The sequence below is a fragment of the Anaerotruncus colihominis genome (assembly GCF_010206195.1).
Classification (GTDB): Bacteria; Bacillota; Clostridia; order Oscillospirales; family Ruminococcaceae; genus Anaerotruncus; species Anaerotruncus colihominis_A.
In genome coordinates, this window is record NZ_VIQT01000009.1 from 288,358 (window position 1) to 345,717 (window position 57,360).

Below are 57,360 nucleotides of genomic sequence, written 5' to 3' on the forward strand. Positions count from 1 at the left end.
AACCCGCTCAAGGCCAATCAAACAACGCAGCATCGTGCTTTTACCCGCCCCGGATGGTCCAATCACCGCAATTACATCGCCCTTTTCGACAGTGAAAGAGACATCGGTCAGGACGGAAACAGCTCCGAATCCTTTTTTAAGGCCCTGTACTTCTATCAGATTCATATTCCGTCCCCCTTTCAGTATGCGGTTTTCTTTTCAAGCCATTTGAAGAACATCTGAAGCACCGTATTCAATAACAAATAGATCACAAAGGCGATCACATATGGGAATACATTTCCGGTACGTGTAACAGCCGCTTTTGCATAATAAAGAATTTCAAGCACAGCAATCGAAAAAACGAGGGCGGTGTCCTTGATCAATGTAATCGACTCGTTTGTGATCGAAGGAAGTGCGACGCGTATCATCTGCGGCAGAATCACACGCACCGTTGTCTGTACACGGCTCAGCCCCAAAACCTGGCATGCCTCATATTGCCCCTGATCGATCGCCAGCAAGCCGCCGCGGAAAATTTCCGCAAAATATGCCGCGTAATTGAGGGAAAAGCCAAGCAATGCGCAAACCATTGCCGATTGCAGCGCCGCTTTGAAAAAGTCGCTGACAAACGGAAGACCATAATAAATAAAAAACAATTGAAGCATCAGCGGCGTTCCGCGCATGACATATATGTAGGCGTTTACAATCCAGCGCAGAGGAGCGAACCGGCATCGCGCGAGCAATGTCAACAGGAAGCCAAGCGGCATCGACGCGGCCATGACCACGAAAAAAAGAATCAGGACGGGTCCAAGCCCCTGTAAAATCGCCTTTGTAATGGTGACAATTTCGCTCCATGCCATCGAATACGCACGCTCCCATTTTTATTTCTGTCCCGCTTTTTTTTGCAGGATGAGACCACATGGACTCATCCCATAAAACAGCCCGCACTCCCGCCCGGCACGCCGGATGGGAGTGCAGCATTGCTTTCAAATTCAAGCAAGTCCCAGGCAATTAGGCAATATTGATCATATCTTCACGGCCAAACCATTTCGTGGAAATTTCAGCGATCTTCCCCTCGTCACGCAGCTCCCCAAGCGCAGTCCAAACAGCGTCCTTAAGAGCGGTATTTCCCTTTTTAAAGGCAATCGCATATTCTTCAGAAGCCATCTTATCGTCCAGCACAACCATCGGCTTACTGTTTTCAGCGATATAATAGTTCGCAACGACAGAGTCCATCACAATCGCATCGCAGCGGCCAATCTCAAGGTCGGTCATCGCATCGACATAATTGCCGTATTCCTTGGCGGCGCCATTCTTTATCGACGCATAGATCTCATCCTTTTGGAGCGCCTCAAGGCCGGATGAGTCCTTCTGCGCGGCGACCGTCTTTCCCGCAAGGTCGGCCTTTGTCTTGATCTCGGAATTATTCATTACAACAATGACCTGTTCATTGCTCATATACGCCGGACTCAGCTCATACGCTTCCCCACGTTCAGACGTTACAGTCAGGCCATTCCAAATACAGGTAATCTTATCCGAGGAAAGCTCCATATCCTTTGCGTCCCAATCGATCGGTTTGGCCTCAAGCGTCATACCAAGCTTATCGCAAACAGCCTGCGCCAGATCGATATCGGCCCCGACCACCTGGTTGTTCTCATCCATAAAGCCCATCGGCGGGAACGATGCGTCAAGGCCGACCACAAAGGTTTCCGGCAGTATGGAGTCTGTAGCGGAAGCCGCCCCTGCAGAGGATACCGGCGCACTCTCCGAGGGCGCAGCCGCTTGGGAGGAAACAGCCGGCTCGGAAGCAGCTGCGGGTGTTGTGCCGCTTGATCCGCAGGCGGCAAAAGTAGCACACATGACAGCGGCCAAAAGCATAGTCAACGTCTTTTTCATTTCATTTCTCCTGTTCTGAAATCGGTTTGCCCACTTGAAAATTGGGCACTGTGACGCGTATGCGCCATGTGTAACCAGTTTATACTTTATCAAGCTAAATTGCTACCCCGGTAATTTGATATCATCATGACTTTTCGAATATTATCGCCTGATCTCTCATTTTTGCTCTCTCGTTCACACAATCACAACATATTTATCGCCAATCTCCTCTGATGCTGATTTCACCGGAGCCGACTATAAAGCGTTCCCCTTCTAAGGACTGCACCACCAAATGCGCGTTATCATCAATTGCAAGCGCATATACCACACGGTCATGTCCGCCGCCGATAAGACGCACCTGCTTACCAAGCACACAGGACCGCGCACGATATTCCGACAAAAAAGCGCGCTCCTCCAGTTGAGCGCAAACGTGCAAAAGTTCCCCCACCGTTTCCTCGAGCAGAACCCACGGGGTCACCGGCCGGCCGCCGGATTCCAAAATCGACGTTGTAGTTTCCTGCAATTCTGGCGGAAAGCTTTCACGCGTCAGATTGACGCCGATTCCGACAACAACAAATTCCGGGTGTCCATCAGCGCCAAGCGACGCTTCGGACAAAATTCCGCACAGCTTTTTCCCTGTAAAGTATAAATCATTTACCCATTTAATTTTGACTGAAACCCCGCTGACCCGTTCAATTGCACGCGCCGCCGCGACAGCAGCGGCTGACGTGATTAACAAGGACTGTTCCGCCGGCATCTGCGGGCGTAAAACGACCGAAACATACATCCCTGCGTCAGCAGGCGAATAAAAACTGCGCCCAAGCCTGCCTTTTCCAGCCGTTTGACAACGCGCAGTGACGGTCGTACCATGCGGCGCTCCCATGTATGCAAGGCGTTTAGCCTCATCGTTTGTAGAACCAAGCGACTCATAGAAATAAATCGGAGCGCCCCACGTTCCTGTTACCTGTTTTGCTGTCCCCATTTGTTCCAATTTTTGACCCCCCTGTTATTCAAAATCGACGTGCATACCCACACCTTTGACACAGCGGTTCAACTGCGCGCCGCTGTGAAAAACCATTGTATATCGCCTTTGCGCGCGGCGAATTGAGAATTACACTGAGCGGCCTCTCCAGTGCGTTGCCAAGCGAAATAATTCCATCGCCGTCAAGACAGCATGGTACAACCGTTCCATCACAGAGAATACCAAAATGATCGCGCAAGCCGCGGCAAAACATAGCTTCACCGCCGTCCGGCGCATCCATAGACGGCCATTCAAAAGATGGTGCGAATACCAGATACAGTCGCTCGCCAAGCTTGCGATCTGAAAAACCATTTGGGATTCCTCCCGGCTGGACGTTAAACGCCTGACCAATCCGTGAAACAATGGTGCTGTTCAAAGCTTCTGCACCACCGCCGTTCCACAATCGCAGTTCACTAATGATTCCGGCGGCACGTGCCAAATGCACCGCTTCGAATACATCATCAAGATACCTGTCAAGCAAGATGCCTTTACTGTTTGCTTCGAAGCTGTGAAGTGAAACTGCAATTTTGCGCACCGATTTTGCTGTAATGATTATTTCCTTTACATCTTTTAAAAGTGTGCCGTTTGTTGTAAGATTAACCTTTAAATCAGTTTTGTGACAGTATGCCAGGATTTCACATAGCTGCGGATGCAGGAGCGGTTCGCCTATCAGATGTAAATATATATAATCTGTATAAGGGCGTACAGCGTTGGCCAGAACGCAAAATTGCTCAAATGGAAGAAAATGCGGCGGTCGTTTTGTTTTTAGACAGAAGGAACAATCAAGATTGCAAACATTTGTCAGTTCGATGTAAACACGTGAAAAACGCCTGTTTTCTGTCATAGATCCCTTCCTTTCATATATCTCCTGAACAGCCTGAGAGCAACTATCCGGGCGGCGGCAAACGGCTTTGCCTTTTGCTCTGCGCATATTATACCATGCCGCTTTGTGGACACTGCAGAGCGGTTATTATACCGGGTTATGGCCAGGGCGATACGCGGGCGCAGCCCGCTGCCGCCCCAATGGGCAATTATACGGTTATTATACCATCGCATTTGGACAAGGTCAATTTCCTGAATTTGGAATTCGACAAAATAAAAAGATTTGTGTAACATAATTGAAGTCAAAACGATGGTCCTATCGTTTAATCAGTGTAAGGCGACGGGGTGGTGAGGCAAAAGTAGATGACGAGTGAAAAATTTATAGAGCTTGTGGAGCAATACGAGCGATTCGTTTTTACGATCTGTTACCAGCTCGTGCATGACTACCAGGAGGCACAGAACCTTGCGCAGGATACGTTTGTGTCTGCATTCGGCCACATCGACCGTGTCAGCGAGGAGAATCTTAAAGCCTGGCTTGCGCGCATTGCTTCCAACAAGGCAAAAGACTTTTTAAAGAGTGCATACCGACGAAAGGTATCGGTCAGTGAGGACATGAGCGAACTGGATATTGTGCGTTCAGAGCAGTCGCCGGAACGTCTATACATAGACGACGAAGGCGCGGGAGCAATCCGCCAGACCATTTTAGAACTCAAAGAACCTTATCACAAGGTTTCTGTACTGTTTTTCCTTGAGGAAAAATCAGTCGATGAAATCGCACAGGAATTGGAGCGGCCCAAAAAAACCGTCCAAACACAGCTTTATCGCGCGCGTTCCAAGCTGCAAAAAATCCTGATGGAGGAGATGAAAACATGAACGAGTTATTTAAGCAGGATGGCTGTTTGACCGATTATGCTCTTTCGGCGCTGATCCATGACGAGCCACTCGACGAATTGGAACGACTGGAACTTTCCGAACATCTCTCGTTCTGCGACGCCTGCATCGAACGATATACTTCCATGCTTTCGGACGATCTTTTAATTCTTCCAACGGAACCAATCGCACCGACCATACGGGCTCGTTTGCGTGACAGGGCCAGGAAAATCTTCCTCAACCGATATACAACCGCTGCAGCGGCGGCCTGTTTCGCGGTTTTGTTCTGGAATCTCGGCGTCTTTGACTTTCAGATTACTGATAAAAACTGGCAGACCTTTGAGGCATTTTCCAGCAGTACAGTTTTATTCAGTGAAAGAACCACGCGCTTTACCGATGGTATCTCAGCGGCGTTGAATCAGTGGATTTATAGTTTCAATTTCGAGAGGGGTTCAAACCATGAAGAAAAATAGCTTCTTGACATTCTGTTTCGCCTTTATTCCCGGAGCGGGTGAAATGTATCTTGGTATGATGAAAAAGGGACTGGCGGTTATGCTGCTGTTCTGGTCCCTTTCAATGATTGCAGGCGTATTGTTTCCGCCCCTGCTTTTTTTGATGCCGGTTATCTGGTGTTATTCCTTTTTTGACACCTTTCACATCGCCCAAATCCCTTGGGAGGAGCGGTCGCGCCTGGATCAGGAATTTGCAGGGCGTTTTGGAAAATTCTTTACAGGAAGCGATTTGAACGCCCTGATGCAGAAGCGCCATACGCTGATTGGCGTGGTGTTAATCTTCATCGGCCTGTGGGCGCTGTTCTCCAATTTTCTACTGCCGCTCATCACCAACACCTTGGAAGTGCTTGGATATGATTCGTGGTACATCTATTCCATGTTCAATCGTATCCCGACGCTCGTTGTGGCTGTTGCTGTCATCGGCTTTGGCATTCACCTTGTCAAAGGCGGCAAAAAACAGGCGCGCATTGATGAGGAATTTGTAGAGTACGGAGGGAAAAAAGATGAGTGATCATCTGCATATTGCCGATCAGGCAAGCAGCACAGCACAGGAATCAACACAGACCACAGCGCCAAAATCCGGCGCTGGCTCGGACAGCAGACACACGCAGAGAATGGATGAACGCCCAGTGCGCCGCGTCGGTACCCTGACAATGGGTATTGCTCTGATCGTCAGCGGCGTGGTTGCCCTGCTGTGTATGTTTCTCCCATCGTTTAACCTCCTGTTTGTTTTAAAATTCTCTCCTCTTATTTTTGTCTTTCTCGGCCTGGAGGTTCTTTATGCCAGCGTCTTCCGACGCGGTGAACGCATCAAATATGATCTACTCAGTTGTTTTGTCTGTTTCCTGTTGATCTGTGGCGCTATCGGGCTAGCAGCCGTACCGTTTGTTTGGAAATACGCTGGGCCACCTGCTATGCAGGCGCGTGATCAGCTTAAACAGCAAGTCGAGGACCATATATACAACGCTATCAGCGACCGTTCGCATATTTCCAATATGTATGTCGGTTGCGAGCTTCCCTATTATTATGAGTATACGCCTGATATGGACTACGCTTCGCTCACATCACAAATGTCAACATACCTGCATTTTTCTCTGAACGGACCATATGAAAATCAGGAAACCTTTGCAGCCAATGCCGCCGCAATTCTCGCTGATATCAAACCTCTGGATCTTCATACACGTAATATAACTTTCAATTACAGTGATGACAACGTATCTTATTCGCTCGATATAAATGGACGGTTCCAGCTGGAGCAAAGCGCTACGGCGCTTGCTCAAAATGTAGAGGTGCACGATTACCGCAATGATGATGCAGAGAATGTCTTTGACGCTATGGAAATACCGGAGGATGTTTCAGCTGAAGCATTCGAGGAAATTCTTGCCGATCTGAGTACGATTAACCGTCCCGATGACGCAATGGCCTTCTTTGAACATTATGAAACCGCTGCGAACAAGGGGGTCGGCATGGTTTCAACAGATATGAGCCTGTCTGACGCCAACATTCCCTATTTGCTTTTTCAGATCGATGGCGCACCGGCACAAGCTATATTTTCGGCTTCACCTTCCAGTGGCAGCTATCTGAGCATCGTATATATCGCGCTCGACGGAACAGAAACAAATTTATACGAGCAGCGGAGTGGCTTTGATAGTGATTCATTTACTATCAGTGCATCGCTGCCCGCCGGCTATGGAAGAATGGAATTCCGCGGCGATGTCCAGATGCATATGGAATTGCGCGTTGAACCCGCGTCAGATGGTTCTGTTCTGATCATTCCTCAATAACAGCGCGCCTCGCTCATATTATAAAATCCCAAAAATCTATAAAATGAAGCAGGAGTGACACATAGCAGCCGTCACTCCTGCTTTTATATGTAAAAAACAGCCGCAGACATAGTCTGCAGCTGTTTTTTACATATAAAATTAACTTGTGTTTTCGCCTGTGCCGCTCTTTTCATTAGGTGCTCATCTTTGCATGTTGCTCACACACATCAAGGGATTTGGAGACATTTTTGCGGCCTGTATCAAAGCAGCGCCCTTCCCCCTTTGTTTGATCGAAAATCCTTTTTCCTTTTTTATACAGACTTTAGGCGGCAAGCTGGCTGTTGGCACGCGACGGGCACAGCCGTTCCCGCACAAGGCTGCTGAACGGCATCACCGGAATGCACAGCAAAAACCAAAGCAAGCAGTAAAAGGGACAGATCTGCCCCAACAGGTTGCCCTTACGCCGGGAATAGTCCCAAACGTGCATCCTGCAAAGTTTGTTGACAACAACGCCGAATACAAATTCCACAGAGGTTAAAAGCGCGCACCCCGCCGCGCATTTTTCAACCAGTGAACGGCCGGCCATGCGCAGATCCGCCAAATATAAAAGCAGAAAACCAACGCCTCCCGCCAATGCCATCGTCCAATGCGTAAATCCACGCCAGAGAACTTCAATCGCGCTGTAACCAACCGACCCGATTGTACAGACCGCCGCATATTCGCGCAATTTTTCCATATAGATCACCCTGCAATAGGGTGTGTATCCCTTATCAAAATATGCGGCTGCGCATGTGGTATTTTTTTGACACGGCATTCTTTATAGCTTTCGATCACATTTATTTTTTAGGGAGCCTATGCGAAAAATCCGGCAAGTCCTCTATTTTCAAACAAGCCCTAAAAACTTCTTTCGCTGTTCTTCGCCATTCGCTATCCGTACAAAGTTTTTCCGGTGGCGAAGCAACAAAACCGCACCCGCCGCCGCCAATACGGCAGTCGGCTGCATTCCCCTTTCAAGCAAAAAAGCCAGCGACGGTAAGAGAGTCGCGATCACAGCGGAGCCAATTGCCAGATATCCAGATACCAATACAGCCGCTCCCCCACCAATCAGCGCGCCCAAGCCGATGGCCGGAGAAAACAACACTGCCGCCACCCCCACACAGGCAACCCCTTTTCCGCCGTGAAAACCTTTCCAAACAGGCCAACAGTGGCCAATTACTGCGCCGAAGCCTGTGTATAAAACGCCAAGGCGTTCCGGCCCGGGAAGAAGATAAAAGCCACAGATGCACGCCAATACAGTTTTCAGGATATCGCCGCATAATACGATTATACCGCAGCGGGTTCCCAAGCGCGACATAACGTTTGCCGTTCCTGGATTTCCAAAGCTATCCCACCGGGGTTTCCCTGTTCTAGCCCGTACAACAAGATCCGCCGTCAAAAAAGAACCGCAGAAATAACCCAGCGCGATACAAGCCGGACGCATATCCATTCAACGTTCCTCCTTCATTTTATCATCCTTGCAGCGTGACATGATAAAATTGGCTGGCAGAACAGCAGCGGGCTGTGCCCGCGTATCGCCCTGACCATGTGAAAATAAATGCTTTAAGCTAGATCATCCCTACAGAAAGTATTGCCTGCCTTATCCACCCGATATTCTGGAATAGAGTTGTTTTTTCGTTCCTTCATATATCTGATACAATCGTCTTGTTTTCTATGCCCAACAGTGATATACTTAATTCGACAAAATACGACATAAGAGGAAATGACAACAAATGCTTCAACTGTTGGGATTGCTTGGATTTGTCTGCCTTTTTGGCGGCTGCTTCTCTTACTTTTTGCTTTTTCTCAGACGCAACCAGTTTGAAACCAAGCTTTCATATGCCCGTGCCTGGACATTGAGTGCCGTGCTTGATGCCCGCCTCAGCGAAACCTCGCGGCCAATCTGTCTGCTCAAGGCTTATCAGAATGTTCTGCTTCCCTTCTGGGCGGCGTACGACGCCTATATCCTGATTCGGCTGCTTGGGAGCGGACAGCTTCCTCAATTCGGAATTCTTTGGATTGCTTCATGTATCTTTACAATCTCTGCGTTCCTGTTCCTGCGGTTCTTCGATATGTTGGCTCTGCTGATCAATATCATTGCCCTATTATTAGGAGCGGTCCGTATGTTTCTCCCACCGCCTCTTTCAGTCATGGCGCGTTTGCCCATGCCTGCGGCAATCTGCGGCGCTTTGGCAGCGAGCCTTTTCGTTGGTTACTGTCTGCGCCGCAGGGATTTATTTATCTCACCGCCGGATCTGGAAGATGATCCATATGGCGCCAACACGCTCTTTGAAGCCGATGAGGGATCGGATGACGACGAAGCATTTTTCGCCCCCATATGGTTGGAACCGGAAGAACAGACACTCACATTGTCTATCAAAAATCAAACAGATTCCCTCACATTCGAAGCCGATCAACCGGTACAGCCACAGCGCGCCGCGAAGCACGCGGCGCTTCGAAAGCGGGCGTACGGTCCTGAACAGCAGTTCGGACGTCGGCATCATATTGGACGAATGAAGTCTGCTGCACACAAAAACAATCGCAAAAACAGGCGCTCAAAGCAATCTGTCAATCAGTAAGAACCTGTTATTCATAAGTAGCCGTATAATATATCAAAAGCCCACTGTCCTAAATAAATGCTGGACAGCGGGCTTTTTTGATATAGGGTGCTGTTTGATCATTGAATTCCTGGGATATGCGGCAGGCTGTCGAAGCCTTTTTGCAACTCCTCGTCGGTCGGAATGTAGTCCTGCATACGTCCCTCCTGATAGGATGCATACGCGGTCATATCAAAATATCCGGTACCAGTCAGGCCAAACAGGATTGTCTTACTTTCACCGCTTTCTTTGCATTTGAGCGCCTCATCAATAGCCGCACGGATAGCATGAGCTGATTCCGGCGCAGGCAAGATAGTTTCGTGTTTTGCAAAAAATGTGGCCGCATCAAATACGCTTGTCTGCTTGACTGAAACAGCCTCCATATATCCGTCATGGTACAGTTTGGAAAGGATGGGCGACATACCGTGATACCGCAGACCGCCAGCGTGGTTGGCCGATGGGATGAACCCGCACCCGAGTGTATACATGCGTGCCATCGGCGTAATTTTTCCGGTATCACAGAAATCGTAGACATATTTGCCGCGCGTAAAAGAGGGGCATGAGGCCGGTTCCACCGCAATAATTCTGGGATTAGCCTTTCCAGTCAACTTATCGCGCATAAACGGTGCGATCAATCCGCCAAGGTTGGAGCCTCCACCAGCGCACCCAATGATGATGTCCGGATATTCTCCCAATATTTCCATAGCTGCTTGCGATTCCAAGCCGATGATCGATTGATGCAACAGCACCTGATTGAGTACTGAGCCGAGCACGTAGCGGCATCCCTCTGTTGTAACAGCTTTTTCAACCGCCTCGGAAATTGCACAGCCAAGGCTCCCCGTTGTGTTGGGATTTTCGGCTAGAATCCGGCGTCCGATTTCTGTCGTTTCGCTTGGGCTTGCAATTACGTTCGCATCAAATGTATGCATCACGGACTTTCGAAACGGCTTTTGTTCATAGGAAACTTTGACCATATAGACCGTCAAAGGAATCCCGAAATAACAGCAGGCCTCTGAGAGCGCCGTCCCCCACTGACCTGCCCCGGTTTCGGTCGACAGGCTCGTAAGCCCCTGCTCCTTTGCGTAATATGCCTGTGCAATAGCTGAATTCAACTTGTGACTTCCAGAGGTGTTGTTGCCCTCAAACTTATAATAGATCCTGGCGGGTGTATCGAGCGCACGCTCAAGCTCATAGGCGCGGATCAGCGGCGATGGCCGATAAATTTTGTACATCTCCTGAACCGGATCCGGTATATCGACAAAACGTGTTTGGGCATCCATCTCCTGATGCGCCAGCTTTTTACAGAATACGGGATAAAGGTCCTCCTCCGTAGCCGGACGCATGGTAGCCGGATTGATGATCGGATCGGGCTGCTCCTTCATATCAGCGCGCAGGTTATACCACTGTTTCGGCATCTGGTCCTCAGTGAGATACAGTCTGTGTGGAATCTTAGCCATATTGAATTACCCCTTTCAGCTTTCCCAAAATTATATTTGATCAAATCCGGATGACTGTAGGATTAGAGTGCGGAGCGAAATGCATCAAAAAAGGCCCTTGTCTCCAGTTTTAAAAACTGGGACAAAAGCCTTTGCTTCTGCGGTACCACCCAAATTGGCGCATTATACGCCCACTCACTCCATGTACAAACATACATGCTCCCTTGATAACGGGTGGAGTTCCCGTCAGGCACTACTAGGATTTCCGTTCGTCCTGCCCTCATAAGTCCATTCAGCATAGCCACCCCTGCCGCTTTCCCACCATCAGCAGCTCTCTGTAAAGCGTGTTTCCATGCCTACTCTTCTTAATCATCGGTTTTTGATTTTCTTTATTATATGCATAAAGTGTAAATCTGTCAAGTATTTTTTATAGATTGCAGAGTGCGTGCAGAGTGCAATCTATAAAAAATTGGCCATCCGCGCCGTCCCCATTGCGGGGCCATTTGATTAAAATGCACCTGCCCGCAGAGCGGTCTGTAAAAAGTCAATCGTTCAAGTAAGCGACGGACCGGATGGCTGGAATAGCCTTTTCAAAATCCACCATTGACCTTTTGACGCCGCAACGGTACAATAAATACAGGTATTTGACAGGCTGGCCTGTCCCGTGCAGGCCGCTCATACAATTCTTATCAACCACTGCATGATTGAAAAGGAGTATCTGACTATGAAAAATCTTCCCATCCGCATATCCGCGCTGGCGCTCTGCGCTGCGTTTACACTTTCCGCATGCGGCGCACGGCTGCTCTCCCCAAAGGATACCGCCCCTTCCGCCTCAAACAGCAGCGGCTCCTCCCGCGTTTCCACAGCGGCATCCCATGCGGCACAGTCACTCGCTGTCTCTCTTGGAAATCGTACCGTCCAGGTGAAAACCGGAGACGTACCCCTGTTTACAGCCAAATCTGACGACCAGCTTCCCGATCTTTCCACAGCCCCAACTGGGACAACATACAATGTCTTATATGATGCCACCCCTGTTTTTGAAGGAAATGCAGATGAACAATTTATCCCAGCCTGCAACGGGCTGTTCCGATACATCGTGAAAGTTCCAAACGAGGATACATACTTGTTTGATATGGATTGTGATTTTCCTGCGAAATTGACGGCGGCAGCCTCCATCAAACAGGGAGAGACGCTCCGTATCTGTATATCTCACGCCGAGGGAATAGAGCTGACAGCGCAAAGCGATATTGGATTTGTTCCGCAATTTTTTTCAAATGCCACGCCTGATCACACCAAGGAACAGATCGCCCTTCTCCCGATCCGCTATACAGCTTCTCCCGGTGTTTACACTGTCACAGTTCAGGCCGGAGGGCAGACGTTGACACATTCCTTCACCGTACAGCAGCAGGATTTTGATGTACAATATATGACCATGCCGCAATCCACCGCCGCTGAAACGGCGCTGAGTGCTCAGGCCAATGCGGAATGGAACGAAAAGATTGAGCCTCTTAAGCTGATCTCCGATCCGGCGCAGTATTGGGAAAACCCATTTCAGCAGCCAACCTTCGGGCCCATTTCAACACAGTTTGGAAGCATCCGTTATACAAACGACGACCCGACGCCCACGCGGCACAACGGCACCGATATCGCCGCGGCGCGCGGCAGTGTCGTCTCGGCGGCCAACAACGGACGTGTTCTGTTTGCCGGCTATCTCCAATTGACCGGCAATACGGTCATCATTGAGCATGGATTCGGTTTGAAAAGTTGGTACTATCATATGGATTCTCTGAATGTCAAGACAGGCGATACGGTTAAAAAAGGCGATCAAATCGGCGCTGTTGGCTCTACTGGTTATTCAACAGGGCCGCATCTGCACTTTGCCCTATCGGTTAATAATGTATTTGTCAATCCCTGGACCGCTGTCAACGACGGCATCTAAGCAAATTGAAAGAAAAAGGCGGGGCGTTCGTGATACGAACACCCCGCCTTTTTCTTTCATTTAACTGTAAAGCATCTTGAGCTTTCCATCCTCAGTTGTAACTTTCATCAGAGCCGGGATATTGTCCGGGTCTTCGACAAGCCGCAAACTGATCGCATCCTCAACCTCCTTGCGGATAACGGTACGCAGATCACGTGCGCCGCTCTTACCGCCGACCGCTTTGCTGGCAATATATGCCGTAGCCTCGTCGTCCCAGCCAAAGGTAATCCCTTTCTCTGCGAGCGGCGCTTTCAATTCACTGAGCATCAAAGCTGCGATTTTGCGGTAATCAGCTTCGCCGAGCGGCCGGAATACAACAACCTCGTCAACACGCGCCAAAAATTCTGGCCGCAAAAATTCTGAAAGCGCCTTCATCGCCTTATCCTTGGCAATTTCACCGGTGGTACGGTTGAAGCCGAGCGCACTTTCCTTGCGTTCGCTGCCGGCATTTGAGGTCATTACAATCACCGTGTTCTCAAATGAGCAAACACGGCCATGCGCGTCGGTGATACGGCCTTCATCCAGGATTTGAAGCAGGATATTGAGAACGTCCGGATGCGCCTTCTCAATCTCGTCGAACAAGACAACCGAATATGGCTTACGGCGAACCTTTTCTGTCAACTGTCCCGCCTCGTCATAACCGACATATCCCGGCGGCGAGCCAACAAGACGGCTGACTGTATGCTTTTCCATAAACTCAGACATATCGAGACGGATCAGCGGATCGGCTGAGTCGAACAGCTCCTTTGAAAGGACCTTGACCAGCTCTGTTTTTCCAACGCCGGTCGGTCCGACAAATATGAACGAAGCAGGCCGGCGGCGCGCAGAGATCTGCACGCGGGAACGGCGCACAGCAGCCGCAACGAGCGAAACAGCCTCATCCTGTCCGATGATACGCTCAAGAAGTGCGGGCTCCAATTTTGCCACACGGCGCAGTTCCGTTTCACGGATTTTCGCCGCGGGAATCCCTGTCCAAAGCTCAATTACACTTGCGAGATCGTCAAGCGTAACCGGCTGATCGACAGCCGTTGGCGCAAGCTCTTTGATTTTTTCGTCTAAAACGATTGTTTCACCACGCAGGCGGGCAATCGCCTCATAATCCGGCTCGTCGCTTGAGGACTCCAATTCTTCCAAATGGTCGTTCGTATCAGCGAGCTGTTTTGTCAATTTATCATATTCAGCCAACTGCGTATTGCGCAGGACGGCTGCCGAACACGCTTCATCCAACAAATCGATCGCCTTGTCTGGAAGAAAACGATCCGTAATGTACCTCTCTGACAGCACAACCGCCATTCGTGACAGATCATCACTGACCTTGACACGGTGGTGATTTTCATAATAGCTGCGTACACCCTTGATAATATTGACTGTATCCTCAATCGACGGCTCCTCAACCGTGACTGGTTGGAAACGGCGCTCGAGCGCGGCGTCTTTCTCAATATGTTTACGGTATTCGTTAAAAGTCGTTGCGCCGATCACCTGGATTTCACCGCGCGACAGTGCAGGCTTTAGGATATTGGCGGCATTCATAGATCCTTCGGAATCGCCGGCGCCGACAAGATTGTGAACCTCATCGATGAACAGAATGACATTTCCCGCATCCTTGATGTCCTCAACAAGACCCTTGACCCGGCTTTCAAATTGCCCTCTGAATTGTGTACCGGCAATCAGGGCCGTTAAGTCAAGCAAATAGAGCTTTTTATCCGCGAGGCGGTACGGCACATCGCCGCTTGCGAGTTTCTGCGCAATACCCTCGGCAACGGCGGTCTTTCCGACACCCGGCTCACCGATCAGACAGGGATTGTTTTTCGTGCGCCGGTTCAAAATCTGAATCACACGATAAATTTCGCGCTCACGGCCGATGATACGATCAATCTTGCCCTGCTCCGCTTTGAGTGAAAGATTGTCACAGTAGGCGTCGAGATGCTTATATTTTTTCTCCGGCGCTCCCCGGCGGCCGCGCTCCTTTTGTTTCGGCCGTTCAGCCGGCCTGGCTACAGGCTCCTTTGGCGCGTCCTTTTCTTCCTTTGGCTTCTGCGGAATAATCTCGCCGTTTCCGACCGCGCCAAGGATATTCTGCAAAAACGGGAGCGCCTGCGCGCCGCCCATTTCAAATCCATTCTCCCCCTCGCCGCCGAACATATCCATCATCTGATCGGACATATTGTCCAGCTCGTCGTCTGTAATTCCCATTTTCTCCATCAGGTCGCTGACCGGCTTAAGCCCCAATTCCTTGGCGCACCGCAGGCAAAGCCCTTCATAAATGGTTTTATCTCCTTCAAGCCGCGTCATAAAAACAACAGCAAGACGTTTCTTGCATCTTGAACACATCATATCCATCTGTTTTTGCTCCTTTCCGCCACTGCCCCGCCGGCCGGACCGGGAATCCCGGCGCTTTGGACAGCGAAAAGCGCGCGGGCAGCGGTTGCGCAGGCATTTGCCTGCGCGGGATGAACCAGGCTCCCCCATTCATCCACGCTGTTAAAATAATTCTTCAGGTTATATTGTATATGCCCGTTGTGAACAGCATATTAATACCAGATAAATAATCTACTAATGCAGTATCATTTTTTTGTTGAATTTTTCAACATATGGCAAAACAGCATTCCGTATCTCAAAAGTGAAAAAAGCATGAATACAAGCAGCACCAACAGCATTGTCAGGATTGTGCGGTCCTGAAGCTGCGGCATCGCTACGATAATAATCATAATCACATAAAACATAATTGTCGAAAGCTTGCCAAACCATTTTGCCCCTTCAATCGTGACCTGCTTATGATGCAGGCGCAAACCGCCGAGCAACATTAAAAACTCCTTGAGAATGAACAGAGTGTACAGCGGCCACCAATTGGGCCTTGTCAGCCACAAAGAAACAATTACCGCCGCTAGCGTCAGCTTGTCCGCAGCCGGGTCGAGAATTTTTCCAAGCTGGGTAATTTGATGAAACCGCCGCGCGATATACCCGTCCATTGTATCACTAAGCGCCGAAAGCAGCAAAATCCCTGCCGCAGTTAAAAAATCCATCTGACTTTGCGCGGTCAGATATCGCCATAAGTATACCGGAATCAGCAGAATTCGAAATAAAGTCAATGCATTCGGCACATTCAGTTTCATTCAGACTCCCCCCTCACAGGGATACCGATTTTTTAAAAGCATCCCGCCGGAAACACCACCGTACAGACGGATTTCCCATTTTCCGTTCCCAATGCATTCCGAGGCTATTTTAAATTGGCTGCCATGTCGCTGCTTTTCTCATCAGCCCGCTTTACACACCGATTTGTTCGTCAAGCTGTTTGGATCTATCGGAACCGTGCAAGCAGCTCCGGCGTCAAAAAGTAGTGAAATATATGTGTGCGCCCTACCGCCTCCTGTGTAAAAATCCACCATCCGTCTGTATTCAAATTCAGCACACCGCTGATTAGCACCCCAAGAATCCAAACGATCAACAACCCCTGTAAAATTCCGACCGCGCAGCCCAGCGCCGCATTGAGCGTACCGATCACAGGCAAATGGTTAATAATACCGAGCGCCGACAGCAGGATATTGGCAGCAAGCGACAGAACGGCAAACAACAAAACAAAACCGATCGCCGAAATCGTACTGATCATCATGGGGCGCAGCGTTGCGTCTGCCAGATCTCCGATCAATCCATCCGCCACATCACCGGCCGACTCGCCGCCTAAAAATTCATCAATCGTATCACCAATAATCCCATCAAGCGAGGTCGGCTCCTCATTGGATGACGCTGAAACCAACACAGCATCCCCTGTAGGCTCATGCAGCTCCTGACGCATCAGAATCGGCTCAACGACACGATCATAAACGACCGGCGCAGCCGAACGGCTGAAAAACAGAGCGGCAGCCAATACCGCCACATAAGCGATCATCTGCACCACCGTACGCAAGAAGCCCTTCTTGGCCGCCGCGTATGCACAGTATACCACAACCGCCACAGCGGCGACATCAAGTCCGATGGCTGTCAAAGAATCCATATATAATCCTTTCATGTCCTGCAAACCTGCATTGCATGACAATTTTATATATGATACCATGTCCGCGAAGCGGCATGGTATCATTGCCCATCAAAAGGCGGTTGCCGCGCAAGCGGCGAGTCGTTGGGCATAATCCTGTTTGCGGTTATTATACCACAGCGGCAAGCCCATTCGGGCTTGTCTGCCGCAAAGCGGCAGTTAAACCGGTTAGCTGTGGCGCAACATGCGCAGCCCGCTGCAAAGCAGCAGTAGTCGCCAGATGGCGACGGCAAACGGCAACACCGTTTGCCCTGCGGTTATTATACCAAATCTACTGATTATTTACAAATAAAATTACGTTCCTGCCTGACTGGACGCATCTATTTCTGTGGAGGCGGCAGCCGATGACACGTCTGTTTTGGAAAGCTCGGATACGGCCTTGTCAGAGCCTTCGGACGCGTTCTCCAACGCATTGGATTGTGCGCTTGTGGATGCCACATCCGCAGATGCGGACGCTGGGGCGGATGTGGATGAATCGGAGGCCGCAGATTTATTTGCATCCAGACGGTCAAGCTGCTTCGTATCAATCGAATCCAATTCCGTTCCAGCCGCATAATAAAGATTTGATCCGATGGCTTCTATGCTTTGCAGTTTACTGATCTGTGCGGAAGCGATAGCGGAGCCGTCAAATCCCAAAACATGAAGATAGTCGCGCGCCATGAGATAAATATAATTGTTGTCCGCGCAAATATCCGTTACATTGATATCTGTTTCAAACCGGTTGATTTGCATAAGATCACGGTCAAGCGTAACAATCGACAGGCGTTTATCCTTTTCATAATTCCCCATCACAAGCACAATCCGCCCATCCGGCGTGACGCAGTACCGTTCCAGTTGTCCGTCTCTAAAAATATAGGAAGCGGCCTCGCTCATATCGCCATCCAAAAGGACAACGCGTTGGTCTGTAAAGGCGCGCACACTGTTTGCACTCAGGCTCTCAACCAAGAGCAGCAGTTCTCCAGGAAAGTCCTTGCGCCCGAGGTCGCCTTCATTATAACTGAGCTGAAATTTTCGAATGCTTGACAAGAATTCCCCATTTGACGTATCTGTAAACCCGATATACATCAAGTCGCGTGAATTGGACAGATCCAGACTGATAATGGGCTTATCAGATGAAAACCGGAAAATTTCACTGCCGCGCTTATTATATACAACGACACGCGCCAATGCATCGCTCGCACCGGTCACAACCGCGAAATTGCCGTTTGACGCAACGTCCGCAGTATGTATGGTATAGTCAGTTGATAATGCGCAAACCCGCGCCGCGCGTGAATACAGCTCCACACGCGTACCGCCGCGGTCATAAAGCAAAATACGCTCTTTAGCCGTTTTCATCGCTTGATTGGCCATACCATGCTGTGCATCCAGCATTTGACCGCCTGAACGATTATAGGTATACAGATTCGTGTCTGTCAAAAGCACCAGCGTTTCACCAGCCGCCTGCAAAGCCACCACATTTCCACCGGGCAGCACTGTGGGGAATCCACCGCCGCCGCGCATCTCAGCTGTGATATCGCTGTATGCTGTCTTGAGGTCAAAATCGCCCGCATGACGCACCAACGCTGTCACAACAGCAATAATCGCTGCGAACAACAATAATGTCGCAAGATTGTGCGCCAATTTGCGTCGCGCGCGGCTGCGTCGTACTTTTTCAAGATCAGTGAGCTGCGCCATCAAGGGTCCCCCTTTCCAGCAATATCAATCCTCATAAAAAACAGCGTCCAAATATAAACCGTGCGGCGGCGCCGTCGGGCCGGCGGCCGCCCTGTTGCGCCCTTCAATCATGCGCAATACATCCGCCGGCGTATAGACGCCGCGTGCCGCTTCCAAAAGCGTTCCCACCATAATGCGAACCATGTTGTACAAAAAACCGTTTCCTGTGACAGAATATATCACAAAGTCTCCGTGACGTGTCACCGACGCATTCGTCACGGTGCGCACCGTGTCCTGCACGCTCGAACCGCTGCTGCAAAACGCGGCAAAATCGTGCGTACCGACGAAACTTTGCGCAGCCGCATCCATTCGGCGCTCGTCGAGCGGATACTTCCAAAAAAGCGCCAGATCGGCTGAAAACGGATCCCGGACCGCGCCGTTATAGATGCGGTACAGGTAGCGTTTGCCCTTACAGTCATAGCGGGGATGAAACGTTCCCGGTACCTCGCGGCAGCCTGTCACGGCGATGTCATCGGGAAGATGGACGTTCATCGCACGTACAACCGCATCACACGCAATCGTACAAGATGTGCGCAGCGTCAGGGCGAAACAGTTTGCATGCACGCCCGCATCGGTGCGCGAACAGCCCTTGATTGGCAGCCGCTCGCCGAATATGCGCTCAACAGCGTCCTGTACCGTCTGCGCCACCGTCACAGCGTTCTGCTGCACCTGATAGCCGTGATAGCGTGTGCCGCGGTATCGAATCGTCAACAGCAGATGGCGCATCCGATCCCCCCGCTCACAGACCGGCCGTGGACAGCAGCATTTGCCACGGTGTAAAGTTCGCTGCAATCACACATGCAAAACAGGCGGCGACGACCACTGAACACCAGATATCCCGCCCATGAATTTTAAGCTGCTTCATGCGTGTACGTCCCTCGCCGCCACGATAACAGCGGCACTCCATCGCGAGCGCCAACTCGTCCGCACGGCGAAACGCCGAAACAAACAGCGGAATTAAAATCGGAATCAGCGCGCGCGCGCGCTGCATCAACCCGCCGCTCTCCAGATCGGCGCCGCGCGCCTTCTGCGCCGACATGATCTTGTCTGTCTCCTCGATCAGCGTCGGGATAAACCGCAACGCGATTGTCATCATCATCGCCAGTTCGTGCACCGGCATTTTCAGGCGCTTGAGCGGATTACAGAGACGCTCAATGCCGTCGGTCAATGCAATTGGAGATGTTGTGTAGGTCAACAGAGACGTTCCGGCGATCAGGCAGATAATGCGCACACTCATAAAGACAGCCGTCTGGATACCCTCAGCCGTAATTTTCAAGATCCAGAAGGAGACAAGCACCCGGCCGTCGATAAAGAGCATATTGAGCACAGACGTAAAAATAATGATGGGCACAACCGGCTTGAGGCTCTTTAAAATCATGGAGGGCGGAATTTTTGACACCGCGTAAACAACGATCAAAAACAGGACGCCCACAGCCAGACCAGCTGCGTTTGAGGCAGCGAACAGCATGACGATATAGGCGATGGTCAGTACAATTTTGACACGTGGATCGAGCTTGTGCAGGACGGACGCTCCGGGAAAGTATTGACCGATGGTGATATCTTTAAGCATTCCGCTCTCCCCCCTTCCCAAGCAGATCGAGCAGCTCCCGGCATGCATAGTCCATCGTATAGACGCTTTCGCTGACCGGAAAGCCCTGTGTGCGAAGATCCATAAAGATCCGTGTCACCTGGGGAACGGAAAGCCCCATCGCTGTGATCTCGCCGGCGCGCGAAAAGACCTTCGCCACATCGTCGTACATAGCGACGCCCGCGCGGTTGAGCACGAGCACTTTATGCGCATAGCGCGCAACGTCCTCCATGCTGTGCGACACGAGCAGGACCGTGCCGCCACGCTGCTTATGATATTGCCTGATCTGTCCGAGGATACGGTCGCGCCCTTTCGGGTCAAGCCCTGCGGTCGGCTCGTCAAGCACAAGAATATCTGGGTTCATCGCAAGCACGCCGGCGATCGCAACACGGCGCTTCTGCCCGCCGGACAATTCAAACGGCGACTTGTCAAGCAGCGCCGCGCGCAGCCCGACAAAGTCGGCCGCCTCGCGCACGCGCTCGTCAACCTGCGCGGGAGACAATCCCATATTGGCCGGTCCAAACGCGATGTCCTTATAAACGGTCTCCTCAAAGAGCTGGTATTCAGGATACTGAAACACCAGACCAACCTTGAAGCGGTATTCCCGTATATTTGTTTTTTCACCCCACAAGTCCGTCCCGTTGATCAAAATCTGTCCGGAGGTCGGCTTGAGCAACCCGTTGAAATGCTGAATCAGCGTACTTTTCCCTGAACCTGTATGCCCGATCACACCGACAAATTCGCCCGCCTCAATGGCCAGATTGACATGATCGACCGCTGTTTTTTCGAACGGCGTGTTTTTGGAATAGACATATGTCAACTCCCGCGTTTCAATCGCATTCATGCGCAGCCCGCCTTTCTGAGCGCCTCGGCAATCGCCGCGACAGCCTCGTCCTCGGTCAGAATATCGCCGGGAAGGTCAACGCCTTCCTGGCGCAGCCGCCAGCAAAGCTCTGTCGCCTGCGGAACATCAAGTCCAACTTCCTTGAGCGTCTGCACGTTGGAAAACACAGCACGCGGCGCATCATCTAAAAGGACTTGTCCGTCGTTCATAACGACGACACGGTCGCATTGGGCCGCCTCCTCCATATAATGTGTGATCAATACAACCGTCACGCCATTCTCACGGTTGAGACGCTTGATTGTGGAGATGACCTCGCGGCGCCCTTTTGGGTCGAGCATCGCCGTCGGTTCGTCAAGCACAATACAGCGCGGGCGCATCGCGATGATGCCTGCAATGGCAACACGCTGCTTCTGCCCGCCTGAAAGCTGGTGCGGCGCATGTGTTCTGTATTCGGACATACCGACATCGGCAAGCGCCCCGTCGACGCGCAAACGGATTTCCTTCGGTTCCACGCCCATGTTTTCTGGCCCGAACGCAACATCCTCCTCGACAATGGTTGCAACAATCTGGTTGTCCGGATTTTGAAAAACCATGCCCACTGTCTGGCGAATGTCATACAGCCTGTCCTCATCCTTTGTATCGATACCGCACACCTCGACCGCCCCTTCGCTTGGCACGAAAATGGCGTTAAAATGTTTTGCCAGCGTCGATTTACCGGACCCATTGTGGCCAAGCACCGCCACAAGCTGTCCCTCTGGAATGGTGAGGCTCACGCCGCGCAGGACGATATTCAATTCATTGTCTTCCTTCGGGTAGCCAAAAACTACCTTCTGTGCAGATATGATGTCTCCCATTTGGATGTCTCCTTATTTTGGTCCGGTTCACCGCAGTGATACCGGCCGTTCGATTTCATATAAACAAATTATCGTGTCCAGACCGCCGTGCTCCCGCATGGAAGCACCAATCCGGTGCTGCTGACCGGTAGACCGATTTCATCAGCCGTAACCGTCCCCCTGTGCCGTGCGCCGACCGTCACCGACAGGATATACGCCATCACAGACGGCGACAGCCCGGTCGTATATGAATTGAGCAGGAAAAATGCCGGTTCGTCCGAAAGCACGCCGGCGCACAGCGATACCAAATCGTATACGCAGTCCTCCAGCTTCCAAACCTCGCCGCCCGGTCCGCGCCCATAGCTCGGCGGGTCCATAACGACGCCGTCGTAACGAACACCGCGCCTGATCTCGCGCTCAACAAACTTTTTACAGTCGTCGACAATCCACCTCACAGGCCTGTCCGACAAACCCGAAAGGGCGGCGTTGTCGCGCGCCCACTGCACCATTCCCTTACTCGCGTCGACGTGGCAGACACGTGCTCCGGCGGCGGCGCAGGCAAGCGTTGCGCCGCCGGTGTAGGCAAACAGATTTAAAATATTGAGCTGGCGGTCCGCCGCATGAATCATCCCGGACATCAAATCCCAGTTGACAGCCTGCTCCGGGAACAGGCCGGTATGCTTAAAGCCTGTTGGACGGATATGAAAGCGCAGATCGCCGTATTCGATTTCCCACTCCGCCTTCGGCAGATGCTTCACACGCCAGCTTCCGCCGCCCGCCGACGAGCGGTCATAGCGCGCGTTGGCGCGCTGCCAAGCGCTGGAACGCGGCGTATTCCAAATTACCTGCGGATCGGGACGCACAAGTGTGACGTCGCCCCAACGTTCCAGCTTTTCGCCGCCGCTTGTATCAACCACCTCAAAATCCTTCCAGTTCGTCGCCGCACGCATATGCTTACCCCTCGATCACAGCGGCGATTTCCTTTGCGATCGCCTCAATTTCTTCAAGGTCGCGGCCTTCAACCATAATGCGGATCAACGGCTCCGTCCCGGACGCACGCACAAGAATGCGGCCCTCGCCGCCAAGCGTCCCATTCAGTCGGTCGATCACGGCGCGCACCTGTTCGTCGCTTTCAAGCGCCGCTTTCATCTGAGGCGTGGCATGGACATTGAGCAATGTCTGCGGATAAGTGCGCATCAGGCCGGCAGCCTCTGACAGCGGCTTTTGAAACGTTTTGAGCAGGCTTAAAAGCTGTACGCCCGAAAGCTGTCCATCGCCGGTCGTCATATAATCACGGAAAATGATATGCCCCGACTGTTCACCGCCGATGCAAAAGTCGTCCGCGAGCATCGCCTCCAGCACATAGCGGTCGCCGACACGTGTCGCACGTGTATCGATGCCGTGCTGCTCGGCGAACTTGAACAAACCGAGATTGCTCATAACAGTTGCAACAAGCGTGTTATTTTTCAGTTTACCCTGCTCTTTCAAATGGTATGCGAACAGGGCGATCAGGCGGTCGCCGTCGACAAGCTCCCCCCGTTCGTCGACAGCGAGGCATCGATCCGCATCTCCGTCGAACGCGAGCCCCGCGTCGTAGCCGCCGCAGGCGACATGTTTTGCAAGCTCTCCGACATGCGTGCTGCCGCACCCATCGTTGATATTTTTGCCATTGGGCGAGGCGTGAAAAATGTCGCAATCCGCGCCAAGGCCCTCGAACAACTTTTTCGCTGTCACGCTTGCGCTGCCGTTGGCGCAGTCGATCGCCACGCGCATTCCCGACAGATCGCCGTCAATCGTTGTTTTGATATAACTGACATAATCGTCAACCGCTGAACCGGAGCGCCTGATCGTGCCGATTTCAGAAGGGGCTTTGACCGCGTAAGGACGCTCGTGGTCAAGTACGATACGCTCAATCTCGTCCTCCTGCGCGTCCAGCAGCTTGTAACCCTTCCCGTTGAATATTTTGATGCCGTTATATTCATATGGATTGTGGCTGGCCGACAGCATAATGCCCGCGTCGGCGCCATAGCGCGTCACAAGGTATGCAACAGCCGGCGTAGGCACCACACCGAGTAGCACAACATCCGCTCCCACGCTGCAAAGACCCGCGGCGAGCGCCGCTTCAAGCATATCGGACGAAACGCGCGTATCCTTGCCGACAAGAAAGGTCGGCCTTGGTCCGGCTGTCTCCTCCACTACCATACCGGCCGCACGGCCAATATCAGTTGCCAATTGGATGGTCAAATCACCGTTTGCAACACCGCGCACACCGTCGGTACCAAAGATTCTTCCCATTTCCATTCTCCTATCTATCATAAGCGATTTTCAAACAGACTATGGATGACGTCGACAGAATTGTCTATCCCAACGATAACTGCTCCGCGCCAGGGGCTTTCATCCCCAGATGGCTGTACGCCAGCGCCGTAACGCACCGCCCGCGCGGTGTACGCGCCAAAAAGCCGAGCTGCATCAAAAACGGTTCGCACACATCCTCCAGCGTGACCGCCTCCTCGCCAAGGGCCGCCGCCAGGGTTTCCAGCCCCACAGGCCCCCCACCGTAACCGCGAATAATCGTTTCGAGCATCCGACGGTCGACCGCGTCCAAACCAAGCTTGTCGATCTCCATCCGGTCAAGCGCGATTGCCGCGATCTCCTCCGTGATACGGCCATTACCCATGACCTCGGCAAAATCGCGCACGCGCTTGAGCAGCCGGTTGGCAACACGCGGCGTACCGCGGCTGCGGCGCGCCAATTCATACGCGCCTTTAGGGTCGCACATCACGCCGAGAATTCCCGCACTGCGCAGGATGATCGTCTGTAATTCATCGGCTGTATAAAGCTCCAACCGCTGGATGACGCCAAAACGGTCGCGCAGCGGCGAGGTAAGCTGTCCCGCGCGCGTTGTTGCACCGACAAGCGTGAAATGTGGCAGATCAATCCGGATGGAGCGCGCTGACGGACCTTTACCAATGATGATGTCGAGTGCAAAATCCTCCATCGCCGGATAGAGCACCTCCTCAACAGCGCGTGACAGACGGTGAATCTCGTCTATAAACAGTATATCGTTTGGCGCAAGATTTGTGAGCAAAGCGGCCAGATCGCCCGGTTTTTCGATTGCCGGACCGCTTGTAATACGGATATTGACACCCATTTCGTTGGCAATGATATTGGACAGCGTCGTCTTTCCTAAACCGGGCGGCCCATACAGAAGCACATGGTCGAGCGGCTCCCCACGTCCTTTCGCGGCGCTGATAAAGATACGCATATTTTCCTTGACCTTTTCCTGGCCAATATACTCGGCCAGCGTCTTCGGGCGCAGCGTGACCTCGATATCGCTGTCGCCTGCGATGCTTTCCGGGGCCATAATTCGGTTTTCAAAGTCCATTTCGTTATCAAACATCCATTTAAACGCCCCTTCATCCGAATTCTCATCCATCTTATCTTCCGCCCGAAAGCACTTTCAGACCATGCTTAATCATATCCTCGACCGGCATATCAACCGCAAGACCAGCCAATGCTTTCGCTGACTCCGTGGGGCTGTAGCCAAGCGCGGCCAGCGCGCTTGCTGCTTCGCTCATATTGGTGGTCTCATGCCGCAGCTGCGACGCTACCTCGGACATTTCCCCGCTCAACTCACTGGCGCCAATACGATCCTTACATTCCAGAATGATGCGCTGCGCTGCCTTTGGTCCGATACCGGGCGCCGCGCGCAGGCTTTTGGAATCGCCTGCGGCGATACAGAGCGCCAACTTGTCCGGCGTCATATCGGATAAAATCGCCAGCGCCGATTTTGGACCGACGCCCGACACGCCAATCAGCATTTTAAATGCGTTCAGCTCTGCCTGTGTGTAAAAGCCGTACAAATCGAGCGCATCCTCGCGAACATTCAAATGCGTATATAATGTCGCCTCGCCGCCGACCGGCGGCAGGCACGACAGCGTTGTAAGCGTCGTCATACATTTATATCCTACGCCGCAGCAGCCGATCACAGCCAAATACGGTTCTGCATGAAGCACTGTTCCTGTGACAGAATAATACATACTGTAACCCCTCCCGGGCTAGTCCGCAAAGAGCGCGGACAAATTTAAAACAGCGCATAGGTTCGCGCCGCCTACTTCAGACGGGACAGCAACGAACCGGCGCTGTGACCATGGCAGATCGCGAGTGCGAGTGCGTCGGCCGTATCGTCCGGGCGGGGCACCGTCTCCAATCCAAGCAGCATCCGTGTCATCTCCATCACCTGTTTTTTTTCGGCAAGCCCATAGCCAACCACAGACTGTTTGACCTGCATCGGCGTATACTCGAACACTGGAACGCCATGCTTGCGCGCAGAAAGCAGGATAACCCCGCGCGCTTGCGCAACGTCGATGGCGGTTGTTTTATTATTGGAGAAAAACAACTGTTCAATTGAAAGCGCCTGCGGCCGGGACCTATCAAACAATACTGTCATATCGTCATAGATCATTTCAAGCCGCGCTGAAAAATCGGTCTTTGGAGGTGTTGTGATCGCGCCAAACCTGACCGGTGCAAAACGCCCGCGGTCATAATTGACCACGCCATATCCAACTGTCGCATAGCCTGGGTCAATTCCAAGGATGATCATAGGCCCTCCTACATATCGCCAAATCAATTTATTATATCATATATTTGCGCATTGGGACAAGTGCCTATCGTTGCGTTTTGACGATCATTGCAGTATAATTTTTGACATATTTGCACAAACAAAACCCTTCCTTCGCTGCCATTTAACAGTTAATTTAAACGATTTACAAATTTTTTTAATTTTCTTGAATTTTTCTCTTGCATTTTCCAAATAATTATTATATAATAAGCAAGTCGGTTGAAAAAATAAAACATGGACGGTTAGCTCAGCTGGTAGAGCACCTGCTTGACGTGCAGGGGGTCAGGGATTCGAGTTCCTTACCGTCCACCAAGGATGCTGTTCGAGCAATAGCTCGGGCGGCATTTTTTTATTCCCTTAAATCCGCATGAAAATCCAACTCACAAGAAATCTAAACTTTTGTTAAATATTATTTTTTGGTTCAATACAACATGGTAAAAAAAGTAATTTTATAGTTTATCAGTAACATGTTAGTAATGCCCCTTTGTCTGCAAATACAAATAATGACTTGATTTTTAGGTATCTAAATATTTACATAGTTTTCTATGATACAAAAATCCATATAAAAGCGCCCGGATTCCGGGCGCTTTTACTTCTATTCAACGATATCACAGTCATGACGGGTTGCCTTTTCTGCTCCTGCTGCTATATCATCGCCCATAATCCAATCTTTGGTTAAGTCAGCATACCGATCAGTGTTATTGATATTATAGTTTGCCAATGTTTTTCCATAATCGCTGTAAATCATATTAAGGATCGCAAAGAATGCTACAGGATTAACATTCCAGCCCTTTTTTCGAGAATGGATTTTTCTTTATCATAGGTCCATTTTCCGCCTTTTCCTCAGGCTTTCCCGGCTTACTCATTTGAGATACCCATTTTTCGGCGGTTTTATGGTCAAGCTTTTTATCGCGGTTCTCATCTTTTTGACGCACGCTGCCGCCAATCTGATACCTGTCTCCGCTACGTCGAATGGTATCCCTGCCCTTCGTATTGGCTGTACATAGGCGGTGGATATGATTCATGATGATCCGTTTCATTTCCCGCTGTAAATCCCATCCCATAAGATAACGGCGATTTTGTGGCAGATCGTGCGTATAACGACGACCATAATCATATGACATCATATCATCATAAGTCGACCGCATAGGCGCATATCTGCCGTTATCATAATGACGGCGGCTACGCCGGTCAAGAAATGCGTCGCCAGGCGCGTCATAAGGATGCCTGTAATCATGTCTACTATTATCTTCGCGCCTATTTCCGCGCATCAATAACATATAAGACAGCATCGGAGACGGAGCAATCCTGCGAATCAATTCAGCAGTCTGCGCATCATTGTTCGCAATCAGATAGGCATTCTGCGCGGCCTGTGACGCCGCCAGCTTTAACGACTGATTTTCTGCCTGCAACGTAGAAATCTTGTCCTGCGTGAGGAAATAAAGAATTGCACGGGTGTTTGCATTGGCGTTGTCAGTGATATCGCGGGTGGTTGACTGGATCAGACGGCAGGTATCGCAAGCCTGTGTCGCCATATCATAGCGAACATTCTAGATTGCATTCTGCGTCTGACAGCAGCAATCAGAAATCTGATGGCCAATCTGATTAAAGCCATTCTGTACATTATAACCAAGGTCGCATACCGCATTATCTACGCCATGGAAACCATTGGTCATCATGTTGTTGAGGGCAAATGTACTTACGCCGTTGCCCCATCAGATCAATGCGGCCGCAATTTCTGTACTTAACGGCAAGGACGGCGCTTTCGCCCCTCTCTTAATTTGGCAGAGCATGGATTGAGTAACGTTAATTTTCTCCGTCAACTCTGCCTGCGTCATTCCTTATCTCACGCTCTTTGTCTGACATCTTATCCACTGTCTCCATTGCAAAGTACCTGCCGGAAGGAACCATAAAATCACTTGTCGGGCATTCTCGAAGCATGGACACCTTTGGGCAATACGGCCACGCGCTGCTCAATGATTCCGAGCAAACTGCCGCCGCCATCGGCGATTTGTTTGCAAAGCTGTTAAATAAAAACGTGTTATAAAGTGTGTTATCGTAAAAAGCAAAGCCGCCTGCAATACGCCTGCAAGCGGCTTTACGTGGTGGAGATGAGGGGAATTGAACCCCTCTCGGCACAAAGCGCCGCCCGCTTTTGGGGTGCCCCCGGCAACACAAAAGCTATACTCGTTATCCCACAAGACAGCTAATCACAAAATTGCCCCACCGCCCCAAACCTGGGCCTGCGTAATCGCCAGAACGGTTTCAGTGGGAATACCGGCAATCTCGCTGCCGAAAATCTCCCGCAGATTTCCGCCCGTCAGCATGGCGGCAAGCTGGGACTTTGCTGCAGCGGACGCGGCCAGCTCGGAAGCCTGGATGTGCCGCTGAATCTGCTTTTCTACCGCCAGCTTCATAAACTCGGCGTGGCGGGCCATACGTAAATCCCACCAGCTTTCTTCATCGTCAAAACCGCTCTTGGAGTAGGTAATCTCACCGCCCGCGCTGGAAGAACAGGCGTTGCAGATGTTCCCATCCTCCCCAATGGCAACGGCCTGGGACATATCCCATGTACTACCGGGCATAATGGCCTCGTTCCGCACTACGTCAAAGGCAAACCATGTGTCGATCTTCGCAAAAATCTCCTGGGCGTAGGCCGGGTCTTGCTCCATGCGCTCCTGCACCTTGGGATGGATAACCACAGCCTTGCTCCCAGGCGGGACGTTGCCCAGGGCGTGAATCTCCTTCGGAGCGGTAAACCTGCCGTCTATGGAGCCGTAAAAGGGATTGGCTCCGGTAGGCTGCCAATTCTCCAGCGTTTCCTTTGCCTCGTCCCCGTCCTGGTACAGCAGGTAGTGGGGGTAGTCGTTCCGGGTGCGCCAATAGCCGCTGCTGGCGTCAAAGACGTGGTAGTGGATGTTTGGATATTTCTCCTTCAACATGGTTTCCAGAGAGGGGGCCTCTGCTGCCGCCACGCCCTCGGTCTGCACCTGTCCGCCAGAGCGAACCGCCAAATCCATCATCAGGCTGGCGGGCATCGCCGCCATACCTGCCAGACCGCCCAGACCGGTGGTGAACGTGTTGGCCCTGTTCCTGCCGGCCTGTGCCACCATATCCATGAAACTGCTGTCCTGCGTTCCCGCCTGTTTTGCCTCACGGGCTTTTGTGGGGATACTATATGCTTGTGTCCCATAACCCGGCTGAATCGTATTGCTCACAATATTTTCCCCCTTAAAGCAGCCCCATCAAAAGTTCTGCGGCGCTGACGGAACCGCCATTCATGCGGAGCTTCATCAGCATCCGCCGCCGAGCTGCCGCCTCCTGCTGAAGCTCCATATATTTTTTGTGGTTTTCCATGCGTTGCTCCCAAAAGCTGCCCTTGGTTTTATCCTCAAACATGGCCGCACCTTGATTGCCCATGTAGCCTGGATACCAGCCCTCGGCATGACATTGCTCCTTTGTCTCGCCAATGTAGAAAACGCTATAACCGCCGCCAGTGGTAGCTACCCACGGATTTGATTGAGAAAACGCCTCCCTCAAATCGTTCAGCACCCACGCTTCATAGTCAGGATCATTTTTCATCCGCTCAAAAGCCGCATCGGAAATCTGAATAGAGATAGATTCCATTTGCCGGGTAGTCGAGAGAGGCATCTGTGAAATCTTCTCCCGGATTGACTGCTGGTAAGCCTCCATGCTCATATCCGTCTTTTCGGATGGGATGGGTGTGGTGTTACGCTCGCTGGCCCGAAGCTGCGCGGCCATGCTCAGAAAGTCACCGCCCTGGGACGCTGACTGCCGGACTGCGCCGGTTCCTGATAAGTTCCCGGCCAATCTGGTCAAATAGCTTATGTTGATTGTGTTGTTCAAAATATTTCACTCCTTCCTCGGTGTCAGAGATTAAGGAAAAACATATTTGCTCCTGCCGGTAAAAAAATCTCCGGCGTGACGGCGGGGATAGATACCATCCGCGTTTTCAGCAGATCGCCGATATTGGAAAAGGATTTTTCCAATGCCTCCGCCGCTGCGGTACGCTCCCACATGGCCCTGCGCTGTGCCGCCGCTGCGGCCTGCCGCTGTTGTTCCGCCTTTTTCTTGGCCTTTTCAGCATTGATCCTGTTTACCTCGGCCACACGCTCCGGGGAATCGCCGCCGCCGCAGATATAGGTCACTGTTCCATCCTCATGAACCACCACGCCGCATGGTTCAAAGGTCAGCCCCATGGATGCCGCAAAAGCCGTGCCATTGGGAATGATATCCGTGAAGAAGTAATCAATCTTCTGCTCGAAATAAGCCGCCTTTTTCGGATCACCGGCCATATCCTCCAAGATGTTGGGAGCGATCACAACATCATTGCCGTTCATACGCTTGCCCGCTTTTTCAAGGCTTGCCTGATCCTTCCCAATACTTTCGATTGTCACCCGCCCATATTTCTTTTTCAAATGCTCCAGATATGCGTCAACATTCGACGTTTCAGCCGTTTCAGAAACTTTCGGCTTACCGCTGATCTCCGGCATATCAGTCGTGCCTCTGCTGGCCTTTGCAGCCATGTCCAGAAAGCTGGAAGTCTGTGCCGCCGCACTCCGAACAGTGCGGTTTCCGAGCAGGGGGCTATACATCCTGTTCAAATATCTGCAATCAATCATGCCGCTCATAAACTACCCCTTTCCTGCAATAGAACCGTTGCGGAAAATTCCTGCTGAATCGCTTTCAGCACCAATTCTCCCATATACTTCTCTGCCTCCCGGCGCACGTTTGCAAGGCCAATCCCGTGCATGGGTGCATCTTCTTGTTTTGTTGTGGCAGGCATGCCGTCCTGCCCGAATACCACCTCACCAACGAAAGAGTTTTTGACCTCTATCAGAAAGAAACGTCCTTTTCTTGTGCCAGTCAGCACAATAAAACGTTCCCCCTCGCTGACCCTCCCGCAAGCCTCTACCGCGTTTTGCAGAAGGTTTTGAAGGATGATCCCCACATCAAAGGCGTCATAGGCCCCCGGATCGGGGTAATGGAACTCCACTTGGAAACGGACGCCCAGGTCAAGGCTCCGCTGCCGTATATCGCCCACAATCACATCCGTGACTGGGTTGCCTGTTTGAAGCGTCAGCTCAAAGCCGCTCATGCTTTCGTCCATTTTGGCGATATAGTCCGTAAGGCTTTCGTACTCGCCGCTCTGTGCCAGCCCTCTGATGTTGGTCAAGTGGCCCCGCATTTCGTGTTTCAGCCTACGGATGCGGGTATAGAACTGTTCCGCCTCATGGATACGCGTCCGGATTGCCTGTGTCTGCTGATACTCCATATAGTGGATGGCCTGTTCCTCCCGGAGCGCCGTCATGCCCTGCTGGAAGGCGATGGTCAGATAGGCCCCGGCGTAAAATAGCAGGGCCAGCACCGGCACCACCGCCAAAAATACCGGGTGGCGCTCATAGAGCTGGAGCAGAACGCCGTCTTTGAACTCGATCAGCAGCCGGGAGATCACCTGACCAAATAGAATCCCCGCTGTTGGCACCAAGCTGATATAGCACAGCTCCCGGCGCTGGAGCGTTATTTTCTGCTTTCGCATTTGACGCTGGAGGGCATAGAGCATGACGGTCAGCATAACCACATGGGACAGCAGGAACAGCGTCACCAAGACGGCGGCGCGAAGAAAAATCACTTCCAGCGGTTCCGTGGGTAGGGGCAGCGACCGCTCCAAAACAAAATATAGGCTCTCCACCATCAGGCCGCTGGAAATTCTGGCGTTGAAGTAAAGCAGCGTTAAGAGGAATACTTGGGATTTTTTCAGGCTGATCCACTTTGATGTTGCCAGTAACAGCGCCGCCACAATCAGCCCAAAGGAACCTTGGGGCAATGATGCCCGATTGCAGACGATCTCAAAAAGAATGTAGATAGAAAAGACAAGGAGCAGCCTCCGCCGCTTTTTATCTTGCGGAACAAAGGGCCGGAAAAAGGAGGTGAGCAGACCGGCGTACAGCAGCTCCACAACAATGGAAAACACCTGATTGAATATCCGAAATCCCGTCTCGCTCATAGGCCAGCCCCCCTTTTCAGAAAGCGAAGGTAGGCTTTCACGAAGTCCCGGTACTTGTATTTGGAGATCAGCAGCTTTTCTCCGTTGGTCAGCATCAGCTCCGCCTTGCTGTATCCCTCCACATAGGCGAGATTGACAAGATAGCCCTTGTGGACACGGCAGAATTGATCGCCCAGCTCCGCCTCCAAGTCCCGGATTTTCGCGTAGCAGGAAAATTCCCCGTCTTTCAGACGCAGGACTACCTTGTGATCGCTGCTTTCGATGTAGTAAATGCTGTCCAGCGATACGGTTCGGCTGGTGCCAGCAGATTGGAGGGTGAGCGCATGGGAAAATTGCGTCTGGACACGACCTGTCTTGATCTGTTCTATGGCGCGGGCAAAGACCTGGGCAAACTTTTCCTCGTCCACCGGCTTCAGCAGATATTGGAACGCGCCCACGTCAAAAGCGTCAAACACATACCGCTCGTAGCCGGTCACAAAGATGATGACCGGCTGCGGGGTAGAATTGCTTTCTCTAATCCGATGAGCCAGCGCCATACCATCCGGGCCGGTGGCGTTCAGCTCAATATCCAGAAAAAGTAGGTCTATTCCCTGATAGCCTGTAAGATAGTCACTGGCAGAAACGTACTCCACAATCTCACAGGGACAGTCCTGCGCCCGGATCAGGGACGCAAGGTAAGCGCGGGTCGGGGCTTCATCATCACAAATTGCGATTCTTATCATGGCAATATTCCTCTACCTGTTTATTCGTTCAAATGGCCGTCAAGGTAAGCCCGGTTGACGTGACTGGACGGTTTGATAGCGTAACTGGACAGCACAGGATTATTTTACTACATGCAAACAGAGGGGCGCAAGCAATACGCTTGCGCCCCCAGCTGTTATTTCTGTGTTCTCTCAAATATTGCTTGCGCCGCTGGCACCAGATACCAACGGGGATACTTTCCAGCGCAGCAAGATTCGGGAGTAGGTAATCTCCCTCTTGGCGGTATGTCTTGACAAAAGTTTTGGGGGACACTTCCTTACGAAGTGTCCCCCAATCCGCGCCCCTTTTTTATCATATATCTTTTCAGCCGATTTTCGGTTCCAAAAGACCGTACGCTCCGTTGCGTCGCTTATAAACCACATTGATCTCATTTGATTCGGCATTGAGGAATACAAAGAATTCATGCTCGACAAGATTCATTTGCAGAATCGCCTCGTCGACATCCATCGGACGCAAAGTAAAACGTTTGACACGCTTTACATCAAAATCGCCATATACCTCCTCCTGCTCCTCGCCGGCTTCCATATTCGCCGCATCGAAAGCGGTTTCACGTAGGCGCTTGCCCAGCTTGTCCTTATTTTTAACGATCTGCCTGAACAGGGAATCGACAACGGCTTCCAGCGAATCAAAGCGGTCGGACGTCGTTTTTTCCGCCCGATAGAACATACCCTGCGCCTGAATCGTTACCTCAACCGTCTCGCGGTCCCCTTCGTTGGTCACAGTGACGATCGCGTTGGCACTCTCATCAAAGAACCGGTCGAGCTTCGCAAGCTTTTTGTCGATGCGATCTTTAAAAGAGTCACGAACTGAGGTCTTACGTGCTGTGATGGTAATGTTCATAAATTCAACCCCTTTGTTTTATATCAAAAACAGGCTCCCCTGCTTTTAACAATTTGTCTAATCCTCCTGCCTATATTATACAATATATTGGTCGAAATTACAATGCTCTTTTGAAAATTTATAGATCAGCTATGTTTTGTACATCGATCGTCACAGTACACGCTGCGCATGCCGTGTGACATGGCATCCCATATTGACCGCAACCGGAAGGCTCGCAATATGCGTCGGTCCCGCTTCAATATTGACCGCCAGGGCCGTCACACGGCCGCCAAATCCTTGTGGTCCGATACCAGTGCGATTGATCGCCTCGAGCATCCGATCCTCAAGCTGTGCATAAAGCGGGGCGGGATTGCGCAGCGCCGTGTCACGGCAAAGCGCCCGCTTTGCCAGCAGCGCACACCCTTCAAAATTACTACCGATTCCAACACCGACAATCATCGGCGGACAGGGATTGCTCCCCGCCTGCACGGCGATTTCAACCACAGCGCGTACCAGATCCTCCTCGTCAGCGGCCGGCGTCATCATACGGATAGCGCTCATATTTTCACTGCCGGCGCCCTTTGGGGCCACTGTGAGCGACAGGCGGTCGCCCGGCACAATGCGCAGATGCAGCACCGCAGGCGTATTGTCTCCTGTATTGATGCGGCGCAGCGGATCTCCGACAACAGAACAGCGCAGCAATCCTTCCAAATAACCGCGCCGCACGCCCTCATTGATGGCCTCTGTCAACCCCCGAACATGCACGTCCTCGCCAAGATCCGCGAACACAACAGCCATCCCTGTATCCTGACAAACCGGCAAGCACATCTCCTCGGCCATCTCATAATTGCGTACAAGGTCGACGAGTACCTCGCGTCCAAGCGACGATTCCTCCTCGCCGCAAGCATGCTGCAAGCGCGCCTTGAGGTCGCTTGGCAGTATGCGGTTCGCCTCAATGCAGAGATCGCGTACCGCCTCAACCACCGCTTCATATGCAAGCTCTCTCATCCACGCACCTTCTCCCCATTGATAAAGACCGCCTGTGGCCTTTTGCGTGTCTTGATCGGTTCCTCATCAAACAATACAATATCCGCGTCATAACCAGGCGCAATCGATCCGACACGATCGCCGATGGAACAAATTTCCGCTGCGTCAGCCGTGATCGCCCGCAGTGCCTTTTCAGGCTCCAATCCGCTGTCAGCCGCCAGTTGGGCGCTTAACAGCAGACAATGGCACGGCAGCTCCGGATGATCGGTCGCAACGGCAACCCGCACGCCCGCGTGTACAAGTGTGGCGATCCCTGCGGCGTCCGAATTTGCAAGCTCCGGCTTTGTGCGTGCGCCAAGCAGCGGTCCCGCAATCACAGACGCATCTTCACCCGCGAGCAAATCAGCGACCAAATGGCCCTCTGTACCATGCACAATCACATATCCAAAACCGAACTCCTTTGCAATACGGATGCCGGTAAAAATGTCGTCGGCACGGTGCGCGTGGATGTGCGCCTTGATCCGTCCGTCAAGCAGGGCAAGCAGCGCCTCACATTTCGCGTCGTATTCCGGTTCATCAATCTCATCATCCTGCACGGCCTCGTCGATCTCCTGCGCATAACGCCGCGCCTTTGCAAGCTGCTCCCGAATCACCGCCGCGATCCCCATACGCGTCGCAGGTCCCTGTTGCTTTTCATGGTAGCTTGTCTTTGGATTCTCTCCAAGCGCCATTTTAATTGCAAGCGGCGCACGCACAATCATATCGTCGACACGGCGGCCGCGCGTCTTTATCGCGCACACCTGTCCGGCGATGGGGTTTGCGCTGCCCGGTCCGGTTACAACCGTTGTTACGCCATAATCAAGCGCCTCGGAAAACGCGCGGTCAAACGGATTGACGGCGTCAATCCCGCGCAGATGCGGCGTCGACGGATCGGTATCCTCATTGCCGTCATCCCCCTCAAAGCCAAGACTGTCCTCCCACATGCCGATATGGCAGTGCGCATCAATGAAACCCGGGAGCGCAAACATGCCGTGCGCATCATAAAGGCAATCTGCCTTTGGAGCCTGCGCCATCTCGCCGACAGCCGCGATTTTGCCTTGTTCTATCAGGATGTATCCGTTTTCATAATCGTTACCCGTCATTGTACGGATATTTGCATTGATGATCAGCATAAATATTCCTTTCCATTGGGGCAAAAGCCGCCCATCACTTCCAGGTCCGTCCCCTCCATTTAAGCAATCCTCTGTGGCTTGCCGGGTCACAGGTTCGCAAAGCTACAAAAAAGGGCGCGAAGCGCCCTTTTTTACAGACTGGCTGCGTGCGAAATACGCCTCTCAACGCGGACGATTGCGCGCGGAACCGCGCTTCATGTCCGTATAGCGTTTCAAATCCGACATCTTATCGTCGCTGGCCTGTTTGAATTTACTCATCATGTCCTCAAACGACATGTTTTCGTTTGTGATCGGCTGGCGCCGGTCAAAACCATAGGAAACCTCGCGCGGCGCCCGGCGCTGGAACGGCCGCGCGGGGCGGTCGCCGCCCTGTCCGCGCGGGGCGCGGGGCGCGGGCTGCCTGTCCTGGGTCGGCGAAGCCGGCGCCGCCTGTTTCATTGACAGACTGACCTTTCCTTCCGGCGTAATCCCGATGATCTTTACCTTGACCATCTGGTTTATGGACAGGTAATCGGAAATCTCCTTCACGTACGACGACGCAACCTCCGAAATATGTATCATTCCGGTTTTGCCGCCAGGCAGTTCGATGAACGCGCCGAACTTTGTGATTCCGGTCACCCTGCCCTCAAGAATACTGCCAACCTCAAGCTGCATAAATTTTACGCTGCCTCCTTAAAAGTCTTATGTTTTATACAAGGCTGCAAAACAGCCCACCCAAACAGATTTTTGCACGCGCCGCCCTTTTTCAGGCACAGCCGCATCAGGTGCCTGCCGCGTCGCGGAACACACGCTCGTCCGCACGTCCCATATCCAGCTTTTCACGCGCGATCCGCGCAAGGTAACCCTTGTCGTCGCCAAGGGCGATCTGCCGCTCGATCTCCTTGTTGGCCAAACGCTGTGTCTCCGCCTGCTCCGTTATGGATGTCAATGTGCTACGCCGGCCGGCGATCTCCATCTGGAGCGACACTAAGCTGACAACCGCATAAGCGGAAAAAGCGAGCACACACAGCCGGATCATCAAGCTTTTTTTTCTTGTATGTATCTTTTTCATGAACCGGTATACTCCTGCTTTTCCTTCTCTTTTCTCTGTCCGTACCTATGCAGTCGATTTCTTAAATTATACAATATCCCGCTGTGCTTTTTCAAGGGTAAATTCGAATTTTCTGTGGGATGTTTTAGACAGTTTGCCAATTGTTTCGCAATTTTTCCTGTTAGTAATCCAAACTTTCCCATAAGACGCAGAATCGGAGATATCAGCAGCTTCCAAAAAAACGTACATACTCTTTTTACCACAGAAATAATCCCACGCGCCGCGCCTATGATTAACGCCCCAACCGTGCAGTAATACAGCGCAAAGCCGGCTGCCTCTCCAATGAGCAGAAACATGCGCAGTTGTCCTTTGTCCGCGCCGATTAAAAATAAAAATGTTGCGGTTGTACAAACAATGGAAAATGCCAGATCCTCCACAAGCACGACAGCGGGCGGCGTGCGAACCGCGATACGCACGATCCGGAATATGTCGTATAAAACGCCAAGCGCCGCGCCCAGGGCAACAGACATCAAAAATATCCAGGTCTGCCCTGCGACCGTGATCTCCATGCAATCCCCCCGCCCTGCGTTTTGTAGATGTTCAACGGAACAGCTTGCCCCATATGCCGCCGCGCGACGGCAGGTTATCCGCATAGGAAAGCGCGTCGATGCGTGTACCTTCCAGGTTCAATTCCCCGGCATCCACGTCAATACGGTTGATATGCAGCCCTTCCCCCCGGATCGCAAGTTCCCCGGTGTCGCAAAACAAAACGACCGTCTGCTCGTCGAAGCTGTCAATCTCTGTCACGCCTGTCACCGTCAGACGCTTACGGTCCTCCATCACGATGTTATGCGGCCCCACCTTCTTTTTTTCCTCGACCATCGCGTTTTACCTCCCTGTCAATATGGTTTCCCTTTATTTTTATGCACAGGGATGATTGGATATGACGCCGTGTCAAGGCTGCGAATATGCGAAAGGGTTCGCAAACCGCTTTACAGTTTGCGAACCCTCTCCAGCTTCATTTTATCAGCGCCTATCTTCCAGTGTTGCCACGCCGCTGAAGAAAGTCAAAATCTCCGCTGCGCTGACCGGCGCCATATGATTCGCATCTACACCGGCGTCATACCGCAAAATCCGATTGAATCGCTGCATTTCATTGTAATCAGCGCGGTTGTGTTGATGGCCATGCAGATGAATTGTACCCTTATAAAATCCGTTCCATTCCGCGAGCGGATAGTGAAACAACACAAAATGCGTATTCGCATAATCGATCTCCGCATAATCACGCACCCATTCAAAATACCGCGTACAGTCAAATCCGGCGCGGTCCACGAATCCGTCGTGATTGCCGCGCAGCAGATATTTTTTTCCGCAAAGCCGGGACAATACGGCCTGCGCCAGTTCCGGCCCCTTCATGGTGACATCGCCCAGGATATACACCTCATCATACGGCAAAACGCGTGCGTTCCAATTTTGGACCAATACGCGGTTCATCTCCTCGGCACTGTGAAACGGGCGGTTTACATGCCGGATAATGTTGTCGTGATAGAAATGCAGATCAGCAGTAAAGTAAACCATGCATGCCTCCCGCCTTTTATGTTTTAATCCCCAGGTCATTTTTTAAAAGGGAGGCCGGAGTCACCGCGCTCTTACCGAACCGTTCCCGAATGGCGTCGAGCGACGACTCAAGCGCCTCCTGACGGCCGGTGTCGCGCGGCGTTTCAAACAGGCTCAACTGCTCCTCGGCTCCCTCATTTGTTAGGTTGATTGCTGTAACCGACAACAGGCGGATCGGGCGCCCCACCTCCCATGAACGGCTGACAAGCTCCATCGCCGCATCGAATAAATCCTTTGCAAGATGCGTCGCATATGGCAGTTGTTTTTGACGGTCGATCGTTTTCAGCGCCGGGTCCTTGATTGCGATCTGTACACCCCGGCACCGCAACCCGTGCGCGCGCAGCCGCGACGCGACCGACTCCGCAAGCGGCATCAACCCAATGCGGATATCCTCCAGGGTGCGCAGATCGCGCTTATAGGTCAGCGAATTGCCGATAGACTTGATTTCATCCTGTTCCCCCGCCGCCTTGACCGGGTCGCGGTCGAGTCCGTGCGCATACATATACAGCATAAGCCCATGCTTGCCAAAACGGGCTTTGAGCGTCTGTTCATCAAGCGCGGCCAGATCGCCGATGGTCTTAACGCCAAGCCCTGAAAGCACGGCGGCCGTCGCCCCGCCCACATGCAGCAGATCCCGCACCGGCAGCGGATACAGGATGTCCCGATAATTCTCACGCGTAACAGCGGTCGTAGCGTCCGGTTTTTTATAGTCGCTGCCCATCTTGGCGAATACCTTGCAAAACGAAACGCCGACCGAGACGGTCAGCCCAAGCTCCGCCTTGACTGCCGCGCGGATTGCGTCGGCAATCTGGACGCCGTCTCCAAACAGGCCCTGGCTGCCCGTCACATCAAGATAGCTTTCGTCGATGCTCGCGGCCTCCACAAGATCAGTATACCGCTCATAGATCGCATTCGCTTTTTTTGAATATGCACGATACAAATCGTGGTGCGGGGGCAGCAGCAGCAAATCAGGACACTTGCGGCGCGCCTGCCAGATTGGTTCGGCCGTTTTGACGCCACACTGCTTGGCCAGCTCATTTTTGGCGAGGATGATCCCGCGTCTGCTTTCCGCATCGCCGCAGACAGCCATCGGCTTTCCGGCCGTCTCAGGATGGTACAGCGCCTCCACCGACGCATAAAATGCGTTCATATCGACATGCAGGATCACCCGATCCAATCCGGCCACCCTATGCCTCCAGCATGGCGCGCAGAGCGGCTTCATCCAGTACGGCGACGCCAAGCTCCTCGGCCCTGCGCAATTTACTGCCGGCCTCCTCGCCGGCGACAACATAATCCGTCTTTTTGGAGACGCTGCCGCTCACCTTGCCGCCGGCCGCCTCGATCATCGCCTTTGCCTCGCTGCGTGTCAGCGTTGGGAGCGTTCCGGTCAGTACGAAGGTCTTTCCCATAAACGTGTCCGCCGCCGGTGCGCTTGTGCAGACCATGTTGAGTCCCGCCGCGCGCAGCCGGTCGATCAGGGCGCGGTTTTGCTCCAACGCAAAAAAATCAGCCGTATTCTGCGCCATGATACCGCCAAAGCCGTCGATCTGCGCGATCTCCTCCGCGTCCGCAGCGAGCACGCTGTCCATCGTGCCGAACCTCTGTGCCAAAAGCTGTGCGGAACGCTGCCCGATTCCGCGGATGCCGAGCGCGTACAGCAGCCGGGCCAAATCGCGCGACTTTGACTGCTCAAGCGCTGCGATCAGGTTTTGTGCGCTGCGCTCCCCCATACGCTCCAGATCGGCAAGCTGCGCTTGCGTCAGGCTGTAGAGGTCAGCGGCCGACTTCACCAGCCCCGCCGCCAAAAGCTGATGCACGATCGCAGGGCCCATACCATCGATATCCATCGCGTCGCGGCTGGCAAAATGTGTCAGATTGCGCGCGACCTGGGCAGGACACGCCATATTGACGCACCGCAGCACAGCTTCGCCCTCCTCGCGTTCCGCTGCGCTCCCGCAGGACGGGCATATCGCCGGGATTTGATAGATGGGCGCGTCCGGCTGGTGCCTGGCCACGGAGACAACCTCCGGAATGATGTCGCCCGCCTTGCGGACGACAATCGTATCGCCGATCGCGATCCCCTTTTCATTGATAAAATCCTGATTGTGCAGCACAGCGCGGCTGACAGTCGTACCGGCCAGCGTGATCGGCTCGAAAACAGCAGTCGGCGTCAGCGCGCCCGTGCGCCCCACCTTGATTTCGATGTCGCGCAGCACAGATTCTTTCTCCTCCGGCGGATATTTGAACGCAACAGCCCACTTAGGAAATTTTGAAGTCGCGCCGAGCGCCTCGCGCTGTTCAAAATCGTCCACCTTGATGACGGCCCCATCGATATCAAACGGGAATTCGTACCGCTGCGCGCCGATACGCTCCACCTCGGCAATCGCGTCCTCGATGTTGTCAAACGCCTTGTACGAGGGGATCACCTTGAACCCGAGGCTTTTCATATAATCCAGCGACTCTTTATGACCCGACAGCGTCTTGCCTTCTATGCGCTGGATGTTAAACACAAAAATATCCAGCCCGCGCTGCGCCGTCACGCGGCTGTCCTTCTGACGCAGAGAGCCGGCGGCCGCGTTGCGCGGATTTTTAAACGGTTCCTCCTCATTTTCAAGCTGGCGCGCCACAACGTGGTCAAAGCTGGAACGCGGCATATAAACTTCCCCGCGCACCTCGATCAGCGGCAGCGCCTCCGGCAGCGTCATCGGAATGGAGCGCACCGTTTTCAAATTTTCCGACACGTCCTCACCCGTTATCCCGTCGCCGCGTGTGGAGCCACGGAAAAACACGCCGTTTTGATATTCAAGCGCGACCGAAAGTCCGTCTATCTTCGGCTCAACGATATAAACCGGCCGTTCGATCTGCTCCCGCACGCGCGCATTGAACGCCTCCAGCTCGGCTATGTCAAACACATCCTGAAGGGAACCCATCTGTACCTCATGACGCACAGGCGCAAACGTGTTGAGCGCCGCGCCGCCGACACGCCGTGTCGGCGAATGATCGCTCGCAAGCTCCGGATACGCTTCCTCCAGATCAATCAGCTCATGCAGAAGCTGGTCATATTCATAATCGCTGACGGTCGGACGATCAAGCACGTAATAGCTGTGATTATGTTTTTCAATGACCGTGCGCAGCTCCTGTACACGGCGTTTTGCCGATTCCAAGTCCTTACAATCCATTGTTTTCCTCCACCCCGGCGCTGGAGACGCCAAGAATTTCGTTGTTTATTGTACTGCAGCGGCAAGTTCAAACGGGCTTGCCTGCCGCTCAACATGCGCGGTTCGCTGTCTTACAGCGGCCGCCGGATGGCGGCCGCAAACGGCTTTGCCGTTTGCGCTACGCTTATTGTACCACATTTTCCCCAGGCAATCCACTGCTTTTCAGGGCATAATCACCAGCCTTATCAAGCAGGCCTCGGCTATCGCCTGAAATCTCTGTGAACGACTGCGGCACATCTCCGACAATCACAGTTTCCGCCACACATACCTCGGTGGACACAACCGTGTCAACGGTGTACGTCGGCATGACGGCGCTCACCGGCACCTCCACCCGCAGCATGATTTGATGCAGCGTCTGGTTGATGCCCGCTTCCTGAAACGCATTATAGAAATCCGTTTTTGCATATCCCTGTGGAATGACCTGGAATGTGACATCCGGACCGCGCCCTGAAAGGAACTGCCCTCCGAGCAGGGTGCCGATCGGTATTTGGACGCCGCTCTGTGCGTCCAGATTCAAGCGGTCGGATACAGCGTTTGTAATCTCCGCTTTCAGGCGGTTTACAGCCGTCATATCCGTTTCAAGAAAGGTAACGCGCCCCTGCGCGTCCTCCCGCACATGGATGATTGACTGGTAGTCAACACCGCCGCGTCCGATCACATCGAGCACCGCGTCATTGACAGAGCGCGTCGCGGCTAACTGCGCCTGGTAGGTAAAGACCGAGGTAATCGCTGGCCGAACGCGTCCGCCCAATAATAGCGCGCCTGCCAAAATCGCCGCCCCCGTCAGCAGCATTTTCCATGCACGCAATTTCCGTTTGCTGACACGGATTGTAATCGGCACGGGCGCCGCCCCCCTTCCATCGCTTGCATATAAATAAATGTATGTCTGACAGGCCCAAAATGTGCGTAAACAAAAAAATGCCGCCATTTTCATTGTGAAAGCGGCGGCGTTTTTCATTTATTTCTGATTGTCATTGTCGCGGGCGCGGATTTCGGTCCGGCGGATCTTTCCGGAGATCGTTTTCGGCAGCTCTGTGACAAATTCGACAATTCGCGGGTATTTATACGGTGCAGTTTGCTTCTTGACGTATGTCTGAAGTTCTTTTTTCAGCTCCTCGGACGGCTGGTATTTTTTCGTCAGGACGATCGTCGCCTTGACCACAATGCCGCGGACAGGATCAGGCGCGCCGGTGACCGCGCATTCCAGCACAGCGGGGTGCTCCATCAGCACACTCTCGATTTCAAACGGCCCAATGCGATAACCCGACGATTTGATAACATCGTCAGTACGTCCGACATACCACAGATATCCATCCTCATCCATCCATGCCGTATCGCCTGTGTGATAATAGCCGTCATGCCATGATTCAGCCGTGACCTTTGGATTGCGGTAATAACCGCTGAACAATCCAGGATGCGGTTTTTCCGTATTGATGACGATCTCACCGACTGTACCGCGCGGAACGTCGTTGCCGTCCTCATCGATCAGATGGATGTCATAAATCGGCGAGGGCTTGCCCATAGAGCCGGGCTTCGGGGTTGTTCCAACAAAGTTGGCCACCTGCATAACCGTCTCCGTCTGTCCGTACGATTCCATCAGGCGCAGGCCCGTATACTCATACCAGCGGTTATAGACCTCGGGGTTGAGCGCTTCGCCGGCTGTCGTCGAATAGCGAAGAGACGAAAGATCGTAGCCCTTCACCCCTTCCTTGATAAAGAAGCGGTAGATTGTCGGCGGCGCACAGAAGGTTGTAACATGGTATTTTTCCATCATGTGCAGCAGATCATGCGGGACAAACTTATCAAAATCATAGACAAAAATAGATGCGCATGCCAGCCATTGACCATACAGCTTGCCCCAGACAGCCTTCATCCAGCCGGTTTCCGACACCGTCAGATGTAAATCATCCTCATGAACATTGTGCCAATAGCGCGCGGTGATGATATGCGCTACTGGATACGCCATATTATGCACGACCATCTTTGGCATTCCGGTTGTACCGGATGTGAAATAAAGCAGCATCGGGTCGTTCTTGTGCGTCTGGGCGCGTTGCCAGGCGCCGTCATACTTCTCAAGTTCTTTTGTATAATCCAGCCACCCTTCGCGTGTCCCGCGAACAAGAAACTTAGCGTGAATATCAGGATATTCACGGCAGGCTTCCTCCACATATTCTGCGATATTGCATTCGCCGGAACAGATGCAGGCGGTCACACTCGCCGCTTTGAAGCGGTATATAAGATCGTGCGTCGTCAGCAAATTCGTCGCCGGCACGCCGACCGCTCCGATTTTATGCAGGGCGAGCACCGTGAACCAGAATTCATAATGGCGTTTGAGCACCAGGAGAACCATATCGCCTTTTTTAACGCCGTAATCTGTCAGCATTTGGGCGCATTTGTCAGAGTACAGCTTCATCTCACCAAATGTAAAGGTACGTTCCTCACCCGCCACATTGCACCAGACCATCGCGCGTCGATCTGGATCCAGGCGCGCAATTTCGTCCACCACGTCGTAAGCAAAATTGAAGTTATCCGCCACCACCGGTTCAAATGCACTGAGCACGCCGTTTTCATCAAATGCCTCATGGCAGAACTGTTTATAAAAGTTTTCCATTTCCATCAGTTATGCTCCCCCTTGCCTCTTTCATCCTTCATAACAACCGCCAAAAATACACACGGCTCTCCCCCGGCCGCTATCATACCATGCTTATGGCTGGAATCATAGTAAATCGCGTCGCCTGCATGCAGGTACTCCACATGTTCATCAATCTGCATTTTTAACGTGCCGCTGATAATATAATCGAACTCCTGGCCGTCATGTTCGGAAAGGTGGATCGGCTTTGACTGTTCTTCCTCAAAAAACGGCGCTGTTACCAAAAACGGCTCCGAGATCTTTCCGGAGAAGCGATATGCAAGATGATTGTAAGAAAATCCCTTGCGGCGTTTGATATCAAGTCCCTCGCCCTTTCGTACAATCGAATAGGAGGAAAGCTTTGGCGCGTCTCCGGTAATCAGTTCAATGATATCAACGCCAAACGCCTGCGCGCAATTGTAAAGAAACGTAAACGTAAAATCTCCCTGGCCCTGCTCATAAGCGACATATTCGTCAGCGGACAGACCTGTTTGCTGCGCCATTTCAGCAATCGGGATCTCCATAATTTCCCGCAGGGTTCGGATACGCTGCGCGATCTCCATAATCATTTGTTCCTGCATACTGATTCCTCCATCATAGTAGTTATAAATAAAACAACAAAAAGACCCGTCCCAAAACAGGGACGAGTCTGATTAAACAAACCCGCGGTACCACCCGGATTGCGCGTTAAGCGCCGCTTAGCAAAGCTCCAACAAGCTCCCGACAGATAACGCTGTCCAGCGGAGACGCCTACTGACTGCTGCGTTTGGCGCTCGACTCAGGGGTGATAAGCCAAAAAACCGTCTGCCGCCAGCTCGCACCAAACGCTGGCTCTCTGTGGGCAAAGCTATGTTTTTGCCGTCCCCGTCTTTGTCTTTCAGAAATATTGGCATTATCATACATCATCCAAGACGCCTTGTCAAGAAAATTTTTCACCTGCTCAGCTTGCCAGCCTGTAGGATTCGGTCAATCGCCAGCCGTTGCCCCCGTCAACCAGAGTAAGCTGCTTTTTCCCATCACTCTGTCCGTTGCGCTGTGTATCCATATTTAACCAGCTTTATCAATTCTCTCAATTTATATACTCAAGTACGTCGAGCGGACTCTCGGCAAGCGCATCAGCCCCATTCTCCAAAAGCTCTTTGCGCGTGCGGAATCCCCACAGCGCGCCGACAGCGAACAGACCGCCATTTTTAGCGGTACGCATATCAACGCCGGAATCGCCTACATAAATGCATTCGTCAGGCCGCACGCATATCTGTAAAAGGATTTCCCTTGTCAGACTTTCGTCGGGTTTTGTTGGACGCCCTTCCCGTTGCCCATGGACAACAGCAAACCGCCCGCCGAGCAGATTTGCGCACAATTGTTGTGTAAAGGCATCCGGCTTGTTAGATAGGACAGCCGCCGCAATTCCATACGCATCCAGCTTTTTAAGCAGCTCAGGCACCCCGGTATACGGAACCGTCAGATCACAGCTATGGCTGTTGTAATAAGCGTTAAATTCATCGCGCAGGCAGTGTACTTCCTCCAATGTTTCAGCAACACCGGCTGGCGTCATGCGTTCCATGAGCTTATAGACGCCGTCTCCGACAAAATAACGAAACTGCTCGGAGGTGTGTGTCGGCCACCCATGCGCTGCGCAGACATGATTGCCCGCAGCAGCCAGATCATCGATTGTATTAAGCAGCGTGCCGTCCAAATCAAAAATAACCAGCTTTGTCATTGATTTTGCCTCCGTTTCGCATCCGCTTTCTCCTGAAAACGCTTCGCGTCCACAACCACACGCGTATGAATTCCGCGCCCAATTTCCCCCATCTCGTCCTCAGCCCACACTTCAAACGAGGCGCTGCGTCCTTCTCTGCCGGTCAGGCGCGCCGACGCCGTAAAAGCCATCCCGCACGGCGTTGCAGCCGTATGCTTGATATCAACAGCGGTTCCAACGGATGTCTGCCCCGGTTCTAAAAAGCGCGCAAGCAGACCGCACGCGGCCTGTTCCATTGCAGCGATCATCATTGGTGTGGCAAGCACATCCAGATCACCGCTTCCAATGGCGGAGGCCAGATGTTCGGGGACCACCTGTATCGAGATACAATTGATTTCATCAACCATGTCAACATTTCTCCATTCTGCTTCAATTGCACGATCATTGCCTGCCAGGCGCCGAACGGTTTACCTATCCGGCTTCGCACCGACTTATGGTTGGGCGCCATGTCCGCAAAGCGGCATGGTATAATCGGCCATCGGGGCGGCAGTGGGCCGCGCCCGCGTATCGCCCTGGCCATAAAACGTATAATAACCGCTCTGCGGTTATTATACCACAGCAGCAAGCCCTTTCGGGCTTGTCTGCCGCAAAGCGGCAGCGAAACCGGCTTTGCCGGTTTTGGCTGTGGTGTAACATGCGCAGTCCGCTGCTTTGCAGCGGGTGCCGCCAGACGGCGGCTGCAAACAGCAAAGCCGTTTGCACTGCGCATATTATACCATATCCGCGAAGCGACACGGTATAATTGGCCATCGGGGCGGAAGCGGGCCGCGCCCGCATATCGCCCTGGCCATAAAACGTATAATAACCGCTCTGCGGTTATTATAGCACAAACCCCGGCCATACCGCAATGACCGCGATATAGCCGGGAACTTTTTTAGCTGAAGGTATATTGCTCATTCTGCCAGGTACAGGTGATTTTATCTCCCGCTTTGAACTTGCCATGTAGCAATTCATCCGCCAGCTTATCCTCGATATTTGATTGAATAGCGCGGCGCAGCGGACGCGCGCCATACGCGGGGTCAAAACCATCGATGGAGATGCGTTCCGCCGCCGATTCATCAAAACTGATCTCAATCTGCAAGCCTGCCAGACGTGTTTTCAGCGCGTCAAGCATATTGCTTGTAATTTTTTTAATCTCTTTCTGACCAAGCTTGTGGAAAACAATCATTTCATCAACACGATTGATAAATTCAGGTTTGAAGGATTTTTTCAGTTCCGCAAGCATTGCCTTACGAATGATCTCCTGTTGTTTATCAAAATCCTGCTCGCCTGACGAAAATCCAAGCCGGTTTTGATCGCGCAGCATCTGCGCGCCGATATTCGACGTCATGATGATAATTGTATTTTTAAAATTTACAACGCGTCCCTGTGCATCGGTCAGAACGCCGTCCTCCAAAATTTGAAGAAGCATATTGAAAAAATCGGGATGTGCTTTTTCGATTTCATCAAATAAAAGCACCGAATACGGCCGGCGCCGAATCTTTTCTGTAAGCTGTCCGCCCTCGTCATATCCAACATATCCGGGCGGTGAACCCACAAGTTTCGATACGGCGTGCCGCTCCATATATTCCGACATATCAAGCCGGATCATAGCATGCGGATCGCCGAACATGCATTTGGCCAGCGCCTTGCAAAGTTCTGTTTTGCCCACACCGGTGGGGCCAAGGAAAATAAACGATCCCAGCGGACGTGATGGATCGTGCAGCCCGACGCGTGATCTTCGGATTGCGCTTGCAACGGCATGAACTGCCTGCTCCTGTCCAACGACCATCTCATGCAGCGATTCCTCAAGGTGCAGAAGGCGTTCGCTCTGCGCCTGTGTGATACGTGTCACATCGATGCCAGTAATATTGGAGACCAGATGCGCGATATCCTCGGCACATAACCGGCGCATACCGCCGTTTTCAGTATATTCCCATTCATTCTGCGCTTTCTCAAGCTTTACCCGCAGATCGCTTTCACGGTCCCGGATGCTGGCCGCACATTCAAAATTCTGTGTGCTGATCGCCGTTTCTTTTTCCTCACGCAGCGCGCTGATGCGGCTTTCCAATTCTCGCAGATTGTTTGGAACTGTGCTGCCGTTCATCCGCACGCGCGAACACGCCTCGTCGATCAAATCGATCGCTTTATCGGGCAGACGGCGGTCGGCAATATAACGGGCCGAGAGCGATACCGCCGCGTCAATCGCTTCGTCCAAGATTCGTATTTTGTGGTGCGCCTCATATTTTTCCCGCAGGCCGTAGATGATTTGTACGGACTGTTCCTCTGTCGGTTCCTCAACCAAAACACTCTGGAACCGGCGTTCGAGCGCACCGTCCTTCTCAATAAATTTGCGGTATTCGTCGAGCGTCGTCGCGCCCACCAGCTGGAACTCACCGCGCGCAAGCTGCGGCTTGAGAATGTTGGCAGCGTCGACGGCGCCCTCCGCCGCGCCCGTCCCGATGATCGTATGCAGCTCGTCGATGAACAGAATAATATTACCTGCCGCGATAACCTCGTCGATGGTATTTTTAATCCGTTCTTCAAAATCGCCGCGATATTTTGTACCCGCAACCATACAGGTCAGATCAAGCGCGATAAACCGTTTGTCACGTAGCTGCGACGGCACGTCACGTTCAATAATCCGTCGCGCAATCCCTTCCGCGATCGCGGTCTTGCCGACACCCGGCTCACCGATCAGACAGGGATTATTTTTTGTACGGCGCGTTAAAATCTGTAAAACACGTTCTACTTCTTTTTCGCGTCCGATCACTGGATCTATTTTCCCCTGACGCGCCATCTCTGTGAGATCACGACCGTATTTCTCAATAAGCGGCGTACGCGGTATTGTTTTAGGTCTGGGCGGTGCAGCCCGCCGGGCGCCAAGTAAATCAGCTCCGCAGGTCTGCGCAAAATCACCGATCTGTTTGGCGACCATTTCCGGATCAACATTGAGCTGTTTTAAAAACCGAACGCCGTAGCTCTCATTTTCCTTGAGTAAATTCATCAGAATATGCTCTGTACCCGCCAGAGGGGTGCCGCCCATGCGCGCCTGCATAAGGGATAGCTCTAAAATTCGTTTACAGCGCGGGGTGATATCAGACGGCGTCAATACCGAGCGGATCCCTTTTCCAACCGTCTTAACCAGCAATTCACGCACCTTTTCCGCGCTGACATCGCTCTTTTGCATCATTGTGAACGCCACGCCGCTTCCCTCCGAGAGCAGGCCCAGCAAAAGATGTTCGCTGCCGATATATGTGTGCCCGAGGGCCGACGCCTCGTCAATCGCACAATTGATCGCGGCATTTGCTTTCGGTGTAAAACCGTTAAATTTAAACAATGTATCACCCCAAATTATCTTTATGCGCTTTCCAATGATAATATTGTCAGAAGTCAGCCGCGATATGCGCGCCATCACAAGGAACCGAAGTTGGGCCAGCGACATAGTATGGGATGAAATCACTCTTAGGAGGTCATTCTTTATGGGATGCAATAACAACTTTGGCGGCAACTACTTCTGGATCATTATCCTCATCATCATCATCTTCGGATGGGGTTGGGGCGGCAGCGGCTTCGGCTGGGGCGGTAACAACAACAACTGCTGCGGCAACAACAACTGCTGCGGCAATGACTGTGGCTGTTGCAATGACTGCGGCTGCGGTTGCGGCTGCAACAATGGCTGCTGCTGATCAATCCGGCTGAATGCCAAAAACGGCGGGGATGCAATCGCATCCCCGCCGTTTTTTATATGGTTCACAGACATCTCCAAAGGCAAAACGCCGCCTCCTTCTCCCAACCGCTCAGAACCTCTTGGGAACCTCGCCGCTCAAGTCCTCACGCTCACGCCGGCGGCGCCAGGCGCGCGTGGTATTAATACCGATCGATGTAAGCAGCGCCGCGGCCATCACACCGGGCATCAACCACTTGCTGTACTGCACATCTGTGGACAGAAGCTCTGTCCATGCGGCGTCGACGGCAAGATTCATTTCCGCCGGCAAATCGATCCAAAATTCTGTCTTTGCTATTACCTCGTCCGATGGATATGCAATCGGATTATTGCGTACATCCTCTGGCAGGAGCGCAAGCGACGCGTCGTTTGGCGAACTGTATCCAATGTATTCCGCATTGGCCGCGCCAACCTCCGCCTCCAGCAGAAAGTTGATAAACATTTCAGCGCATTCCTTTTCCTTCGAACCTTTGGGGATCACCACCGCGTCGACAAAACGGTTTGTCCCTTCTTCAGGGACAAAGTAGCCGAGCTCCTCGTTGTCAGCCATCATCGTAATCGCATCGCCGGCATAATATGGAGCGATCGCAGCTTCGCCGCCGATCATCTTATCGAAAATTTCATCCATGACATACGCCTGAACCAGCATCTTCTGATCCTTGAGCAGCTCCGTTGCTTCCCGCAACTGCTGCTCATTTTCAGGGTTCATTGGATATCCCAGGCGCTTAAGCGCAATGCCGAAATCATCGCGGGGGTTGGCAAACATCAAAATATCGCCCATATATTTTTGATTCCACAACAAGTCCCAGCTACCGATATCCTCCTCGTCAACCATAGCTTTATTGTAGATTACACCGACCGTTCCCCAGGTATATGGGACCGAGTATTCGTTTGTCGGATCAAAAATCGGATTGAGGAAGCTCTCTGAAATGTTCTTTAAATTTGGAATATTGTCAAAATCAAGCTTTTCAAGCATCCCCTCCCGAATCATCCGGGCGACCATATAATCGCTTGGAATCAGGATATCATAGCTGGCTCCTCCGTTGCGTAAGCGGGCATACACCTCCTCGTTCGTCGAAAACGTAGTGTAATTGACCTTAATGCCGGTCAGCGCCTCAAATTCGGCGATTACATCCACGCTCCCTTCCGAACCATCGGAAATATATTCACCCCAGTTGTGGACGTTCAAAGAACGCCCCTCCCCCTGGAACCGGGTGTAGTAACTTTCATCTTCTGCGGAAACCTCAGCCAAAGCGGACACGGACATAAAAGACGCAAGCAGCACTGCAAGCAGAAACGCACTTAATCTTTTCATACGCGCGCCCTCGCTTGCACACGGTTTTCACGCTCACGGCGCGCATCGTTGAGATTAACGGCCAACAGCACAATCAAAACGACAACAAAAATGATTGTCGACAACGCGTTGATCTCCGGGCTGACTTTGCGCCGCGTCATTGAAAAAATTGTGATCGGCAGCGTTTGCGATGTCGGACCTGTGACAAAATAGCTGATGATAAAGTCGTCAAGCGAATACGTAACCGCCATCAAAAATCCTGCCAGAATGCCAGGCATAATCTCTGGAATAACCACCTTGAAAAACGCCTGCATAGGGCTGCACCCAAGATCTTGCGCCGCTTCATATACCGACACGTCCATCTGCCGCAATTTGGGCATGACGTTTAAAATTACATACGGGATGTTAAACGTAATATGTGCAAGCACGAGCGTTACAAAGCCAAATTCCAATTGAAGGCCGGCGTTTTTGACAAATACAAACAGCAGCATCAGCGAGACGCCGGTTACAATTTCAGGATTGATCACCGGCATATAAGTCACGTTCATGACAACACTGCGGGACAGCCGTCCCATATTGCGGATACCGATCGCAGCAAGCGTACCAATTACAGTCGCCAGCACCGACGAAATCAGCGCGACCACAAGCGTATTGATCAAAGACTGAATGATCGCTTCATTTGTAAACAACCGTTGATACCACGAAAGCGTGAAGCCCGTCCAGGCGCCGCGGGACTTTGACTTGTTAAAGGAAAAGACGATCAACACCAGAATCGGCGCATACAGAAATGCCATCACAATGGCGACATATGTTTTACGCAGCCATTTCATTTGAGCAAATCCCCCTTCTCCTCATCTCCGAACTGGTTTGTAATGCTCATACAAAGCAGGATCAACACCATCAAGACGAGCGCGATCGCAGCGCCGAGGTTCGGGTTGTATGCATTTCCTAAAAACTGCAAATCAATCAGGTCGCCGATCAGCAGATTCCCGCCTCCGCCAAGCATCCGGGAAATAATGAAGGTAGAAACCGAGGGTACGAACACCATGATAATCCCGGTCGAAATGCCCGGTACCGTCATTGGAATCAGCACGCGCGTCAGGATCTTATATGTGTTCGCGCCCAGATCCTGTGCGGCTTCAATTACACTGTCCGGAATTTTTGTCATTACGGAATAAAGCGGCAGGATCATAAAAGGCAGATAATTATAGACCATGCCAAGCACAACCGCCCCCTGTGTATTGATCATCTCAAACGGTCCCATCCCAAAATGTCCAAGCAGCCGGTTGATCAGGCCGTTTTTTTCCAGAATCGTCATCCACGCATAGGTACGCAGCAAAAAGTTCATCCACATCGGCAGCATAATCAGCATAATCATTGTACGCTGTCCGTTGCCGCTGTGACGCGAAATAATGAACGCCAACGGATAGGCGATCAGCAAACAGATCACCGTTGCGATGAATGCAAGCCATATGGAACGCACCAATACAGGCGTATATTCGCCGACCTGCGAAATGTAATCGATGGTAAATGTCCCTTCCGGCGTTGTCACCGCATAGTATGCGACAAGCGCGAGCGGGACAACGATAAAAATCGCCATCCAAATCAGATATGGGAACGCAGTCGCCTTCGATTTCATCATTCCACCTCCATTTTGTGCATGATGTGGATATCGAAGGGGGCAACCTCCATTCCGATGAAGGCACCCGGCTGCTCGCTGCGTGTCGAATGGATCATCCATTTATATCCGTGCGCGTCAACGATCATCTCAAAGTGGACGCCCTTGAAAATCACCGATTCAACAACACCGGAGATCGGCGCGTCCTGCGGCTCGATGATTTTGATATCCTCCGGCCGGATGACAACGTCGACGCGTTCAAGCGTGCCAAATCCGCTGTCAACACAGTCAAACTTGCGTCCGGCGAACTCAACCAGGCAATCCTTATGCATGACGCCGTCAATGATGTTGCTTTCGCCGATGAAGTCGGCGACAAACGCATTTTTCGGTTCATTATAAATATCCTGGGGCGTACCCACCTGAAGGATGTCGCCGTCATTCATGACGACAACCGTATCCGACATGGTAAGAGCTTCTTCCTGGTCGTGCGTCACATAAATAAAGGTGATCTCAAGCGCCTGCTGCATACGTTTGAGCTCAATCTGCATCTCCTTGCGCAGCTTGAGATCAAGCGCGCCGAGCGGCTCGTCCAGCAAAAGCACCCTTGGATGGTTGACCAGGGCGCGCGCAATCGCAACGCGCTGTTGCTGGCCGCCTGACAGTTGATTAACATTGCGCCGGTCATAGCCTGCCAGGTTGACAAGTTCAAGCATTTCATGCACACGGTTTTTCCGCTCATTCTCAGGCAGCTTTTTGATTTTTAGCCCGAACTCCACGTTTTCAAAAACATTCAGATGCGGGAACAGCGCATATCGCTGAAACACCGTGTTGACATGCCGTTTGTGCGGCGGCACATCGTTGATACGTACACCGTCAAAAAAAACGTCACCCGACTTCGGGCTGACGAAACCGCCAATTGTCCTAAGCGTTGTGGTTTTTCCACAGCCGGACGGCCCGAGCAGAGTAACGAATTCTTTGTCACGGATGTCGAGATCAAGTCCGACGAGGATGGGGTCGCCATCGAAGTCAACGGAAATGTCTCTGAGGCTTACAATGTTGTTTTCTTTCATTTATGCATCCCCCTTTGCGGAATTTAGACCGTCTTTACGGCCCCCGATGATTTCTTACCGCTTACCCGCAAAAGGTTTTTTCTAATCGCAGCGCGCTTTTTATACGCGCCCGTTATTAGGCGGTAAATTGTCATCGATTTTATGCAGATGCAAAAACTGCAAGAATCAATATATCATATTACTGTAAAAAGTCAAGCTATTTTTCGCGATTTTTAAGCTTATGACGTTAAATTTCTTTATTTTATAATTTATATTTTTAATATTCTCTGTTTTACTCCAAAATTCTCAAAAAATCTTTTTTATACTGACGCAGAATGGATATGAATCGGAATCTGTAAAGCAATGGTTTTTAACTCTGACGAACTTGTAAAGCGATATGTGCAAATCGTACAAAAAAACAGGACGCTGCACGGCGTCCTGTTTTTCTTTTAAGGCTCCAGCTTCGCTTTAAAATAACCCTCCGCACAATAAACCGCCCCAACGGGATTGTGGGCCAGCACACGATCCTTCGCAATCAGCGTAGTAACCAGCGCGTCGGAATATTTATAAAAAAGCGAATCATGTCCCACACACAGCCCCACGGCAATATTAAACTCCGTATTCTGTTCATTCAGCAGCCTGGCCTGCGCAATCGGATTGCACATCGGCTCAAATTGATTCGGCTTAAGCTTTCCCGACTCCGGAATTCCCACTTTTTCCTTGGAAATACCACCTGTTTTGCAAATCACTGAAACAACTTCAAAGCCATAGCGGCGCAGCAGGCTGTCAATCACCTTTGCTTCGTTTCTCAGCCCACGGCAAAATGCCATTCCAATCCGCCTGTAGCCCATCGATTTACATAGTTCAACCGTCTCCCTGAGCCGGACCCATTGGCCATAACCAATCGCTTCAATTTCAGATGCCTTGATGTAAAAATTGTGATTTTCCGGGCTTTGATACTGTTCAATCGCCTCATTGAACAATGTATGATGACGCATGGGACAATTTTCCGGCATCTGCTGTGGATGTTCCTCACTGCATGCGTGAATACCACATCTGGCACAGGTGTACACGCGTCGTTCTCCCCCTTTCTTACTCAAGCATGTTCCTGCCCTGCTACCGCTGTCCATAATAAGCATTTGCGCCATGTTTACGCAAATAAGCTTATCCAATAAAACCAGCTGCATCGGCTCGACTGTATTGCCTGAAAGCGCTTTGCAATGCCAAGCCATCGACTCCGCCTATGTTTCCAAACGCTTTATACAGCTCCACATGCGTCGGCGTATCTGACGAGGGGTTGAGCTTGCCTTCGACGCGCTTGCCGTCAAGGTCTACAACAACCATATCCGCAGGCTTCAAAACGTCATATTTAACGCCGGACGGCTTGATGACAACAAGACCCCGCTCACGGTCAATTCCAGAAACATTGCCTCATGTAAACGTGATCAGACCATGTTTGGGAAGCTGCATATTTGCTTCAAATACCTCTTGCTTCAGTGCTTCTAACATAAAACATCCCCCATTTCACCGCTATGCGCGGCATTGATAGACATCATATTCTCCCCTGGGCAAACCATTTCCATAATCTTCATACCACGTGCGCAAATCGCCGGACTTGTCCAATTCGTCAATACTGATCTCCACAAAACCAAATCCAGCTTTCTTGGCGGTTTCCAGCTTCTCACGCTGAGAAAGCGTCCCGGGCATGGTCTTTTGATAAAGCCCCAGTTGATAATGCTTCATACCCCCCTCCTGTACCCATTTCTTTCACAAGCAGAATCATACAACGGGAACGTTCTGCCTGCAAGACAAATGCCCCTATTTAAACACCCGCGCATCCTTTCCATGCTCCCCAGAAAATGCAACGAATAAAATCCGGCCCCGCTTCAAGCCTGCGGAGCCGGATTTTTTCGCAACCATTTTCTCAGGAGCGTTTTTTTCCAAGATATGCCGCCTTGACATCCTCATTCGCAAATAAAGCCGCTCCAGTATCCTGCATGATAATTTTGCCGGTTTCCAGCACATAGCCGTAATCCGCTGTCCGCAGCGCCATGTTGGCATTCTGCTCAATCAGAAGGATAGTAACCCCTCGTTTATGAACCTCCCTGATGATATCAAAAATTCCCTGAACAATCAGCGGCGCAAGTCCAAGCGATGGTTCATCCATCATCATCAGCTTTGGACGGCTCATAAGCGCGCGCGCAACCGCCAACATCTGCTGCTCGCCGCCCGACAATGTACCGGCGGCCTGCCAGGACCGTTCCTTGAGCCGCGGGAACAGCTCGTAAACCCAATTGATGTCGTCTGTCAGATCGTCCTTACGCAGATAGGCGCCGATCTTAATGTTCTCAAGCACCGTCAGATCAGAAAAGACGCGCCGCCCCTCCGGGACAAGTGTAATTCCTTTGCCGACAAGTTTTTCGCTTGGCACGCCGTCAATGCGTTCCCCAAGAAATTCAATGGTTCCGCTTTTAATTGGCACAAGGCCGGAAATTGCCCGCAGTGTTGTGCTCTTGCCGGCGCCGTTGGCGCCGATCAGCGTAACGATGCTTCCCTCCGGGACCTCCAGGCTGATTCCCTTGACCGCCTCAATACCGCCGTAGGACACGCAGAGATCATTGATTTTAAGCATCCTCCTGCACCCCCAAATAAGCGTCGATGACGCGGTCGTTATTCTGAATTTCAGCGGGTGTCCCGCTCGCGATCATCTGACCAAAATCAAGCACATAAATGCGGTCGGAAATCTCCATGACAAGATCCATATGGTGTTCAATCATGAATACCGTCAAATGAAAGTCATCCTTGATATGTCCGATGAACTCGGTCAATTCGTCTGTTTCCTGTGGGTTCATACCGGCGGCAGGCTCGTCGAGCAAAAGCATTTTCGGATCGGTTGCAAGCGCACGCGCAATTTCCAGACGGCGCTGTTTGCCATATGGCAAACTACTCGCCACCTCATCCTTTAAATCGGCAAGCTCTAAAATTTCCAACAGGCGCATCGTGTCCTCGCGCATTGCCTTTTCCTCTTTTGCGTTCAAACGGAAAACGGCGGAAAACACGCCCGCCCTAGCACGCATATGCTTTGCAATCAGGACATTCTCAAAAACGCTCAGGCTTTTAAACAAACGGATATTCTGAAAGGTACGCGCGATTCCAA

Annotated in this window: 60 protein-coding genes, 1 tRNA gene, 1 pseudogene and 1 other annotated feature (2 of these 63 cut by a window edge); of the genes and pseudogenes, 8 read left to right on the forward strand and 54 right to left on the reverse strand. The window is 51.9% G+C overall.

The window, feature by feature from the left end; genetic code table 11:
• The 5 genes from FMM72_RS05520 to FMM72_RS05540 form a co-directional block, all read right to left on the reverse strand.
• Positions 1-165 carry the start of an amino acid ABC transporter ATP-binding protein gene (locus FMM72_RS05520; protein ID WP_160208622.1) on the reverse strand. 582 nt of this gene lie to the left of the window's left edge, so the window shows 165 of its 747 coding nt (coding positions 1-165); its start codon is at positions 163-165; its stop codon lies off the left edge, out of view.
• 14 nt (positions 166-179) lie between these two features.
• On the reverse strand, positions 180-836 hold the full coding sequence (locus FMM72_RS05525; RefSeq protein WP_162220820.1) for an amino acid ABC transporter permease: 657 nt from the start codon (positions 834-836) through the stop codon (positions 180-182).
• A gap of 151 nt (positions 837-987) precedes the next feature.
• Positions 988-1,872, reverse strand: coding sequence for an amino acid ABC transporter substrate-binding protein (locus tag FMM72_RS05530; RefSeq protein ID WP_160208618.1), 885 nt, complete (start codon positions 1,870-1,872; stop codon positions 988-990).
• A 193-nt stretch (positions 1,873-2,065) separates the two neighbouring features.
• Positions 2,066-2,833 (reverse strand): biotin--[acetyl-CoA-carboxylase] ligase, encoded by a 768-nt coding sequence (locus FMM72_RS05535; RefSeq protein WP_243157743.1) that lies wholly within the window; start codon positions 2,831-2,833, stop codon positions 2,066-2,068.
• Positions 2,834-2,861: 28 nt separating this feature from the next.
• Positions 2,862-3,716, reverse strand: coding sequence for a radical SAM/SPASM domain-containing protein (locus tag FMM72_RS05540; protein WP_162220822.1), 855 nt, complete (start codon positions 3,714-3,716; stop codon positions 2,862-2,864).
• A gap of 341 nt (positions 3,717-4,057) precedes the next feature.
• Here FMM72_RS05540 and FMM72_RS05545 point away from each other — a divergent pair, with 341 nt between their 5' ends.
• Genes FMM72_RS05545 through FMM72_RS05560 form a run of 4 tightly spaced genes read left to right on the forward strand, consistent with a single transcriptional unit; the run spans position 4,058 to position 6,860 of the window.
• Positions 4,058-4,567: an RNA polymerase sigma factor gene (locus FMM72_RS05545; protein ID WP_160208616.1), complete on the forward strand. Its 510-nt coding sequence runs from the start codon at positions 4,058-4,060 to the stop codon at positions 4,565-4,567.
• A complete protein-coding gene (locus FMM72_RS05550; RefSeq protein ID WP_162220823.1) occupies positions 4,564-5,037 on the forward strand; it encodes a hypothetical protein in 474 nt (157 codons plus the stop codon). Before FMM72_RS05545 ends, FMM72_RS05550 begins: the two co-directional genes overlap by 4 nt.
• Positions 5,024-5,587 carry a hypothetical protein gene (locus FMM72_RS05555; protein ID WP_160208612.1) on the forward strand — a complete coding sequence of 188 codons (564 nt, stop codon included), beginning with the start codon at positions 5,024-5,026 and terminating at the stop codon, positions 5,585-5,587. Before FMM72_RS05550 ends, FMM72_RS05555 begins: the two co-directional genes overlap by 14 nt.
• The gene (locus FMM72_RS05560) at positions 5,580-6,860 is read left to right on the forward strand and encodes a tetraspanin family protein (RefSeq protein ID WP_162220824.1); all 1,281 of its coding nucleotides are present in this window, start codon (positions 5,580-5,582) and stop codon (positions 6,858-6,860) included. Before FMM72_RS05555 ends, FMM72_RS05560 begins: the two co-directional genes overlap by 8 nt.
• A 301-nt stretch (positions 6,861-7,161) precedes the next feature.
• Here FMM72_RS05560 and FMM72_RS05565 read toward each other — a convergent pair whose 3' ends face one another.
• The gene (locus FMM72_RS05565; RefSeq protein ID WP_160208608.1) at positions 7,162-7,575 is read right to left on the reverse strand and encodes a putative ABC transporter permease; all 414 of its coding nucleotides are present in this window, start codon (positions 7,573-7,575) and stop codon (positions 7,162-7,164) included.
• Between the two features lie 147 nt (positions 7,576-7,722).
• Positions 7,723-8,325: a glycerol-3-phosphate acyltransferase gene (locus FMM72_RS05570; RefSeq protein WP_160208606.1), complete on the reverse strand. Its 603-nt coding sequence runs from the start codon at positions 8,323-8,325 to the stop codon at positions 7,723-7,725.
• 295 nt (positions 8,326-8,620) lie between these two features.
• Here FMM72_RS05570 and FMM72_RS05575 point away from each other — a divergent pair, with 295 nt between their 5' ends.
• The gene (locus FMM72_RS05575; RefSeq protein WP_162220825.1) at positions 8,621-9,454 is read left to right on the forward strand and encodes a hypothetical protein; all 834 of its coding nucleotides are present in this window, start codon (positions 8,621-8,623) and stop codon (positions 9,452-9,454) included.
• A 98-nt stretch (positions 9,455-9,552) separates the two neighbouring features.
• On the opposite strand, the gene FMM72_RS05580 is transcribed toward FMM72_RS05575, so the two are convergent.
• Positions 9,553-10,929, reverse strand: a complete 1,377-nt coding sequence (locus FMM72_RS05580) for a TrpB-like pyridoxal phosphate-dependent enzyme (protein ID WP_160208602.1) — start codon at positions 10,927-10,929, stop codon at positions 9,553-9,555.
• 114 nt (positions 10,930-11,043) lie between these two features.
• Positions 11,044-11,290, reverse strand: a binding site (T-box leader).
• Between the two features lie 342 nt (positions 11,291-11,632).
• Between FMM72_RS05580 and FMM72_RS17370 the strand changes: the two genes are divergently transcribed.
• Positions 11,633-12,847: a M23 family metallopeptidase gene (locus FMM72_RS17370; protein ID WP_279285974.1), complete on the forward strand. Its 1,215-nt coding sequence runs from the start codon at positions 11,633-11,635 to the stop codon at positions 12,845-12,847.
• 60 nt (positions 12,848-12,907) lie between these two features.
• Here the strand turns inward: FMM72_RS17370 and FMM72_RS05590 are convergent, their stop codons facing one another.
• The 13 genes from FMM72_RS05590 to ruvC all read right to left on the reverse strand — a co-directional run bounded on the left by FMM72_RS05590 (position 12,908) and on the right by ruvC (position 26,497).
• Positions 12,908-15,220, reverse strand: a complete 2,313-nt coding sequence (locus FMM72_RS05590) for an ATP-dependent Clp protease ATP-binding subunit (RefSeq protein WP_160208774.1) — start codon at positions 15,218-15,220, stop codon at positions 12,908-12,910.
• Positions 15,221-15,450: 230 nt separating this feature from the next.
• Positions 15,451-15,999 (reverse strand): CDP-alcohol phosphatidyltransferase family protein, encoded by a 549-nt coding sequence (locus FMM72_RS05595; protein ID WP_160208600.1) that lies wholly within the window; start codon positions 15,997-15,999, stop codon positions 15,451-15,453.
• A 185-nt stretch (positions 16,000-16,184) separates the two neighbouring features.
• Entirely contained in the window at positions 16,185-16,877 is a 693-nt protein-coding gene (locus tag FMM72_RS05600; protein WP_160208597.1) for a CvpA family protein, read from the reverse strand.
• A 333-nt stretch (positions 16,878-17,210) separates the two neighbouring features.
• Positions 17,211-18,590, reverse strand: coding sequence for a DUF5711 family protein (locus FMM72_RS05605; protein ID WP_162220826.1), 1,380 nt, complete (start codon positions 18,588-18,590; stop codon positions 17,211-17,213).
• A 24-nt stretch (positions 18,591-18,614) separates the two neighbouring features.
• Positions 18,615-19,355, reverse strand: a complete 741-nt coding sequence (gene truA / locus FMM72_RS05610) for a tRNA pseudouridine(38-40) synthase TruA (RefSeq protein ID WP_162220827.1) — start codon at positions 19,353-19,355, stop codon at positions 18,615-18,617.
• A 13-nt stretch (positions 19,356-19,368) separates the two neighbouring features.
• The gene (locus tag FMM72_RS05615; RefSeq protein ID WP_160208589.1) at positions 19,369-20,199 is read right to left on the reverse strand and encodes an energy-coupling factor transporter transmembrane component T family protein; all 831 of its coding nucleotides are present in this window, start codon (positions 20,197-20,199) and stop codon (positions 19,369-19,371) included.
• Positions 20,192-21,061 (reverse strand): energy-coupling factor transporter ATPase, encoded by an 870-nt coding sequence (locus tag FMM72_RS05620; protein WP_160208587.1) that lies wholly within the window; start codon positions 21,059-21,061, stop codon positions 20,192-20,194. The genes FMM72_RS05615 and FMM72_RS05620 overlap by 8 nt, the downstream gene beginning before the upstream one ends.
• Positions 21,058-21,915 carry an energy-coupling factor transporter ATPase gene (locus FMM72_RS05625; RefSeq protein ID WP_160208584.1) on the reverse strand — a complete coding sequence of 286 codons (858 nt, stop codon included), beginning with the start codon at positions 21,913-21,915 and terminating at the stop codon, positions 21,058-21,060. The genes FMM72_RS05620 and FMM72_RS05625 overlap by 4 nt, the downstream gene beginning before the upstream one ends.
• 68 nt (positions 21,916-21,983) lie before the next feature.
• Positions 21,984-22,844, reverse strand: a complete 861-nt coding sequence (locus FMM72_RS05630; protein ID WP_160208582.1) for a class I SAM-dependent methyltransferase — start codon at positions 22,842-22,844, stop codon at positions 21,984-21,986.
• A gap of 4 nt (positions 22,845-22,848) precedes the next feature.
• The gene (glmM, locus tag FMM72_RS05635; protein ID WP_160208580.1) at positions 22,849-24,189 is read right to left on the reverse strand and encodes a phosphoglucosamine mutase; all 1,341 of its coding nucleotides are present in this window, start codon (positions 24,187-24,189) and stop codon (positions 22,849-22,851) included.
• A 64-nt stretch (positions 24,190-24,253) separates the two neighbouring features.
• The gene (gene ruvB, locus FMM72_RS05640; protein WP_160208773.1) at positions 24,254-25,294 is read right to left on the reverse strand and encodes a Holliday junction branch migration DNA helicase RuvB; all 1,041 of its coding nucleotides are present in this window, start codon (positions 25,292-25,294) and stop codon (positions 24,254-24,256) included.
• A gap of 37 nt (positions 25,295-25,331) precedes the next feature.
• A complete protein-coding gene (gene ruvA, locus FMM72_RS05645; RefSeq protein ID WP_160208578.1) occupies positions 25,332-25,934 on the reverse strand; it encodes a Holliday junction branch migration protein RuvA in 603 nt (200 codons plus the stop codon).
• 71 nt (positions 25,935-26,005) lie between these two features.
• Positions 26,006-26,497, reverse strand: a complete 492-nt coding sequence (gene ruvC, locus FMM72_RS05650) for a crossover junction endodeoxyribonuclease RuvC (protein ID WP_160208575.1) — start codon at positions 26,495-26,497, stop codon at positions 26,006-26,008.
• Between the two features lie 254 nt (positions 26,498-26,751).
• Here ruvC and FMM72_RS05655 point away from each other — a divergent pair.
• Positions 26,752-26,827 (forward strand) — tRNA-Val (locus FMM72_RS05655).
• A 464-nt stretch (positions 26,828-27,291) separates the two neighbouring features.
• Here FMM72_RS05655 and FMM72_RS16945 read toward each other — a convergent pair.
• The 24 genes from FMM72_RS16945 to FMM72_RS05770 all read right to left on the reverse strand — a co-directional run bounded on the left by FMM72_RS16945 (position 27,292) and on the right by FMM72_RS05770 (position 49,855).
• The gene (locus tag FMM72_RS16945; RefSeq protein WP_180322886.1) at positions 27,292-28,050 is read right to left on the reverse strand and encodes a hypothetical protein; all 759 of its coding nucleotides are present in this window, start codon (positions 28,048-28,050) and stop codon (positions 27,292-27,294) included.
• A 180-nt stretch (positions 28,051-28,230) separates the two neighbouring features.
• Complete coding sequence (locus FMM72_RS17590; protein WP_367116936.1) at positions 28,231-28,353, reverse strand: hypothetical protein; 123 nt, start codon at positions 28,351-28,353, stop codon at positions 28,231-28,233.
• A 372-nt stretch (positions 28,354-28,725) separates the two neighbouring features.
• Complete coding sequence (locus tag FMM72_RS05665; protein ID WP_162220828.1) at positions 28,726-29,733, reverse strand: hypothetical protein; 1,008 nt, start codon at positions 29,731-29,733, stop codon at positions 28,726-28,728.
• A 13-nt stretch (positions 29,734-29,746) separates the two neighbouring features.
• Positions 29,747-30,382 carry a hypothetical protein gene (locus tag FMM72_RS05670; RefSeq protein ID WP_162220829.1) on the reverse strand — a complete coding sequence of 212 codons (636 nt, stop codon included), beginning with the start codon at positions 30,380-30,382 and terminating at the stop codon, positions 29,747-29,749.
• A 23-nt stretch (positions 30,383-30,405) separates the two neighbouring features.
• Complete coding sequence (locus FMM72_RS05675) at positions 30,406-31,167, reverse strand: DUF6033 family protein (protein ID WP_162220830.1); 762 nt, start codon at positions 31,165-31,167, stop codon at positions 30,406-30,408.
• Positions 31,164-32,543 carry a sensor histidine kinase gene (locus FMM72_RS05680; protein WP_162220831.1) on the reverse strand — a complete coding sequence of 460 codons (1,380 nt, stop codon included), beginning with the start codon at positions 32,541-32,543 and terminating at the stop codon, positions 31,164-31,166. Before FMM72_RS05680 ends, FMM72_RS05675 begins: the two co-directional genes overlap by 4 nt.
• Positions 32,540-33,265, reverse strand: coding sequence for a LytR/AlgR family response regulator transcription factor (locus tag FMM72_RS05685; protein WP_180322887.1), 726 nt, complete (start codon positions 33,263-33,265; stop codon positions 32,540-32,542). The genes FMM72_RS05680 and FMM72_RS05685 overlap by 4 nt, the downstream gene beginning before the upstream one ends.
• Positions 33,266-33,293: 28 nt before the next feature.
• Positions 33,294-33,557, reverse strand: coding sequence for a TnpV protein (locus FMM72_RS17595; RefSeq protein WP_162220832.1), 264 nt, complete (start codon positions 33,555-33,557; stop codon positions 33,294-33,296).
• A gap of 51 nt (positions 33,558-33,608) precedes the next feature.
• The gene (hpf, locus tag FMM72_RS05695; protein ID WP_160208573.1) at positions 33,609-34,145 is read right to left on the reverse strand and encodes a ribosome hibernation-promoting factor, HPF/YfiA family; all 537 of its coding nucleotides are present in this window, start codon (positions 34,143-34,145) and stop codon (positions 33,609-33,611) included.
• Between the two features lie 150 nt (positions 34,146-34,295).
• On the reverse strand, positions 34,296-35,132 hold the full coding sequence (locus FMM72_RS05700; RefSeq protein WP_162220833.1) for a fumarate hydratase: 837 nt from the start codon (positions 35,130-35,132) through the stop codon (positions 34,296-34,298).
• Positions 35,129-36,283, reverse strand: a complete 1,155-nt coding sequence (locus FMM72_RS05705) for an amidohydrolase (RefSeq protein WP_160208568.1) — start codon at positions 36,281-36,283, stop codon at positions 35,129-35,131. The genes FMM72_RS05700 and FMM72_RS05705 overlap by 4 nt, the downstream gene beginning before the upstream one ends.
• A gap of 162 nt (positions 36,284-36,445) precedes the next feature.
• Positions 36,446-36,937: a S1 RNA-binding domain-containing protein gene (locus tag FMM72_RS05710; protein ID WP_160208566.1), complete on the reverse strand. Its 492-nt coding sequence runs from the start codon at positions 36,935-36,937 to the stop codon at positions 36,446-36,448.
• 106 nt (positions 36,938-37,043) lie between these two features.
• Positions 37,044-37,334 (reverse strand): FtsB family cell division protein, encoded by a 291-nt coding sequence (locus FMM72_RS05715; RefSeq protein ID WP_160208564.1) that lies wholly within the window; start codon positions 37,332-37,334, stop codon positions 37,044-37,046.
• Positions 37,331-37,966 (reverse strand): spore cortex biosynthesis protein YabQ, encoded by a 636-nt coding sequence (gene yabQ / locus FMM72_RS05720; protein WP_347561238.1) that lies wholly within the window; start codon positions 37,964-37,966, stop codon positions 37,331-37,333. The genes FMM72_RS05715 and yabQ overlap by 4 nt, the downstream gene beginning before the upstream one ends.
• The gene (locus FMM72_RS05725) at positions 37,914-38,195 is read right to left on the reverse strand and encodes a YabP/YqfC family sporulation protein (protein ID WP_160208558.1); all 282 of its coding nucleotides are present in this window, start codon (positions 38,193-38,195) and stop codon (positions 37,914-37,916) included. The genes yabQ and FMM72_RS05725 overlap by 53 nt, the downstream gene beginning before the upstream one ends.
• Before the next feature lie 144 nt (positions 38,196-38,339).
• Complete coding sequence (locus tag FMM72_RS05730; protein WP_160208556.1) at positions 38,340-38,891, reverse strand: metallophosphoesterase; 552 nt, start codon at positions 38,889-38,891, stop codon at positions 38,340-38,342.
• Positions 38,892-38,907: 16 nt separating this feature from the next.
• Positions 38,908-40,107: a DNA polymerase IV gene (dinB, locus tag FMM72_RS05735; protein WP_162221063.1), complete on the reverse strand. Its 1,200-nt coding sequence runs from the start codon at positions 40,105-40,107 to the stop codon at positions 38,908-38,910.
• A gap of 10 nt (positions 40,108-40,117) precedes the next feature.
• Complete coding sequence (ligA, locus tag FMM72_RS05740; RefSeq protein ID WP_162220834.1) at positions 40,118-42,109, reverse strand: NAD-dependent DNA ligase LigA; 1,992 nt, start codon at positions 42,107-42,109, stop codon at positions 40,118-40,120.
• 163 nt (positions 42,110-42,272) lie between these two features.
• A complete protein-coding gene (gene yunB, locus FMM72_RS05745; protein WP_162220835.1) occupies positions 42,273-42,989 on the reverse strand; it encodes a sporulation protein YunB in 717 nt (238 codons plus the stop codon).
• A 117-nt stretch (positions 42,990-43,106) separates the two neighbouring features.
• Complete coding sequence (locus FMM72_RS05750; RefSeq protein WP_180322888.1) at positions 43,107-44,765, reverse strand: AMP-binding protein; 1,659 nt, start codon at positions 44,763-44,765, stop codon at positions 43,107-43,109.
• Complete coding sequence (locus FMM72_RS05755; protein WP_160208548.1) at positions 44,765-45,358, reverse strand: helix-turn-helix domain-containing protein; 594 nt, start codon at positions 45,356-45,358, stop codon at positions 44,765-44,767. Before FMM72_RS05755 ends, FMM72_RS05750 begins: the two co-directional genes overlap by 1 nt.
• Positions 45,359-45,846: 488 nt before the next feature.
• Positions 45,847-46,497, reverse strand: a complete 651-nt coding sequence (locus FMM72_RS05760; RefSeq protein WP_160208545.1) for an HAD family hydrolase — start codon at positions 46,495-46,497, stop codon at positions 45,847-45,849.
• Positions 46,494-46,883 (reverse strand): thioesterase family protein, encoded by a 390-nt coding sequence (locus FMM72_RS05765; protein WP_160208542.1) that lies wholly within the window; start codon positions 46,881-46,883, stop codon positions 46,494-46,496. The genes FMM72_RS05760 and FMM72_RS05765 overlap by 4 nt, the downstream gene beginning before the upstream one ends.
• A 527-nt stretch (positions 46,884-47,410) precedes the next feature.
• Positions 47,411-49,855, reverse strand: coding sequence for an ATP-dependent Clp protease ATP-binding subunit (locus tag FMM72_RS05770; RefSeq protein WP_160208540.1), 2,445 nt, complete (start codon positions 49,853-49,855; stop codon positions 47,411-47,413).
• 142 nt (positions 49,856-49,997) lie between these two features.
• On the opposite strand from FMM72_RS05770, the gene FMM72_RS05775 reads away from it, so the two are divergent.
• A complete protein-coding gene (locus FMM72_RS05775) occupies positions 49,998-50,204 on the forward strand; it encodes a hypothetical protein (protein WP_160208538.1) in 207 nt (68 codons plus the stop codon).
• Between the two features lie 111 nt (positions 50,205-50,315).
• On the opposite strand, the gene FMM72_RS05780 is transcribed toward FMM72_RS05775, so the two are convergent.
• The 9 genes and pseudogenes from FMM72_RS05780 to FMM72_RS05820 form a co-directional block, all read right to left on the reverse strand.
• Entirely contained in the window at positions 50,316-51,557 is a 1,242-nt protein-coding gene (locus FMM72_RS05780) for an ABC transporter substrate-binding protein (protein WP_162220836.1), read from the reverse strand.
• Positions 51,554-52,366, reverse strand: a complete 813-nt coding sequence (locus FMM72_RS05785; protein WP_162220837.1) for an ABC transporter permease — start codon at positions 52,364-52,366, stop codon at positions 51,554-51,556. Before FMM72_RS05785 ends, FMM72_RS05780 begins: the two co-directional genes overlap by 4 nt.
• Positions 52,363-53,178 carry an ABC transporter permease gene (locus FMM72_RS05790; RefSeq protein WP_369883089.1) on the reverse strand — a complete coding sequence of 272 codons (816 nt, stop codon included), beginning with the start codon at positions 53,176-53,178 and terminating at the stop codon, positions 52,363-52,365. The genes FMM72_RS05785 and FMM72_RS05790 overlap by 4 nt, the downstream gene beginning before the upstream one ends.
• The gene (locus FMM72_RS05795; protein WP_006875405.1) at positions 53,175-54,224 is read right to left on the reverse strand and encodes an ABC transporter ATP-binding protein; all 1,050 of its coding nucleotides are present in this window, start codon (positions 54,222-54,224) and stop codon (positions 53,175-53,177) included. Before FMM72_RS05795 ends, FMM72_RS05790 begins: the two co-directional genes overlap by 4 nt.
• A gap of 428 nt (positions 54,225-54,652) precedes the next feature.
• Positions 54,653-55,303 (reverse strand): DUF1847 domain-containing protein, encoded by a 651-nt coding sequence (locus tag FMM72_RS05800; RefSeq protein WP_347561239.1) that lies wholly within the window; start codon positions 55,301-55,303, stop codon positions 54,653-54,655.
• Positions 55,304-55,436: 133 nt separating this feature from the next.
• Positions 55,437-55,712: pseudogene (locus FMM72_RS05805) on the reverse strand (class II aldolase/adducin family protein); the annotation flags it as partial.
• 21 nt (positions 55,713-55,733) lie between these two features.
• Entirely contained in the window at positions 55,734-55,946 is a 213-nt protein-coding gene (locus FMM72_RS17505) for a hypothetical protein (RefSeq protein ID WP_347561240.1), read from the reverse strand.
• A 181-nt stretch (positions 55,947-56,127) separates the two neighbouring features.
• The gene (locus FMM72_RS05815; protein ID WP_160208531.1) at positions 56,128-56,835 is read right to left on the reverse strand and encodes an ABC transporter ATP-binding protein; all 708 of its coding nucleotides are present in this window, start codon (positions 56,833-56,835) and stop codon (positions 56,128-56,130) included.
• A protein-coding gene (locus FMM72_RS05820; protein WP_162220838.1) for an ABC transporter ATP-binding protein crosses the window boundary here: on the reverse strand, positions 56,828-57,360 show its 3' portion. Its footprint extends 310 nt past the window's final position; the window shows 533 of its 843 coding nt (coding positions 311-843); its start codon lies off the right edge, out of view; the stop codon is at positions 56,828-56,830. Before FMM72_RS05820 ends, FMM72_RS05815 begins: the two co-directional genes overlap by 8 nt.

Bases quoted from the DNA above. Each gene is read 5' to 3' on its own strand.
- FMM72_RS05550 (WP_162220823.1), top strand. From the start codon at position 4,564: ATGAACGAGTTATTTAAGCAGGATGGCTGTTTGACCGATTATGCTCTT.
- FMM72_RS05750 (WP_180322888.1), bottom strand. From the start codon at position 44,765: ATGGAAATGGAAAACTTTTATAAACAGTTCTGCCATGAGGCATTTGAT.
- FMM72_RS05605 (WP_162220826.1), bottom strand. From the start codon at position 18,590: ATGGCGCAGCTCACTGATCTTGAAAAAGTACGACGCAGCCGCGCGCGA.
- FMM72_RS16945 (WP_180322886.1), bottom strand. From the start codon at position 28,050: ATGGCGACACAGGCTTGCGATACCTGCCGTCTGATCCAGTCAACCACC.
- FMM72_RS05615 (WP_160208589.1), bottom strand. From the start codon at position 20,199: ATGCTTAAAGATATCACCATCGGTCAATACTTTCCCGGAGCGTCCGTC.
- FMM72_RS05540 (WP_162220822.1), bottom strand. From the start codon at position 3,716: ATGACAGAAAACAGGCGTTTTTCACGTGTTTACATCGAACTGACAAAT.
- FMM72_RS05560 (WP_162220824.1), top strand. From the start codon at position 5,580: ATGAGTGATCATCTGCATATTGCCGATCAGGCAAGCAGCACAGCACAG.
- FMM72_RS05625 (WP_160208584.1), bottom strand. From the start codon at position 21,915: ATGGGAGACATCATATCTGCACAGAAGGTAGTTTTTGGCTACCCGAAG.
- FMM72_RS05780 (WP_162220836.1), bottom strand. From the start codon at position 51,557: ATGAAAAGATTAAGTGCGTTTCTGCTTGCAGTGCTGCTTGCGTCTTTT.
- FMM72_RS05630 (WP_160208582.1), bottom strand. From the start codon at position 22,844: ATGCGTGCGGCGACGAACTGGAAGGATTTTGAGGTGGTTGATACAAGC.
- FMM72_RS05530 (WP_160208618.1), bottom strand. From the start codon at position 1,872: ATGAAAAAGACGTTGACTATGCTTTTGGCCGCTGTCATGTGTGCTACT.
- FMM72_RS05785 (WP_162220837.1), bottom strand. From the start codon at position 52,366: ATGAAATGGCTGCGTAAAACATATGTCGCCATTGTGATGGCATTTCTG.
- FMM72_RS05790 (WP_369883089.1), bottom strand. From the start codon at position 53,178: ATGATGAAATCGAAGGCGACTGCGTTCCCATATCTGATTTGGATGGCG.
- FMM72_RS05755 (WP_160208548.1), bottom strand. From the start codon at position 45,358: ATGCAGGAACAAATGATTATGGAGATCGCGCAGCGTATCCGAACCCTG.
- FMM72_RS05595 (WP_160208600.1), bottom strand. From the start codon at position 15,999: ATGAAACTGAATGTGCCGAATGCATTGACTTTATTTCGAATTCTGCTG.
- FMM72_RS05795 (WP_006875405.1), bottom strand. From the start codon at position 54,224: ATGAAAGAAAACAACATTGTAAGCCTCAGAGACATTTCCGTTGACTTC.
- FMM72_RS05760 (WP_160208545.1), bottom strand. From the start codon at position 46,497: ATGACAAAGCTGGTTATTTTTGATTTGGACGGCACGCTGCTTAATACA.
- FMM72_RS05700 (WP_162220833.1), bottom strand. From the start codon at position 35,132: ATGAGAGAGCTTGCATATGAAGCGGTGGTTGAGGCGGTACGCGATCTC.
- FMM72_RS05570 (WP_160208606.1), bottom strand. From the start codon at position 8,325: ATGGATATGCGTCCGGCTTGTATCGCGCTGGGTTATTTCTGCGGTTCT.
- ligA (WP_162220834.1), bottom strand. From the start codon at position 42,109: ATGGATTGTAAGGACTTGGAATCGGCAAAACGCCGTGTACAGGAGCTG.
- yabQ (WP_347561238.1), bottom strand. From the start codon at position 37,966: ATGCGGATAACCTGCCGTCGCGCGGCGGCATATGGGGCAAGCTGTTCC.
- FMM72_RS05685 (WP_180322887.1), bottom strand. From the start codon at position 33,265: ATGATAAGAATCGCAATTTGTGATGATGAAGCCCCGACCCGCGCTTAC.
- FMM72_RS05555 (WP_160208612.1), top strand. From the start codon at position 5,024: ATGAAGAAAAATAGCTTCTTGACATTCTGTTTCGCCTTTATTCCCGGA.
- FMM72_RS05715 (WP_160208564.1), bottom strand. From the start codon at position 37,334: ATGAAAAAGATACATACAAGAAAAAAAAGCTTGATGATCCGGCTGTGT.
- FMM72_RS05565 (WP_160208608.1), bottom strand. From the start codon at position 7,575: ATGGAAAAATTGCGCGAATATGCGGCGGTCTGTACAATCGGGTCGGTT.
- FMM72_RS05535 (WP_243157743.1), bottom strand. From the start codon at position 2,833: ATGGGGACAGCAAAACAGGTAACAGGAACGTGGGGCGCTCCGATTTAT.
- truA (WP_162220827.1), bottom strand. From the start codon at position 19,355: ATGCGCCATCTGCTGTTGACGATTCGATACCGCGGCACACGCTATCAC.
- FMM72_RS17590 (WP_367116936.1), bottom strand. From the start codon at position 28,353: ATGACGCAGGCAGAGTTGACGGAGAAAATTAACGTTACTCAATCCATG.
- FMM72_RS05730 (WP_160208556.1), bottom strand. From the start codon at position 38,891: ATGGTTTACTTTACTGCTGATCTGCATTTCTATCACGACAACATTATC.
- FMM72_RS05680 (WP_162220831.1), bottom strand. From the start codon at position 32,543: ATGAGCGAGACGGGATTTCGGATATTCAATCAGGTGTTTTCCATTGTT.
- glmM (WP_160208580.1), bottom strand. From the start codon at position 24,189: ATGGGAAGAATCTTTGGTACCGACGGTGTGCGCGGTGTTGCAAACGGT.
- ruvA (WP_160208578.1), bottom strand. From the start codon at position 25,934: ATGTATTATTCTGTCACAGGAACAGTGCTTCATGCAGAACCGTATTTG.
- FMM72_RS05580 (WP_160208602.1), bottom strand. From the start codon at position 10,929: ATGGCTAAGATTCCACACAGACTGTATCTCACTGAGGACCAGATGCCG.
- FMM72_RS05705 (WP_160208568.1), bottom strand. From the start codon at position 36,283: ATGCTGATCATCAATGCAAATATCCGTACAATGACGGGTAACGATTAT.
- FMM72_RS05620 (WP_160208587.1), bottom strand. From the start codon at position 21,061: ATGAATGCGATTGAAACGCGGGAGTTGACATATGTCTATTCCAAAAAC.
- FMM72_RS05590 (WP_160208774.1), bottom strand. From the start codon at position 15,220: ATGATGTGTTCAAGATGCAAGAAACGTCTTGCTGTTGTTTTTATGACG.
- ruvC (WP_160208575.1), bottom strand. From the start codon at position 26,497: ATGATCATCCTTGGAATTGACCCAGGCTATGCGACAGTTGGATATGGC.
- ruvB (WP_160208773.1), bottom strand. From the start codon at position 25,294: ATGTTTGATAACGAAATGGACTTTGAAAACCGAATTATGGCCCCGGAA.
- FMM72_RS05525 (WP_162220820.1), bottom strand. From the start codon at position 836: ATGGCATGGAGCGAAATTGTCACCATTACAAAGGCGATTTTACAGGGG.
- FMM72_RS05600 (WP_160208597.1), bottom strand. From the start codon at position 16,877: ATGGATTCTTTGACAGCCATCGGACTTGATGTCGCCGCTGTGGCGGTT.
- FMM72_RS05775 (WP_160208538.1), top strand. From the start codon at position 49,998: ATGGGATGCAATAACAACTTTGGCGGCAACTACTTCTGGATCATTATC.
- FMM72_RS17370 (WP_279285974.1), top strand. From the start codon at position 11,633: ATGAAAAATCTTCCCATCCGCATATCCGCGCTGGCGCTCTGCGCTGCG.
- hpf (WP_160208573.1), bottom strand. From the start codon at position 34,145: ATGAACATTACCATCACAGCACGTAAGACCTCAGTTCGTGACTCTTTT.
- FMM72_RS05675 (WP_162220830.1), bottom strand. From the start codon at position 31,167: ATGAGCGGCATGATTGATTGCAGATATTTGAACAGGATGTATAGCCCC.
- FMM72_RS05710 (WP_160208566.1), bottom strand. From the start codon at position 36,937: ATGCAGCTTGAGGTTGGCAGTATTCTTGAGGGCAGGGTGACCGGAATC.
- FMM72_RS05765 (WP_160208542.1), bottom strand. From the start codon at position 46,883: ATGGTTGATGAAATCAATTGTATCTCGATACAGGTGGTCCCCGAACAT.
- FMM72_RS05725 (WP_160208558.1), bottom strand. From the start codon at position 38,195: ATGGTCGAGGAAAAAAAGAAGGTGGGGCCGCATAACATCGTGATGGAG.
- FMM72_RS05815 (WP_160208531.1), bottom strand. From the start codon at position 56,835: ATGCTTAAAATCAATGATCTCTGCGTGTCCTACGGCGGTATTGAGGCG.
- FMM72_RS17505 (WP_347561240.1), bottom strand. From the start codon at position 55,946: ATGAAGCATTATCAACTGGGGCTTTATCAAAAGACCATGCCCGGGACG.
- FMM72_RS05545 (WP_160208616.1), top strand. From the start codon at position 4,058: ATGACGAGTGAAAAATTTATAGAGCTTGTGGAGCAATACGAGCGATTC.